Origin of the sequence: Candidatus Marimicrobium litorale, from assembly GCF_026262645.1 — a bacterium.
Taxonomy (GTDB): domain Bacteria; phylum Pseudomonadota; class Gammaproteobacteria; order Pseudomonadales; family Halieaceae; genus Marimicrobium; species Marimicrobium litorale.
In genome coordinates, this window is record NZ_SHNO01000001.1 from 804,700 (window position 1) to 862,370 (window position 57,671).

The 57,671-nt window shown below is 53.5% G+C and carries 43 protein-coding genes and 1 tRNA gene (2 of these 44 only partly in view); 25 read left to right on the top strand and 19 right to left on the bottom strand.

The genetic code is table 11. The features are described 5' to 3' along the window. The 4 genes in view from EYC82_RS03720 to EYC82_RS03735 are tightly spaced (at most 53 nt apart) and all read left to right on the top strand, a layout consistent with a single transcriptional unit that may run on beyond the window. On the top strand, positions 1-528 hold the 3' portion of the coding sequence (locus EYC82_RS03720) for a sugar phosphate isomerase/epimerase family protein (protein ID WP_279248206.1). The gene continues 318 nt to the left of window position 1, outside the view; 528 of the gene's 846 nt are visible here — the last part of the coding sequence; its start codon lies beyond the left edge, outside the window; its stop codon occupies positions 526-528. A 53-nt stretch (positions 529-581) separates the two neighbouring features. Continuing rightward, on the top strand, positions 582-866 hold the full coding sequence (locus EYC82_RS03725) for a hypothetical protein (RefSeq protein ID WP_279248207.1): 285 nt from the start codon (positions 582-584) through the stop codon (positions 864-866). Then, positions 863-1,480, top strand: coding sequence for a gluconate 2-dehydrogenase subunit 3 family protein (locus tag EYC82_RS03730; protein WP_279248208.1), 618 nt, complete (start codon positions 863-865; stop codon positions 1,478-1,480). Before EYC82_RS03725 ends, EYC82_RS03730 begins: the two co-directional genes overlap by 4 nt. A gap of 13 nt (positions 1,481-1,493) precedes the next feature. Beyond that, positions 1,494-3,200, top strand: a complete 1,707-nt coding sequence (locus tag EYC82_RS03735) for a GMC family oxidoreductase (RefSeq protein ID WP_279248209.1) — start codon at positions 1,494-1,496, stop codon at positions 3,198-3,200. Between the two features lies 1 nt (position 3,201). On the opposite strand, the gene EYC82_RS03740 is transcribed toward EYC82_RS03735, so the two are convergent. Beyond that, positions 3,202-4,317 (bottom strand): helix-turn-helix domain-containing protein, encoded by a 1,116-nt coding sequence (locus EYC82_RS03740; protein ID WP_279248210.1) that lies wholly within the window; start codon positions 4,315-4,317, stop codon positions 3,202-3,204. Positions 4,318-4,451: 134 nt separating this feature from the next. Between EYC82_RS03740 and EYC82_RS03745 the strand changes: the two genes are divergently transcribed. From EYC82_RS03745 to EYC82_RS03775, 7 genes are all read left to right on the top strand, one after another. Continuing rightward, complete coding sequence (locus tag EYC82_RS03745; RefSeq protein ID WP_279248211.1) at positions 4,452-6,464, top strand: beta-glucosidase; 2,013 nt, start codon at positions 4,452-4,454, stop codon at positions 6,462-6,464. Between the two features lie 16 nt (positions 6,465-6,480). Continuing rightward, a complete protein-coding gene (locus EYC82_RS03750; RefSeq protein WP_279248212.1) occupies positions 6,481-8,790 on the top strand; it encodes a TonB-dependent receptor in 2,310 nt (769 codons plus the stop codon). A 4-nt stretch (positions 8,791-8,794) separates the two neighbouring features. After that, positions 8,795-10,351, top strand: coding sequence for a sulfatase family protein (locus EYC82_RS03755; protein ID WP_279248213.1), 1,557 nt, complete (start codon positions 8,795-8,797; stop codon positions 10,349-10,351). 7 nt (positions 10,352-10,358) lie between these two features. Then, entirely contained in the window at positions 10,359-11,750 is a 1,392-nt protein-coding gene (locus EYC82_RS03760) for a sulfatase family protein (RefSeq protein WP_279248214.1), read from the top strand. A gap of 10 nt (positions 11,751-11,760) precedes the next feature. Beyond that, positions 11,761-13,890, top strand: a complete 2,130-nt coding sequence (locus tag EYC82_RS03765; protein WP_279248215.1) for a DUF3604 domain-containing protein — start codon at positions 11,761-11,763, stop codon at positions 13,888-13,890. A 97-nt stretch (positions 13,891-13,987) separates the two neighbouring features. Next, a complete protein-coding gene (locus EYC82_RS03770) occupies positions 13,988-15,091 on the top strand; it encodes a DUF1214 domain-containing protein (RefSeq protein ID WP_279248216.1) in 1,104 nt (367 codons plus the stop codon). Next, positions 15,088-16,251, top strand: a complete 1,164-nt coding sequence (locus tag EYC82_RS03775) for a sulfotransferase family protein (RefSeq protein WP_279248217.1) — start codon at positions 15,088-15,090, stop codon at positions 16,249-16,251. The genes EYC82_RS03770 and EYC82_RS03775 overlap by 4 nt, the downstream gene beginning before the upstream one ends. Positions 16,252-16,408: 157 nt before the next feature. Here the strand turns inward: EYC82_RS03775 and EYC82_RS03780 are convergent, their stop codons facing one another. After that, positions 16,409-17,530 carry an Rv3169 family protein gene (locus EYC82_RS03780; protein WP_279248218.1) on the bottom strand — a complete coding sequence of 374 codons (1,122 nt, stop codon included), beginning with the start codon at positions 17,528-17,530 and terminating at the stop codon, positions 16,409-16,411. A gap of 765 nt (positions 17,531-18,295) precedes the next feature. Between EYC82_RS03780 and EYC82_RS03785 the strand changes: the two genes are divergently transcribed. After that, positions 18,296-18,910, top strand: coding sequence for a fumarylacetoacetate hydrolase family protein (locus EYC82_RS03785; RefSeq protein ID WP_279248219.1), 615 nt, complete (start codon positions 18,296-18,298; stop codon positions 18,908-18,910). Between the two features lie 54 nt (positions 18,911-18,964). Here the strand turns inward: EYC82_RS03785 and EYC82_RS03790 are convergent, their stop codons facing one another. From EYC82_RS03790 to EYC82_RS03805, 4 genes are all read right to left on the bottom strand, one after another. Then, positions 18,965-21,364 (bottom strand): ATP-binding protein, encoded by a 2,400-nt coding sequence (locus EYC82_RS03790; RefSeq protein ID WP_279248220.1) that lies wholly within the window; start codon positions 21,362-21,364, stop codon positions 18,965-18,967. 59 nt (positions 21,365-21,423) lie between these two features. Next, positions 21,424-23,793, bottom strand: coding sequence for a CHASE domain-containing protein (locus EYC82_RS03795; protein ID WP_279248221.1), 2,370 nt, complete (start codon positions 23,791-23,793; stop codon positions 21,424-21,426). Between the two features lie 82 nt (positions 23,794-23,875). Next, positions 23,876-25,603: an N-acyl-D-amino-acid deacylase family protein gene (locus tag EYC82_RS03800; protein WP_279248222.1), complete on the bottom strand. Its 1,728-nt coding sequence runs from the start codon at positions 25,601-25,603 to the stop codon at positions 23,876-23,878. Between the two features lie 103 nt (positions 25,604-25,706). Continuing rightward, positions 25,707-27,080 (bottom strand): cytochrome P450, encoded by a 1,374-nt coding sequence (locus EYC82_RS03805; protein ID WP_279248223.1) that lies wholly within the window; start codon positions 27,078-27,080, stop codon positions 25,707-25,709. Positions 27,081-27,263: 183 nt separating this feature from the next. On the opposite strand from EYC82_RS03805, the gene EYC82_RS03810 reads away from it, so the two are divergent. The 7 genes from EYC82_RS03810 to EYC82_RS03840 all read left to right on the top strand — a co-directional run bounded on the left by EYC82_RS03810 (position 27,264) and on the right by EYC82_RS03840 (position 35,049). Further along, complete coding sequence (locus EYC82_RS03810) at positions 27,264-28,313, top strand: LLM class F420-dependent oxidoreductase (protein ID WP_279248224.1); 1,050 nt, start codon at positions 27,264-27,266, stop codon at positions 28,311-28,313. A 197-nt stretch (positions 28,314-28,510) separates the two neighbouring features. Continuing rightward, positions 28,511-29,554 (top strand): glutathione binding-like protein, encoded by a 1,044-nt coding sequence (locus EYC82_RS03815; RefSeq protein WP_279248225.1) that lies wholly within the window; start codon positions 28,511-28,513, stop codon positions 29,552-29,554. 75 nt (positions 29,555-29,629) lie between these two features. Then, entirely contained in the window at positions 29,630-31,045 is a 1,416-nt protein-coding gene (selA, locus tag EYC82_RS03820; RefSeq protein WP_279248226.1) for an L-seryl-tRNA(Sec) selenium transferase, read from the top strand. Beyond that, positions 31,042-32,958 (top strand): selenocysteine-specific translation elongation factor, encoded by a 1,917-nt coding sequence (gene selB / locus EYC82_RS03825; protein ID WP_279248227.1) that lies wholly within the window; start codon positions 31,042-31,044, stop codon positions 32,956-32,958. Before selA ends, selB begins: the two co-directional genes overlap by 4 nt. Before the next feature lie 17 nt (positions 32,959-32,975). Further along, positions 32,976-33,069 (top strand) — tRNA-Sec (locus tag EYC82_RS03830). A 61-nt stretch (positions 33,070-33,130) separates the two neighbouring features. Continuing rightward, the gene (locus EYC82_RS03835) at positions 33,131-33,910 is read left to right on the top strand and encodes an SDR family oxidoreductase (RefSeq protein WP_279248228.1); all 780 of its coding nucleotides are present in this window, start codon (positions 33,131-33,133) and stop codon (positions 33,908-33,910) included. 68 nt (positions 33,911-33,978) lie between these two features. Beyond that, a complete protein-coding gene (locus EYC82_RS03840) occupies positions 33,979-35,049 on the top strand; it encodes an MBL fold metallo-hydrolase (RefSeq protein WP_279248229.1) in 1,071 nt (356 codons plus the stop codon). A gap of 190 nt (positions 35,050-35,239) precedes the next feature. On the opposite strand, the gene EYC82_RS03845 is transcribed toward EYC82_RS03840, so the two are convergent. From EYC82_RS03845 to EYC82_RS03860, 4 genes are all read right to left on the bottom strand, one after another. Beyond that, entirely contained in the window at positions 35,240-36,397 is a 1,158-nt protein-coding gene (locus tag EYC82_RS03845; RefSeq protein ID WP_279248230.1) for an acyl-CoA dehydrogenase family protein, read from the bottom strand. Between the two features lie 4 nt (positions 36,398-36,401). After that, on the bottom strand, positions 36,402-37,574 hold the full coding sequence (locus tag EYC82_RS03850) for an acyl-CoA dehydrogenase family protein (protein ID WP_279248231.1): 1,173 nt from the start codon (positions 37,572-37,574) through the stop codon (positions 36,402-36,404). Between the two features lie 41 nt (positions 37,575-37,615). Next, entirely contained in the window at positions 37,616-38,986 is a 1,371-nt protein-coding gene (locus EYC82_RS03855; RefSeq protein WP_279248232.1) for a DsbA family protein, read from the bottom strand. A gap of 298 nt (positions 38,987-39,284) precedes the next feature. After that, a complete protein-coding gene (locus EYC82_RS03860; RefSeq protein WP_279248233.1) occupies positions 39,285-40,256 on the bottom strand; it encodes an NAD(P)H-dependent flavin oxidoreductase in 972 nt (323 codons plus the stop codon). Positions 40,257-40,683: 427 nt separating this feature from the next. Between EYC82_RS03860 and EYC82_RS03865 the strand changes: the two genes are divergently transcribed. Further along, the gene (locus EYC82_RS03865) at positions 40,684-42,780 is read left to right on the top strand and encodes a carboxy terminal-processing peptidase (protein WP_341475049.1); all 2,097 of its coding nucleotides are present in this window, start codon (positions 40,684-40,686) and stop codon (positions 42,778-42,780) included. Between the two features lie 11 nt (positions 42,781-42,791). Here EYC82_RS03865 and cysG read toward each other — a convergent pair whose 3' ends face one another. Genes cysG through EYC82_RS03895 form a run of 6 tightly spaced genes read right to left on the bottom strand, consistent with a single transcriptional unit; the run spans position 42,792 to position 50,180 of the window. Further along, on the bottom strand, positions 42,792-44,186 hold the full coding sequence (gene cysG / locus EYC82_RS03870; protein ID WP_279248234.1) for a siroheme synthase CysG: 1,395 nt from the start codon (positions 44,184-44,186) through the stop codon (positions 42,792-42,794). 4 nt (positions 44,187-44,190) lie between these two features. Then, positions 44,191-45,489: a serine--tRNA ligase gene (gene serS, locus EYC82_RS03875; RefSeq protein ID WP_279248235.1), complete on the bottom strand. Its 1,299-nt coding sequence runs from the start codon at positions 45,487-45,489 to the stop codon at positions 44,191-44,193. A 45-nt stretch (positions 45,490-45,534) separates the two neighbouring features. Beyond that, positions 45,535-45,912 carry a fluoride efflux transporter CrcB gene (gene crcB, locus EYC82_RS03880; protein ID WP_279248236.1) on the bottom strand — a complete coding sequence of 126 codons (378 nt, stop codon included), beginning with the start codon at positions 45,910-45,912 and terminating at the stop codon, positions 45,535-45,537. A 14-nt stretch (positions 45,913-45,926) separates the two neighbouring features. Next, positions 45,927-47,261 carry a replication-associated recombination protein A gene (locus EYC82_RS03885; RefSeq protein ID WP_279248237.1) on the bottom strand — a complete coding sequence of 445 codons (1,335 nt, stop codon included), beginning with the start codon at positions 47,259-47,261 and terminating at the stop codon, positions 45,927-45,929. Continuing rightward, positions 47,251-47,877: an outer membrane lipoprotein periplasmic chaperone LolA gene (lolA, locus tag EYC82_RS03890; protein WP_279248238.1), complete on the bottom strand. Its 627-nt coding sequence runs from the start codon at positions 47,875-47,877 to the stop codon at positions 47,251-47,253. The genes EYC82_RS03885 and lolA overlap by 11 nt, the downstream gene beginning before the upstream one ends. An 11-nt stretch (positions 47,878-47,888) precedes the next feature. Beyond that, positions 47,889-50,180 (bottom strand): DNA translocase FtsK, encoded by a 2,292-nt coding sequence (locus EYC82_RS03895; RefSeq protein WP_279250647.1) that lies wholly within the window; start codon positions 50,178-50,180, stop codon positions 47,889-47,891. A gap of 334 nt (positions 50,181-50,514) precedes the next feature. Between EYC82_RS03895 and trxB the strand changes: the two genes are divergently transcribed. The 4 genes from trxB to infA all read left to right on the top strand — a co-directional run bounded on the left by trxB (position 50,515) and on the right by infA (position 53,216). After that, entirely contained in the window at positions 50,515-51,462 is a 948-nt protein-coding gene (gene trxB, locus EYC82_RS03900) for a thioredoxin-disulfide reductase (RefSeq protein WP_279248239.1), read from the top strand. Between the two features lie 9 nt (positions 51,463-51,471). Further along, a complete protein-coding gene (gene aat, locus EYC82_RS03905) occupies positions 51,472-52,185 on the top strand; it encodes a leucyl/phenylalanyl-tRNA--protein transferase (protein WP_279248240.1) in 714 nt (237 codons plus the stop codon). Beyond that, positions 52,182-52,892 (top strand): arginyltransferase, encoded by a 711-nt coding sequence (locus EYC82_RS03910; protein ID WP_279248241.1) that lies wholly within the window; start codon positions 52,182-52,184, stop codon positions 52,890-52,892. The genes aat and EYC82_RS03910 overlap by 4 nt, the downstream gene beginning before the upstream one ends. 105 nt (positions 52,893-52,997) lie before the next feature. Then, positions 52,998-53,216: a translation initiation factor IF-1 gene (infA, locus tag EYC82_RS03915; protein ID WP_148063084.1), complete on the top strand. Its 219-nt coding sequence runs from the start codon at positions 52,998-53,000 to the stop codon at positions 53,214-53,216. Positions 53,217-53,222: 6 nt separating this feature from the next. Here the strand turns inward: infA and clpA are convergent, their stop codons facing one another. The 3 genes from clpA to icd form a co-directional block, all read right to left on the bottom strand. Beyond that, positions 53,223-55,508 carry an ATP-dependent Clp protease ATP-binding subunit ClpA gene (gene clpA, locus EYC82_RS03920; RefSeq protein WP_279248242.1) on the bottom strand — a complete coding sequence of 762 codons (2,286 nt, stop codon included), beginning with the start codon at positions 55,506-55,508 and terminating at the stop codon, positions 53,223-53,225. 18 nt (positions 55,509-55,526) lie between these two features. Next, on the bottom strand, positions 55,527-55,856 hold the full coding sequence (clpS, locus tag EYC82_RS03925) for an ATP-dependent Clp protease adapter ClpS (RefSeq protein ID WP_279250648.1): 330 nt from the start codon (positions 55,854-55,856) through the stop codon (positions 55,527-55,529). Positions 55,857-56,084: 228 nt separating this feature from the next. Beyond that, positions 56,085-57,338, bottom strand: a complete 1,254-nt coding sequence (gene icd, locus EYC82_RS03930; protein ID WP_279248243.1) for an NADP-dependent isocitrate dehydrogenase — start codon at positions 57,336-57,338, stop codon at positions 56,085-56,087. A gap of 147 nt (positions 57,339-57,485) precedes the next feature. On the opposite strand from icd, the gene EYC82_RS03935 reads away from it, so the two are divergent. Further along, a protein-coding gene (locus EYC82_RS03935) for a pseudouridine synthase (RefSeq protein WP_279248244.1) crosses the window boundary here: on the top strand, positions 57,486-57,671 show its start. Its footprint extends 387 nt past the window's final position; only the first 186 of its 573 coding nucleotides appear in the window; the start codon lies at positions 57,486-57,488; its stop codon lies off the right edge, out of view.

Genomic DNA, 57,671 nt, shown 5'->3' on the forward strand with positions numbered 1-57,671 from the left:
ATTTACCAAGCGCATAAGTACTTTACTGGTGCTGGACCGACTCGCGAGGAGTGGAACTGGTCGGCAGAGTACCTGCGTGCCTGCGGAGAATACGGGGAGGAGGTTGGCGTGCGACTTGGGCTGGAGTTTCTTAACCGCTTCGAGGTCTTTCTCATCAATACTGCCAGTGACTGTAAACGAATGGTCGAACAAGTAGGCCTGAGCAATGTTGGCGTGCACTACGACACCCACCATGCCAATATTGAGGATACCGATCCAGAGCAAGCCTTGCACAACTGTGCGTCCGTGCTGAACCATGTTCATCTCAGTGAAAGTCACCGGGGTACTTTGGGCACGGGCCAAGTCGACTGGATAGCAAGCTTTCGCGCACTGAAGGCTATCGACTATACGGGGTGGCTGGTTATCGAATCTTTTGGTACCGTCGACCCCGATCTCGCAGCGGCGGCGAATGTTTGGCGTAATGCGTTCGACTCGGAAGAACAGGTTTACCGTGAGGGTATCAAATTTATACGCCAGCATCTGGCGTGAGGCAGTTGTGTTATGTTGTTCAGGTGTGGTTTGGGAGTAAAGCTGAAGTGGTGATGTCGCGCTCGCAGCTGCTGGTGGCAATTCTGCTTGCGGCTTACTTTTATCTCGGGTTACCGGCGACGGCCACATTATTTTATGAGCTGTATCACGTGATAGGGATCGGGGCTCTGTACTGGGCTTATAGTGGCTTTAAAGCAGCGGGCTATTTTCTTGGCGCCTACGAGTATCGAGTCCCGGTATGCTTGGCGTCTGCGGCAGTCATCGTGCTAGTGCCTGTCTGGGTAAAAAAATTATTCTCGACTGAGAGAACCGGGCAGACGAATGAGGAGCGGTTGTGAATAGACGTGAATTCTTGCAATGTGCTGCCATCCTGGTCTCTGGCAGCAGCGCGGCCCAGCTGGGCTTTAGTCTAAATGAGGAGCAGAAGGTCTATCTGGCGACTGCGCCTGACTTTAATACGACGCCAGTAAATTATTTCACCCCGCTGCAGCGAAAAATTATTGCAGCAATGGTCGAGGTTATCATTCCGCGCACCGATACACCCGGCGCTATTGATGCGGGAGTTCCAGTATTTGTCGAACTCATGGCATCTCAATGGTTGAATGAAGAGGAGGCGGCAATATTTAATGCCGGCCTTGCCGATATTGAAGTCCGGATTCCGCTTGCCTTTGGAAGTCCATTCCACGCGTTAGTTCCGGAGCAACAACTGGAGATCATGCAGGCGCTGGAGGATGAAGCATCTGGTTCTCCCTGGTATGACTTTGGTAATATACAGCGTGACTTTGTTAGCGATGCGCCCTTCATCTGCCAGCTCAAGGAGCTCACCATTTGGGGCTTCTTTACCTCCAGAGAAGGCGGTAGCCAGGTATTGCGTTATGATCCCATGCCTATGTATTTCGACGGCAACATTCCTCTGAAGCAGAATGACAGCAGTTGGCTTACAGTGCTTTAACAGGTAACACAGCATGCTTGAACACACCCAATATGATTTTGATGCCATCGTCGTCGGCTCCGGCATATCCGGCGGCTGGGCCGCCAAAGAGTTGACTGAGAAGGGTCTAAATGTGCTTGTGCTCGAGCGTGGTAAACCGCTGCAAGCTGGCTCTGGTTATCTAGGCGAGCACGCTCCCCCGTGGAAAGTGCCCTACCAGGGCAAGCGCCCTCGTGAATTGTACGAGGAGGAATACCCCGTGCAGAGCAAGGTCTGGCACTCGTTTAACGAAACCAGCCGGCAGTTTTGGAACAATGACAAGGAAAACCCCTATGCGACGGATGAAGGCAAACCCTTCCTCTGGGCCCGAGCCGATGTCGTCGGTGGACGTTCGCTTATCTGGGGTCGCCAGACATATCGCTTCAGTGAAGAGGATTTCAGGGCCAACGCAGTCGATGGCCACGGAATTCCCTGGCCTATCACCTATGATGAGATAGCACCGTGGTATAGCTACGTTGAAAAGTTTGTCGGTATTAGCGGTAAATCTGAGGGCCTGTCTCAGCTTCCCGATAGTGAATTCCAAAAGCCGATGCCCTGGTTTGCGCTGGAGGAAACCATTCATGGCCGACTCAGAAAGAAAGCGCCAGACATTACCTTAACCAGTGCACGTGTCTCCATCCTCACAGAGGACCTTCCCGGTCGCAAGGCTTGTCACTACTGCGGCCCCTGTTACCGAGGCTGCTCTACGGGCAGTTATTTTAGTTCGCAAGCCTCTACGCTTCCTGCCGCGACTGCAACAGGGAACATGACCTTGCGTGCCAATTCTGTTGTGGAAAGATTGGAATATGACGCGGACTCAGGAAAAATTTCGCGCGTTCATGTCATTGATACGCAAACAAAAGAGCGTATGGCTTTTTCGTCGCGCATAGTCTTTCTCTGCGCGTCGACGGTGGGTAGTACGCAAATATTGATGCAGTCTGCAAGTGATTCATTTCCTGATGGTTTAGCTAATAGCAGCGGTGTGCTTGGCAAATATATGATGGACCACACTCTCGGAATTAGCGGTCTGGGGTTATTCCTGGACAACATGGATAGCTATTACCACGGCAACCGTCCAGCAGGATTATATATACCCCGTTTCAGGAATGTTGGCGCTCAGGATGAGGATGCGGATTTTCTTCGTGGTTACGGTTACCAGACCGCGACCTTGCGACAAGACTGGCAAACAGGATTTAATACCAAGGGCTTCGGGGCCGGCTTGAAGGACAAGCTACGTAAACCTGGGCCGTGGATTTTTGCACTGGCGGGGTTTTCCGAGTGCTTACCCAGAGAATCCAATCGGATGTATCTTAGCAAGCGTCAGGTCGATCGTTTTGGTATGCCATTGGCGGCGTTCGATTTTGAATGGAGTGACAACGAGATCAACGCACGCAAGGATGCGACAAAGCAGGCGCAGCGGATTCTGCGTGCGGCAGGGGCCGTATTAGCCTTGCCCGGTCAGGAAGAGATGTCCGTTCCCGGTGAAGGCATTCACGAAATGGGTACAGCGCGCATGGGAGACGACCCTGGAAAGTCCATCCTGAATAAGTGGAACCAAGCGCACGATGTTCCCAATCTGTTTGTTACCGATGGCTCGTTTATGACCTCTGCTTCCTGCGTCAACCCATCACTCACGTACATGGCTTTCACCGCGCGTGCCTGTGATTATGCGGTACGACAATTGAACGAAGGGTTGATCTGATTTACGTGTCTTTGCTGAAACTCCGGCGAAAATGTCTGGGACTGCAGCCCATGTTTTTGCTGAAATAACGGGTAAAATGAGCTGGGTCCTCGTAGCCAACGAGGCTGCCGATTCGACTGATTTTTTCGTCGGTGGTTAAGAGCAGTTTGCGGGCTTTCTGCAAGCGGATATCATTGATCCAGGCCTTGGGGCCCAGGCCCATCTGTTCTGCGAACAGATGGGCAAAGCGTGATATCGACAGATTGCAATCTGAGGCGACTTCCTCAAGCGTAAATTTTTGTTCCAGACGCGATTGCATGTACTCACAAGCATGCCTGATCCTTGAGTCCACCGGCTTGCTCTCTTGATCTCCCAGGGCCACTCGCGCGCGAATAAGTATTTCTTCCAGTTTGTTGTGTTGTAGATTGGACTGCTCAATGCTCCCGGACTGGCCGATATCAATCAGCTCCCGGAATAATCGCTCAACTTTTAGTCTGGCTTCACCTTCCGGCAGCGCTAACAGCAGAATACCCTGGTCCAACTCTTTCCATGCGGTTAGCTCCGACCAGTGGGGCCTGGGCTGAAATAGCGCCCAGAGGTGCTGCCAGTCCTCTTCCAGAGGGTGCAGTCCATAGTGATAGCGCGCATCCGGACGCATCAGCATCATGTCGCCGGGCGCCGTGCGGCGCTCCATGTTTTCACTCAGAAAGATACCCCCACCGGCAAGATTGAGATGCAGGGTCCAGCAGGGCATTTCCTCTACACGGGCATGTACGGAATTCACTTGACCCCGGTGGACAAGCGTTGAGCTGGCGCGGATATTTCGCTCGTAGAGGAGTGCGTGGTCAAAGCCACTGAAAAGCTCCTCTATCAATGTAGCGGCGTCCTCATCGGAAATACCTGTGGGGGAGGACATGCGTCTCTGCCATTTCTCAACCAGCGGTCGCTGGGCCTCGAGAAACGCCTGGTTTTGCTGCAACCGTTCGCCCAGACGGTTTAGTTCATCGGTGTCGATGGGTGTTCCAAGAAAGGCCTGGATGGCAAGCACACCAGCGGGCTCTGGCTGCCGACCATGGAACCAGGCGTAAAATGCGCGAGCCGCCAGCTGGATTGTTGAGATATCAGCAGAATCCGTCATGTTTGGCCATTTATGGCGCGTTTAAAGACGCAGAGATAGCAGAAAAAAACAAGAATACAGCAAAGCGGGGCATTTCGCACACGCCCGCGCCGCGCTACGCTTTGCTGACATGTCGCCAGTGATCGGCTTAGATAATGCCCGTTAATCAGACGTTTCGATTCAGGGATTCAAAGTGCCCACTTGAGGATCGGGTTGAGGACCTGCTGTCATCCCTCACGCTGGAGGAGAAGCTCTCCCTCTGCGCCGGGGCCGGGTTCTGGAAGACAAAACCTGTTCCACGGTTAGGAATTAAAGCCTTTCGCCTGACTGATGGGCCGCGTGGCATCGGGTTTCATTCTACCGGCAAGCGGTGTACGGCCTTCCCATCAGGCATAGCGCAGGCAGCTACCTGGGATACTGTGCTGATGGCGCGATTAGGTGAAGCCCTGGGCAAAGAGTGTCGGGCGACGGGAGGGAGAACCCTACTCGGCCCCGCTATCAATATCACGCGTACGCCCCTGTGCGGACGCACCTTTGAATATCTCAGCGAGGACCCTCATCTCAACAGCCGACTCGTAGTGCCTCTCGTGCAAGGAATACAAAGGCAAGGAGTTGCCGCCTGCATCAAACATTTCGCTGTCAATAATCAGGAGAGTAATCGGGTTCGCGTGAGTGCAGAGGTAAGCGAGCGCGCTTTGCAGGAAATTTATCTACCTGCTTTTCGTGCCGCCGTGGAGGAGGGAGACGCGTGGGCGGTAATGGCGGCATATAACGGCATCAATGGCACGCCAGCGTGTGAAAACGAAGACTTGCTCAAAAGGCGGCTGCGCGACGAATGGGGTTTTCGGGGCTTTGTGGTTAGCGACTGGTTTGCCGCACGATTTACGTCGTCTGCAGAAGCGTGCGTGCGCGGTGGGTTATCGCTGGAGATGCCTGGTAAGGGCGCGCGGTATACACCGAAGAAATTGCGCGAGGGCCTCGCTGAGCTGCGTTTCACGGAAGCAGATATCGATGCGAACCTGTCGGGCCTTCTGCGGGCCATGATTTTAACCGGTCATCTGGATTCGGATTCCCCGCGGGGTGAACGCAACATACCCGAGCATCGGGCGCTGGCACTCGAGCTAGCGTTGTCGTCCGCCACGTTATTGAAAAATGATAGAAAAACGCTGCCATTGGATTGCTCCCGCAGTGCCACAATCGCACTACTAGGCCCCAGGCTGGACAAACGCAACTGCCTGCCTCTTTGGGGTGGTAGCGCTGGTGTATGGCCACCGGATGAAATAACGCCGTTGAGGGGGATGCAGGAGGAGAACGAAGGGCGTTTCACTTTTGTGACCAACCCGGCGAAAGCGGATGCTGTCATCCTTTTTCTTGGGCTCAGTCATCGTCCGGGCCTAGATTCAGAGGTAAAAGACCGCGCCTCGCTCGCATTACCATGGGGACAGGATGAATTGGTGCGTAAAACACTTGCTCTAAATCCCAATACGATCGTGGTACTTACCAGTGGTAGCCCTGTAGCGATGCCCTGGGCTGATGATGTTCCTGCAATCCTGCAGAGCTGGTATGCAGGAATGGAGGGTGGCAGGGCGATCGCGCGCCTGCTGTTTGGTGACAGCAATCCGTCTGGCAAGTTGCCGGTCACTTTTCCGCGCTCACTGGAAGATATTTCGGCCCATTCCTCTCCGAGGACCTTTCCCGGCAGTCGAGAGACCGTGCACTATGAAGAAGAGTTAATGGTCGGGTATCGTGACTTTGACAAGCGCGGCATTGAGCCTCTGTATCCTTTTGGTCACGGCCTTTCGTATACCCGTTTTGCCTACCACGACCTGGAATATGTGGTCGAGCCTACGGCATCCGATAGCGCAGTGGTCATCACCATGATGTTGATCAATGAGGGGGAGGTTGCGGGTGCCGAGGTGGTACAACTGTACGTCGCAGATCGGCAAGCCGGCTCCGATCGCCCCGACCAGGCTCTCCGAGCGTTTATAAAAGTGTCTCTTGAGGCGGGAGCGCGTCAAGCGTTGCGGTTTACGTTACGTCGTGATGACCTTGCTTATTTCTGTCCGAAAGCGAATAGTTGGCGTGTTCGTGGAGGTGATTACGATATCAGACTGGGCTCATCCTCCAGGGATATCCGACTGCGCGGCACCGTACACATTACCGAATAATAAAAGAGAATACGCTATGAAAAAAACACGAGCAGGAGCCGGCGCGATAGATACGGTCGATAAGCGTGCCTGGCTGTGGCTGTGGTCGGGCATGTTGCCCGGGTTGGCACTGGGCGCTCCCGCTCTGGAGGAAGTGCTGGTCACAGCAACCAAGCGAGAGAGTAGCTTGCAGGATGTCTCAGTGGCGGTGACTGCGCTCAGTGCTCAGGCTCTAGAAAATGCCCAAATTACCTCGTCAGAGCAGCTGACCTTTCTTGTTCCGTCCCTAAATCTGCAGAAGGGGTTTAACCCCCGGCAAACCTCTTTCTCTATTCGCGGCATTGGCACGCAGTCATTTAGCAGTGCTGTGGAGCCAAGTGTTTCTACTATGGTAGACGGCGTGGTCATGGGGCGCTCTGGTCAGGCCTTTATGCAACTGCTGGACGTGGAGCGTGTCGAGGTTCTGCGTGGCCCACAGGGCACACTTTTTGGAAAAAACTCCACAGCTGGCGTGGTACATGTCATTACGCGCGATCCGACAGACACGGCGGAGGGCGAGATTATGACCGGTGTGCTGAACGGCGGTGAGTATCGTGCAGGGGGAACGGTTTCAGGACCGGTGAACGACGAGCTTGGGTTTCGCCTGTCAGCTAATGGGAAATGGCAGGATAATTTTACCCAGAATTTCTACGACAACAGCGATCTCAACGGGAATGACGAGTGGAGTGCGCGTGGCAAGCTGCGGTGGTTGCCGACAGAGACGCTCGAGTTGAAATGGACGAGTGATTATTCCGATCGATCCTGTGATTGTACTGCCGCACCCGTTCGCTCCCTTGAACCCTATGGCGGCAACGAGGCAGAAGTCGCATCAATTTTGGCTCTGTTAGCCCCCGCAGTGCCCAGCGATAAAAACAAAGATGTGAATATCAATAAACAGCCGTCCAGTGATGGTAAGTCGTGGGGGCACTCATTGGAGGCGAATCTTGGCATCGGAGAGTATACGGTGACGTCGATTACAGCTTATCGAGAGTTTGAGGTTAACGGTTTTCAGGATGTTGACAGCCAGCCCATCGACGCATTCGGGTTTGATCAGTTCGGGGGTAGCGATCAGAATCAGTTCACTCAGGAGTTGCGACTCCTGTCGCCCGCAGATAATAAAGTTTCTTTCGTTGCTGGCGTATTTTATTTCGATCAAGACGTCAGCCGAAAGTTTCGTCGCCAGTTTGAGATCTCTCCGGGAAACCCTGGTGAAGCGGTTGCTGATTTTAAAGTAGACACGGAAAACTGGGCCGCATTTGGTGAGGCAACGTGGGCGATTAGCGATGACTGGATGCTGATTCTCGGCGCACGTTACACGCAAGACGATCTTTCTTTTAACTTTGAGCGGACCCAATCGGGCTTCGGTATCGGTTTGCCTGCTGCTGTAGAGCCTACTCCGGGTGATACCGATGAAGACGACCTCTCCGGTAAAATTGCGCTGCAGTGGGATTTTTCAGATGTCGGCATGACCTATGCCAGTTATACGCAAGGATACAAAGGGCCGGCATTTGATGTGGCATTTGGAACAGACCCTCAGAATCTGGAGCGCGTTGAGCCCGAGACATCCGACGCTTGGGAATTGGGTCTGAAGTCAACTCTCTGGGATGACCGCCTCCGCCTGAACGCAGCGCTATTTTATGCGCGCTATAAAGATTTTCAGTCGCAGGCGTTCATCGATTCGGACGGGACTCCTGACTGCCCGGATGATAATCCGGGTTGTGACCCCGATGATGATCCGGGAAGCTTTGTACTGATTAACGCGGGCAGGGTGACTACCGCAGGGCTGGAATTGGATTTTCTTGCTCAGGTCACCGACAGCTTGAGAGTCTCAGGTGGCGCTGCATATATCAATGCAGAGATTGACGATTACGATGGAGGCCCATGCAGTGGTGGGCAAGAATTTCGCGGCGAATGCCCCGACGGCGTGCAGGACCTGTCCGGCGGAGATCTACCGTATTCGCCCGACTGGAAATTAAACGTTGCTGCAAACTACACGTTCTTTCTGGATGACGGATTCGATATCGAACTGATGGGGGCAGTGCGTGCACAGGATGATGTGCTTTATTCTATTACGCAGGACAAAAATACTATCGAAGATGGCTATACCATCTTTGATGCGTCCCTCATAATTAAAGACCACGATAATCGATGGAGAGCCACGCTGTTCGTGCAAAACCTCACTGACAAGTTTTATGCTCTAGCCATACAGTCGTCGAACCCCAACCTGTTGCCCAATGGCTATACCCATATTTATTCGCGCCAGGCTGAACGGACCTACGGTGTGGAACTGCGATATCGCTGGTTCTGATCTTATGCTGTTACGCACTCTCGCTCACTTGTTTATGTTGCTCGGCCTGACCACTAGCTTGCAGGCCTCCGAGCGTCCCAATATTCTATTCATTATGTCAGATGATCACGCGGTGAGGGCGGTCAGCGCATACGGAAATAGTCTTGTACAGACCCCTTCTATAGACCGCATTGCAAAAAACGGGATGCGGTTTGATCGGGCTTATGTAGGAAACTCGATCTGTGGCCCCAGCAGGGCTACGATGCTGACGGGTTTGCATAGCCATGCGAACGGTTTTTACTCTAATGAGTGGTCTGGCGCGTTTGATGGCACACAGCAGACCGTGCCAGACCTCCTGCAAAACGCCGGCTACAACACGGCCGTTATCGGTAAGTGGCACCTTTACAGCGACCCGATAGGCTTCGACCATTGGGAGGTCATTCACAATCTCTTTGAACAGGGAACATACTACAATCCCGAGTTTCGGTCTGAAAACGGCGTTGAAATCACCAACGGATACGTTGCCGACCTGATCACGGATAAGGCCATAGCCTGGTTGCAATCCGTTTCGACATCACCGGAACCGTTCTTCCTCGTTTATAACCACAAAACGCCACACCGTGATTGGCTTCCGGGCCCCGCCGAGCTCGATCAGTGGATTGAAGACCGTAAAATTGAGGAACCGTCGACGTTAACGCGAGATACCACAGGGCTGAGCAAAGCGCGTCGTGAAGCCCGCATGTCCATTGCAGACTACATGACAGATCGCGATGTAAAGCTGAGCCAGCCAGAAAACCTTACGGACGCGCAGGCCGCCAAATGGCATCAGGCCTTCGATGATGGCAACGAAAAGTTTGAGAAAGGCGAATGGACTCCAGAAGAGCGTCTGCGCTGGAAGTATCAGCGCTACATTAAAACTTACACCGGCTCGATTGAGAGCATGGATCGAGAGATTGGTCGACTGCTTGACTATCTGGAGCGCAGCGGCCTGGAAGATAACACGATAGTGATTTACACCTCCGACCAGGGTTTCTTTCTGGGCGAAAACGGTTGGTTTGATAAGCGCTGGATGGATGAAGCGTCGTCACGTACGCCCCTGCTGATACAGTGGCCTGGGCACATAGAACCCGGTAGCGTATCGACCTCTATGGTTCAGAATATTGATTTTGCACCGACACTGCTGGATGCTGCCGGTATCGTGCCAGAAGAGGCGATGCATGGCGTCAGTTTGTTGCCTGTGTTCAATAAGCCAGAGCATTTTCAGCAGCGAGACCTCTATTATCACTTTTACGAAAACCCCGGTTTTCACGGAGTAGCAAGGCACTATGGGGTGCACACCGGCCGTTACAAGCTGATTCACTACTACCGCAATGATGAATGGGAGCTGTTTGATCTCGAAACGGATCCACAGGAACTCAAAAACCTTTACGGTCAAGCAGGCTATGAAGACGTAACAGGCGATCTAGAAAAGCGGCTCGCGGCGTTGCGTCGTCAGTATCAGGTGCCGGAGCAAGATCCCGAGGCGCCCTGGTATCACGACACACTGATTCGGGCATTTGAACATCTGATGCAGATACTCTGAAATGGTTGTGAGCAGGCCAGTTCTGCAATCGATAGTGCTGCTACTGTTATATTGCGCTTGTTCGCCTGAGAGCGCCGCGCGTCCTCCCAACATTATCCTTATTCTGGCAGATGATATCGGGGCAGAGGCGGTGGGCGCTTACGGCGGAGAAAGCTTCAAGACGCCCCGTCTTGATCAAATGGCATCCGAGGGATTGCGCCTTGAACACGGGCATGCACAACCTTTGTGCACTCCGTCAAGGGTGAAACTGATGACCGGCCAGTTCAATTTCCGAAACTATCAACACTTTGCCTATCTGGATGCCAGTGAGAATACCTTTGCTCATCTCCTCAGTGAGGCGGGATATGTGACAGGCGTTATCGGCAAATGGCAACTGTTTGATAATCGCTTTCAGGATATTGAGGGGGCACTGCCCGCGGATGCGGGGTTTGAGTCCTATGTTCTGTGGCAACTCAAGGCAGAACAGCGAGGTTCGAGGTACTGGTCGCCGCTGATCGATCATAATGGCGATGTCCGACAGTACGGGGACGGTATCTTTGGACCTGACGTGCTGAACACGGCGGCGCGTGATTTTATTCAAGCGAACCGCTCCAAGCCGTTTTTCCTCTATTACCCCATGGTTCTTCCCCACAGTCCCTTTGTCAATACACCGGATATGCGCTCGCTTACCGCAGACGACCAGCAGCTTTTTGCCGCGATGATTGCCTATATGGACAAGCTTGTGGGCAACGTAATCGACACGGTCAAAGCAAGCGGACTGGCGGACAATACGGTAGTCATTTTTCTCGGAGATAACGGTACCGATCAGGACATTGTCAGCCGCTACCGGGGAGCAGAGATTCAGGGTGCGAAAGGAAAGACACTGAATAACGGGACCCGCATACCCTTCCTCTTGTGGGCCCCCGGGCGAATCGCGCCCAGGGTGAGTACCAGTTTGGTCAACCTCGCCGATATACTGCCTACGCTGGCAGACCTCGCAGGCGCGGCTCTACCTGAGTCAACCCCACCGGACGGCATGAGTCTTGTGCCTCTGTTTGAGCGCGATACGGAGCTTAACCGCGAAAACCTCTTTATACACTACGACCCACGCTGGCCAACAGGGCGTCCTGCACGCTACGCCTTCGATCGTCGCTGGAAATATTACGAGGACGGCCGGTTTTACGACATGCAGACGGACCCGCTTGAACAGCAGTCAATTGCGGCGGGCAATCTTGGGCGAGAAGGGCTAACGGCGTATCGAGCTTTACAGTCACGAGTCAGGGCAATGGATGGTAAGTTCGCGAGCGGTGAGCGATGGAGGCCTGCAGTAGCATTTGTTCTGGTGGGCGCTGCATTGTTGATTTCTGTGCTGGTTCTGGTCTGGGCATTCCGTTTGGTAAGGCGCATGCCTGATAGCTAGGATGGTATTGATGAAGAAACTGTTAGTGATAGCGTTGCTTGTCCTGCTTTTCCTTTTTAGCTGGTTGCACGCACTGGGAAGCGGTTGGCTGGGTGGCGAGGCTCAGTCTTTGCGAGCAGTTGCGGAGGGGCCCAGGACGGAAAGCGACAGCACGATAGCGGCGCCCCTCATTTTATTCGGCGATCTCCATACGCATACCAATTTTTCGTTGGACGCCTACCTTTTCAATACAGAGTTGATCAAGGGGGTCGGCAGCGCTACGGTCGAAGACGCATGCGATTTCGCACGCTACTGTAGTGCGTTGGATTTTTGGAGTATTAATGACCATGCGGAAAGCTTGACGCCGCGTGCGTGGAAGCACACGGCGGAGGCCGTTCGTCGATGTAATCAAAGTGCGGGGGATCCGGCGCACCCGGATATGGTGTCGTTCCTCGGCTGGGAATGGTCAAACACTGACCAGAAAAACGCCGTGCAGCACTACGGGCACAAAAACGTAATTCTCAGGTCAGGAGAGGAGGGTGAGATTCCCGTTCGGCCTATCTCGTCAGCTCCGGGAAATCTACTCGCGCGCATTCCTGCTGTTGCAGTGGGCTTGCTGGGCTTGGTGGAAGAGCTCGAGTTTGTCAGTGACATGGGGTGGTATCTGGCAGATTCTTACTCTACACCTGAGTGTCCTGTCGGTACGCCGGTCGACCAGCTACCTGTCACTTGCCGTGAAGTAGCCCGCACCCCTGCAGATCTCTATCGAAAACTGGATCGCGGGGGATTCGATAGCCTCGTTATTCCTCATGGCCTCTCATGGGGAACCACAAATCCGCTGGATGCTGATTTTCGCAATCAGCTGCAAGACTATGAGAATCGTTATGAGAGGTTGCTAGAGTCCTATTCAGGACACGGCAACTCGGAAGTGTTTCGAGATTTTGAGCGTGTTGTTACAGAGGCGGGCGGTGCAGCGAGTTGCCCGCCCAAAACGGCGGGTTTCCTGCCGTGTTGTCGCCAGGCGGCGGAAATTTTCCGTGCCGGCTGCGCTTCACCCGGCTCAGCTGACTGTGAAGCCGGCGCCGTAAACACTATGAATACATTCTCAAGTATCGATATTCAGGCCGGTAGAGACTTATTTCCCGATGCCTCGCTGGACGATTGGGCGGGCTGCGGACAGCTGCAAAACAGTTTTCAACCGGCATCCACTTACGTGCCTCGCCAGTCTGCGCAATACAATCTGGCCCTGGGCTACGACACGAACGGCAAAATGGCGCGTGCGAAATTCGGCTTGATCGGCTCAAGCGACAATCATATGGCCCGGCCAGGAAATAGTTACAAGGAGACAAGCCGATTGATGTACACCGACAGCAAGTCATTTAGCGGACGGCAGTCCTTTTCCTGGAATCCCTACGTGGAGTCGGGCAGCTTTTATTATACGGGCGGCCTAATCGCAGTGCACAGTGATGGTCGTGACCGCGATGCGATCTGGGAGGCCATGAAGGCACGCCGGGTCTATGGAACGTCTGGCGATCGCATCCTTCTCTGGTTTGACCTATTGAATAGTCCCGCCGGTATTGCGCCCATGGGGAGCGACCTCAGTCTTGATGATACGCCACGATTCCGCGTCAAAGCCCTCGGCGCACTGGAGCAGGTGCCGGGTTGCCCTGCAGAGGCGAGTAACGCGCTAGGGCCGTCAGGAATACAAAACCTTTGCGGTGGTGAGTGCTATCGCCCTGGCGATTATCGCAAACGTATTGAGCGAATTGAGATTGTGCGGGTGCGCCCGCAGCAGTCGGCCACCGACGAGGTCGGCTCGCTCATAGAAAATGAGTGGCGCGTATTCAAATGTGCCGATGCGGGGCAGGGCTGCACGGTGGAATTTGAGGATGATCAATACCTGGCTGGTAATCGCCCCAGTCTTTATTACGCTCGTGCGATACAGGAAGCCCAACCTTTGATTGGTGGCGATCCGTTCGGTTGCGTTTACGATGACAAGGGAAACTGCACGCAACGTGATTACTGCATAGGCGAGCGAGCGACACGCCAAGAAAATTGCCTGTCCCTGGCTAATCCACGGGCTTGGAGCTCCCCGATCTTCATCGAGCCATCGCGCAAGGAGGAGGGCGGTTCAATGGTGCAGACTCCCACACCGGAATGACAGGGCATTCGTGCCTGTATCGGCGTGGCGCTTGATTACCGGCTTCTGTTTGATGACACTTGATGTCCTTTTATAGCCACGTTAACAGGAGTGTCTTATGGCCTTGTCAGACGCAGAACAGCGAGTAATAGATGGAACAGCGTGGGACGAATTCTGCGATGCGCTGAAAGATGCTGGAAAAATTATCCGCAGCGAAAAAGCCCCGAAGGATTCATTCAATCAGGCAGAGGGGTATCGCTACCTTGCGCGCCTTTTGCGAGGAGGCCTTGAGAGCTTTCTGGAGTTTCGTGACCCCCTGTTTCCGCAACTGCGCTGCGGTGCTCACGAGACCATCAAACTGGGGGCTGACAATCCCGATAATCGTTATGAGAGTGCCCCCATTAATCCGGCCTATGATTACCGGATCACCGGTACACGGGGGACTGTCAATTACCTCGGCATCAGTTCCATAATCAATCGCTATGCGGTGGATGGAACCATGGAGGTTACCGGTCATATTGATCATCGCCAAATGGATTTGGGTCCCAATGGTGAAATAGACATCATCCTCAGCAAAGACGAGAAACCGGGCAACTGGTTGCCTCTCGGAGAATCGGCAAATTCCATTACCGTGCGTCAGACATTCCAAGACCGTGAAAACGAAGCGCGGGCAGAAATGAAAATTGAGCGGATTGGTGCCAAAGATGATCGTCCAGCACCGCTTACCGCGGAAAAATTGCAACGCGGATTACAAGGCGCCGTCATGTTTGTGCATGGTTCGGCAAAGATGTTTGAAGACTGGGCTGAAAGCTTCTTACCCACGCTCAATGATCTGCCCCCGGCAGACCAGGACTACTGCCAGTCGATAGGCGGGGATCCAAATATTTTTTATTTCCACAGTGCCTGGGAACTCGAGGACGATGAGGTCTTTATTATTGAAGCCCCGGAGATTCCTGAGTGCCAGACCTGGAATTTTCAATTGGATAACTGGTGGATGGAGTCACTGGACTATCGGCACCACACTATTCACGTGAACAAACATACTGCACATTATGAGCCAGACGGCAGTGTGCGTGTTGTTGTGTCTCATACTAACCCTGGCGTACCGAACTGGATTGAAACTGCGGGGCATAAGAAGGGCACGATGTGCTGGCGCTGGATTGGCGCAGATAAACACCCAACCCTGAAGTCCCGCGTTGCCAAACTTTCGGAGTTAAAATGACCACTGCTGTGACGTTCGTCGCTGAACAATTGATCAAGGAGGCACAGCAGCAAACAGGGTTTGATGAATTTGGTGAGCCGCCAATCCATGAGGGGCTGGAGGTATTGCTGGAAACCTATGATCGCAACATTTTAGATCCGGATGGGCGCAAGCGCTGCAGGGAACGCGTGGTAATGCAATTGGCCACCCGGCTGAAATGCGAGAATGCGTTTCGCACGATAGGTGAAATAGACCAGCAGGAAATAGTTGCGCCCATATTTGTTACGGGGCTGCCGCGGTCCGGCACGTCAGCCTTACTCAACCTGCTCGTGGCCGCGCCTGAAAATCGCGGGGTCCTGCAATGGGAATGCCAATTCCCCGATCCCTGGCCAGACGCCAAGCCGGGGGAGGAGGACTTTCGTTACCCGTATCTGGTGAAGGCGCTGGATGATACCCGCAGCTCGGATTTCTCCAAAATACACTATGTAGATGCAGACACCCCGGAGGAGTGCGTATTGTTGCATGCCTATGCATTCAATGGTGTACAACTTGGTTTTGAGATCATGCTGGAGCCCTACCGTAGCTGGTTGCTTGCCCAGGATCTGGTCCCTCTTTATCGTTACCAGAAGCGACAAATGCAGATGCTAAATTGGCGTAACCCCGGAAAACAATGGATGCTGAAGGCGCCTGCGCACATGTGGGCCGTCGATGCGATACTCGACGTATTTCCAGACGCCCGCTTTATCTGGTGTCACCGCGAACCCGTGGCCGTAACAGCCAGCATTAACAGCATGAACAGAGCCGTCATGGGTATGTACGCCGGCAATCATGACCACATGGACAAAAGTGCGATTGGACACGCTGTCATGGAGTGGTATGCGATGTCGTTAGAGAAAGGGCTATCAGAGCGTGAAAAACGCGATCCCAGTCTATTCATTGACACCTCACAGGCGGAGTTTGTTTCGCAGCCCATGGCAGTGGTTGAGAAGGTCTACAGCGGTTTTGGAATGGAATTAACAGACGCTGCGCGCGCTGCGATGCACGCTCACATAGACAACAATCCGAAAGGCAAACATGGCAAGCATGAATACGACGTTGCGGAGTACGGCTTGACCCGTGAAATTATCGAGAAGCGCTTCGCATTTTACACAGGGGATACTCGCTGGCCCGTATCCGATTAGCCCTGTTCCTTGCGACATTCAATAGAGTAGAAAAACGAAACGTGCCGGAAAAATATCCGCTGGTTCTGCCACGAGCGGCGAGGAGGCCAGTAAAGTTCGGCCCTCGCGCGATACAGCGCCCACTGAGGCGGGGCAATGTGCAGGGGAGGGCGCTCAGTCAGGGCGCTACCGCTTCAAATGAATCAAACCCATATTTGGAATGGCTGCCTACAGAAAGATTTTCAAACATGCCATATCCAACCTCTCCCGTGCTCAGCTCGAAGCGACCGATATGTTCGTACAATGGGCCAAGACCACCACGTTGTTCGTCAGAGCCCACATCGAACTCAACGGCTTCCAGCTTGAACTTCCCCTGATAGGCGCCGTGCGTCCATTCGGGCGTCGCGACATAACCGGTCCCGGCAGCGAGGCATGCGCAATTATGGGGAGTGAATTTAACCACCAGGGGCTCGCCGTTTTCATCCTCAAAGCGGAGCTCTCCGGAAGCCAGTTCGCGAGACCCGCTGGCGTAGTTTACCTGATGATTCGGTTTACCCAGCTGATGAACGGCGCCGCCTTTCGCATGACTGTCAATTTTTACGCATTCCTCGACAATCAAGCTGCCGTCTGCGTTTTCTTCAATGAAGACTTTCAGCTGGAAGTCCTTGAATTGGATAGGAACGAAGATATGGAAGAATCCGAAGTTGTTCATATACTCGTTGATTCGTATCCCCAGTGGCTCTGCTTCACCAATAGGGCGAATACCCCAGGAGTGGTCGCGAATACCGAGCCAATCTTTTTCGTTGACCTCGATCACGTCCCCCTTGAGATTAAGGGTGCCGTTCCAGCGACCCATCTGCGTATAGCGAGACGTGTCCATAGTGACACGAGGTCCTTTGCGCAGGAACGTGCGAGGTTCCTCGACGGCAGGACCATGACCGGTAAAGGTAAGGTCAAAGCTTATTTCGTGGTCGTTTTGTTCACAGAAAAAGCGCAGGGACTGTAAAGGCTCTACGACGTCAACGCCAAAAGGGCCTACTCGGGTATCGGACCGATCTGTACCAAGCTCACGAGAACAGCGCAGCACGTGTTGCTTACCATCGCGCACAATGAGTGCAAACGCGTCGGTTGTGCCAAGATTTGGATACTGGCCAATGCCGAGCACAACAAACGTATTGCCGTCCTCAGAATGCAGATTAAAGTAGTAACGATCGTAAAAATTTCGATCGGAAGTGGCCACCTGGTCGAAAGTCTCCGGGGTCTGGTGGGCAAGTGTTTCATCCATCGGGCTGATGGGCATCGCAAGTCTCCTGAATGCATAAAAAGTGAGGGGCTGCACCGCGTTTTCCACAGGGACGATAGGTGGCAGCAGCTCAATTGTCGAGCAATTTTTGCCCACGAGATTGATCGGGTTGTTCTGGGTATATTTATGTATATCCCTCGCGATATAGCGAAGCTGTTAGAGCCTATAAATCCGAGTCTCTGCAGGCAGGAGCCAAGCGGCGAGCCGGCGAAGGACCTTGAGCTTGATAAGGCGCGACGCTGTAAGCGAAGCTGCGTAACGCGGGCAAATCTCTTGCCTTTGCTGTGCTGTTCAAAAACGTAACGTTGATTGTTCAGAGTCTATCAACCCACGTGTGCATCAGGCTGCGAACAGGTTTTTGACACGCCGGCATCTGCTCGCCGGTTTCTAGATGCTGCGCTGCGGGATAGTCGGCAGCGCTTATAATGGCCATCGCACGCTGTATAAGATGTATCGCGATTAGCGAGACGCGTATTGCACGCGATCAGATCCGTGCTTAACCGCGGCAGATCAGAACTGTGCTAGATTAGATCAAGCGGGTAATCCGCCAAGCACCGCGCCGAAGCGCATTTTTCGGGCGCTATTGACAGCGAGCGCCCCTACTGAATATGCGTATAATATATATTATGTTAAATAAAGTATCTGGGTAGATAATCCCGGGGTAAGTCTGCATGGCATGAGCGCACACAAGTACGTTACATTGCCTGCACCGACTTCGGCATTCCAGGCGGATTAACGGCCTCTCAGCAGTTTGGAGTTATCTTGAATCACGTTTTGTGGGAAGGAAAAAACATTGCGCCGTCTAAAATCGTCTGCATCGGCAGGAATTATGTTGAGCATATTGAAGAACTCGGTAATCCCGTACCCGACGAACTCGTGGTGTTCAACAAGCCAAATTCCTCTATTGGTGAGTCACTGCTGTCTTGTCACCAGGAGCCGCTTCACTTTGAAACCGAACTGTGTTTTTTAGTTCAGCAAGGTGAATTTGTCGCGTCAGCAGTCGGCCTCGATCTCACTAAAAGACAGCTGCAATCGAAACTGAAAAAACAAGCGCTGCCCTGGGAGCGCGCAAAAGCGTTTAATGGTTCCGCGATATTTACCGAATTCAAGTCTATTGATTCTGATGCCCTACCCACATTGTCGTTTTCTTTAAGCGTTGACGGCAGACCTCAACAAAGCGCAAATATCGAGCGAATGATGTACAAGCCCGAAGTGATAAAGAAGCTAGTTACTGAATTTATGCATTTACAGGACAACGACATTGTTATGACAGGCACACCAAAGGGCGTTGCTGAGGTGAATGCTGGCAGCCTTTATCATGTGCAACTTTTTGCTCGGCAGACACTTCTCGTCGAGCATAGTTGGCGTGCAATCTAACATCACTGTTAGCAAGGCAACCCGCTTCTCCTAAATAGCGGCAGCCCAAGTCATTCAGGCGTCTCCTGATCCCTCGTTTGAAGCTAGCGGGACAAAGAAGACGTACTTGGTACCAACACCCTCGGTGGATTCGAGAGACAGATCAAGGTCCAGAGATCGACTAATCTTATTAACAATTGAGAGGCCCAGTCCGAGGCCCGATGTATGTATGGTGTCTCCCCGAAGACGGACGACTTCGTTGAATATGAGATCTTTCTGAGCCTGAGACAGGCCCTGTCCGGTATCCATGACAGAAAATCGAATCTTGCCATCAACGCGCGCTGCTATGCAACTTACCGTTCCGTTTGTTGTGAAACGTGCAGCGTTAATGAGCAGATTCCTGATCAAACGCATGATCAGCTCTGGATCGGAGTGCGCAGTGCACCTTTCGAGGTGCAATCTCCAGTTCAAGCCTTTTTCGCGGCATAAGGGACCAATTTCCTTATCGATTCGTCGCGAAATCTCTTCTAACTCGAAATCACGTGCATGAATTTCGAAGCTGCCATCCTGAAACATTCCGACATCCATTAATGTATCAAAGTGTACGGACATCTCTGCAATACTGGTTTTCAGACTTGCGATAAGCGGCAAAGTCTCCTTGAGGGGGCTGGAAAGTAAGAGTGTATCTGCGAGTATGCTTAGCGCATACAACGGTTGCTTGATATCGTGACTGGCTGCAGCCATAAAGTAGGACTTTGCCTCGTTAGCGGCCCGAGCCTTGTGCAGCGCGTCCAGTGTCTTTTCCATCTCTGCCTTGAGATTGCGCCGTGAAAATATTCGCTCCATCAAAACAGAGCTGAGACCAATACCCAGTGCAAATACGAGCAACAGGGCACCCCACGGAACAAGTGAGCGAAATTGATTTTCGAAGTCACGCCCCTGCACCGCAAAAACTCGCCACTGGCTATCACCGAAGACAATGTCGGCTGCACCGTGAGGTTTCCTGGCCAGCTCAATTGCGTTTGGCTCTATGGATTTTTGGGAATCCACTTCCTCTGCGCCCGGTGTGTGAGAATAATGCCAGTCACCCTCCCCGATTCCTGCGACTTCAAAAATATGCAAATCAATTCCGGGAAGCGTATCCAGTAACGCCAATTTCAATATTCCCTGCAGGGGGTATACACCACACGCCGCGCCGAGAAGAAGGCGTGCGCCCTTTGTATTTAATGTTACGCGACTAGCCACTCGGAACACCGCAGCGCAGATCTGCAGGGCCGGTTGCTCTAGCATTCCACTATGGCTCATTGCAATGGGAGCCACCATGCTGCTTTCGCCGGATTTTGATGCGCGCTCTATAGCCAGCCGCGTCGATGGATTTGAGCCGAGGTCATAACCCAGGTCTGCTGCACTCGCACCAAGAGGCGAGTAGATATATTGCAGGGGATAGTAGTCCTTCCGGATACCCACGGACTTTCTGTCCCCTCCCCTGTTCCGCTCAAACACGCGGATGTTCGGATATCCAAACGAACGCATTTCACGTTCCCACACGCTGACATCATCGATAATCGGCGCCCAACTCACGCTAAAAATCGTCGGGTGCCCCGGCGTATTCATGTGCAAGGCCTCGGTGTAAAGCAGAAATTCGCTGGCATCCAGATGCTCTTCGGATGCTGACACGAGTGCCTCGATGGACTTCATGTCCCTGCCTGCGCGTTGCAGTGTTCTTTGTATACTGTCGGCGCTTACAAGCGCCTCGCGCTTCAGCACTGCCGACATGTCGGCGCCCTCCTGCTGCCACAAAAACGCAAAGCCAAGCGTGGCAATCAGGCCAAGGAAAGCGTTCAGTAAGGTAGGGCCGGGAATGAGGCCCACCGGGGTACGATTAAATAACCCTCCGCCCAAACGTCGCACAATCGCGTACCCCACGGGTGTTACTGTCAGCATCCCGCAGAAGTTGCCCAACCACCACATGGCGAAGGTAATAGCCACAGAGTCCCATGGCATTAACCCTGTCGCAAACAGGCTTGCCGCGCCTGCGACAGCAGCGATAGAACTGGATGCCGCCATTAGCAGCGAGCCTTTAAAGATATCGCTGGAACAGCCATAAATTGGCGCACTGGGCGCATAGCGCCGTAATAGCACCGCTGCTACCATGGCACTTAAAACAGAGCCGAGCGCGATAAAAAGGCTGGAGAAAACCAGGACTAGTGACGACAATCCGGATAATTCGACCAGATTGCTCACGGCAGCTCCGACAAGAATTCCTGCAATCGCTCGGTTGCCGTATAAAAGCAATGCAGCCAACGCGATGCCGGTGGGTGGCCAGAATACGCTGGCAAGCGAATGAGGCAGTAGTGTAAACAACGCACCCAGTTGCGCGCCCAGAAAGTAAAGCAGGGCAATGCTGATGGTCATCCTGAAATATTGGGAAATGCGGAGTGAAGAAATCATGCGTGCGCCGTCGGTGACGAACATTCGTAGATGCCACTCGGTCGCAGAAAGCGATTTTTTGCGGTGGTGGCTTTGAACCCCACTTAGGAATTATCCCCGGAGGTTAAAGATCTCTGCAGCTCAAAGCGGAATTGCGTCCCTATTGTTGCAGAGGTGTTCACTTCAATGGTGAGCTCCAAGGCCCTGCTAATCCTGTTTACGATTGAAAAGCCAAGCTGCATTTCTGAACTATCGATCACATTCTGGCGAGATGCGGTATTTGTCTGCCCTATTAAAAATTGCTGCTCTTTGGACAGGCCCGGGCCTGTATCGTATATGCATATTTCGATTGTTTTCTCCGTGGCGCGGGCTATACATGAAACGTCGCCTTGCACGGTATAGCTCACGGCATTGATAAGTAGGTTTCTGAGCAGTCGTAGTAAAAGCTCTGGATCAGAGATTACCGCGTAATCGCCTAAATCGAGGTGCCAACGTAGATTCTTTTCGTTGCACAACGGTGCCACCTCGAGATCTATTCGCCGGGCCAGCTCATCCATTACGAATTCACCCAGATTAACTTCGAAGCTCCCGTCCTGAAACCGGCCCATGTCCATTAGGGTGTCGAAGTGCAAAGACATCTCTTTAACGCTCTTACTCACGTTTTCGATGACTGGCCGCATCTCCTTCTTGAGGTCAGACATTAACAAGGTATCAGTCAGGATGCCCAACGCATAAAGCGGTTGTTTAATATCGTGACTCGCCGCAGCCATAAAATAGGATTTGGATTCATTTGCAGCATTGGCCTCAGCCAAAGCCGAAACTGTCTTTATCTGCTCCATTTCGATACGCTTTCGCGCAGCTATACGCTCGATCAGAATACTGCTTAACCCCAAACCAAGAGTCAGAATGAGCAGCAAGGCACTCCACGGTACGCCCGTGCTGAAGCTGCTAATAAAGCTGGAACTTGGCGTCGCGATAACTAACCAGCGGTGTCCGGCAAAGCGCACCAGACTCTCCCCATAAAAGTGAGCACGTAATTCCGACGCCACTGGTCTCGGTTCGCCGCTTTTCAGCGCGCCGCTAGTCGCATTTGAATAGCTGTGATACCACTGCTCTGAATTCGGTAACGATAAGTCGAAGAGACTGAGAGTAATACTCGCTTCGAACTGCGGTATCGCAGCGTCGAAAACGCTGCCAATATAAAAAACTCCGGTCGCAAACCCAGTAAGATGCTCTGCCCGCTCAGAGCTACTTTCCGGATTAGTGCCCAAACTGTAGATGGGCAAGCACATGAGCATTGCCGCCATCCTTTTATCAGACTGCACAAGATAAATCGGTGCCATCATACTGGTCAGCCCGGTATCCCGCGCACGCTCCAAAGCCTTGCGTCGGTTACGCTCTGAACCAAGATCAAAACCCAAAGCTCTATTGTTAACATCGCTCGGGGGGTAAATCAGTTCCACGGGGAAATACTCGTCCCGGTTACCCACTCTCACCCTACCCCCGTCGACTCCGACCTCAAACAAGATGCTTTCCTTCTCGCCGGCAGCCCGCATACCCCGCTCCCATTCAGGGGGATTTATAACTTTGGGCGCCCAGCTTAGCGCCTGAGCACCGGGATAGAGCCCGCGTGAGCCAAATTCTGTCTCACTAAAACGAAGGAACTCAGATTTGTAGAGCCGATCATGGGCGTAGACCAGTGCTCGTATAGATTCCAGGTCGCGCCCAGCAGCTTCCAAAGCACGCGTTAAGCTGTTGGCGGCAATACTCGCATCCCTTTGCAGCGAGCGCGTCAAAGCCTCCCCTTCGTTCACCTTGAGCCAGGCGAATATTGATAATGCAGAGGCGGTGAACACAGCGAGGAGTATCGTCGGGCTGGTAATCTTGGCGGGACTCGTTAACGCTATATTCCCCTTGGCCGCCATCTTAAATACTATGAATAGAGGCGCTGTGAAGACAACCATGCCACCGAATTCACCTAACCAGTAAATTCCTATTGCGCTATGCACAGCGTCTTCCGGCACCAGGCCCACCGCATCAAACAGGCTGGTGTTTATAAAGGCCGGGATCGCACTGCCCACTGCCATGCAAGCAGTCCCGATCAACATATCTCGGGCACTGCCCCAAATAGGGGCGGTAGGAGTCAGGAGGCGCATAAGGTAGGCCGTGGTCGCCCCGCCCAATATAACAGCGCAAGAGGCGATGATTGCGATGGCAGAGATTGCTCCCGGCGATAGCATATAAAACTGCACAACTGAGGTGGTGAAAGCCCCCAGGAAAAGGCCAGGGACTGCGCGATTTCCACGCCATAGCAGCCCGGCCAGCGCTAGTCCTGAGGGAATCCACAGCAGGGTCGTCTGAAAACCCTGATTTAACGCAACGTAAAAACCTAATTGTGCACCGACTATCCACAGTAAGGCGATGCACAGCGTTACAGCGATGTCTTCAGCCTTCAAGCGCACACAAAGCTTCACATTCGCTGGAGCTCCGCATCGGATCACTGCTCGCCATAAAACAGCGGTCTAGCGCAGGGTATTGGATAAATACACGCTCAATCTAGTGAATCGCCGACTGTGATTGGGGGCCGCGCACGAGTTTGCCGGGCATCGCACCCGTATCTTTGCTGTCCTGTCGAATTATCTCGCCGCTGCAAAGTGTGTATCGGTACCCGTCGACTTTCTGTACCAGCCTGCGCGCGCTGGCAGGTAAATCATAGACCATCTCCGGGGGATGAATTGTCAATTTATCAAAGTCGATAATGTTGATATCCGCTTTCATGCCCTCGGCGATCAGCCCGCGGTCGCGCATGCCATAAAAATGCGCCGTGCGTTGAGTTTGGTTATGCACCAATTTCTCGATAGGAATACGCGCACCTCGCGTTCTGTCTCTAGCCCAGTGCGTGAGCAGATAACTTGGCATACTGGCGTCACAAATAAGGCCACAGTGGGCGCCGCCATCAGACAGCCCAAATATCGCGTTGGGATGGAGCATCATTTCACGTAAGGCTTCGAAGTCTCCATCTGAGTAGCCCAGCAGCGGCATATAGATAATTCCTTTGCCTGAACGCTCGAGCATAGTGTCATAGGCAAGTTCTGCAGGCGTTACCCCCTGCCTCTCTGCCCTAGCAAGAATACTTTTTTCGGGACCTGGCTCGTAATCTATCGGCTCACCAAGCGAAAACATGTTGTTCCAGGCTAATAGTGAGCGCGTAAATACCTCTGGTAATTCGCTAAGATCCGGTGGGTTATCAAGTATCTCTCGCCGCAAACCGGGATCATTCAGCGCGACGACACGTTCAGACAATGGCAGAGATGCCACTGTCTGGTATCCCGCATGCAGAATAAACGGATGCCCTGAACTCTCCCAACTGAACAGGACGCCAGCAGGACGCTGCGCCACCTGTGGTGTCAGGGTGCCGCCTGCTGCGCGATCTTCTTCGACTGCCGCCAGCAGTCGTTTCCACTGACTTGAATCCTCGTTATTTTGCAGGCAGGCGAAGGTGACGGGAAGACCGGTCTCACGGCCGATCTGACGCATCCAGGACAACTCCTCTTCCTCAGGGGCAAGGTCACTCGCCACTTCGAAGACCCCATAGCCGACCTCTCCCATGGCTCGGCCAATACCAATGACCTCCTCACGGTCCGCTGTGGTACCCGGGGCCAGTTCGCCATCCTTTGCGCGATGCAATATCGTGCGCGTTGTAGAAAACCCAAGGGCACCCGCCTCCAGTCCTTCTTTTACGATAGCGGCCATGGCCGTGACGTCTTCCTCTGTAGCCTTCTCGTTGTTAGCGCCCCGCTTGCCCATGACATAGGTTCGCACAGCGCCATGGGGAACCTGAGTGGCAAAATCAATGGCATGTGGCAATGCCTCGATAGCATCCATATATTCGGGAAAGGTCTCCCACTTCCACTGTATTCCCTCTGCGAGTGCCGCCCCTGGAATATCTTCGACACCCTCCATTAACTGAATGAGATAGTCTTCCTTACCTGTTTCTACCGGCGCAAAGCCCACACCACAGTTACCCATAACCACGGTGGTTACACCATTCCAGCTGGAAGGCGTCAGCATAGGATCCCAGGTGACCTGACCGTCATAATGCGTATGCACGTCAACCCATCCAGGGGTCACAAGTAGCCCGTCAGCGTCTATGTCTTGTCGCGCCTCACCGATATCCGTGCCTACGGCAACAATACGATCGCCTTTTATCCCGACGTCGCATACTTTGCCGATTGAGCCACTCCCATCAATAACGGTGCCATTACGTATCGCTAAATCAAACATGAAACTGTCCCCTTCTGGATGCTAGTCTTGTACCGATTGACGACAAAGATACCTCAAAATACGCCCGGTGAATAACGCGTTTGCAGAGATGGGCGCCGACGGTCTAACTTCTGGCGGGTATCGCGCGGGGCGGCAAAGCGTCGAGATAAATCGGTAGGCCGTCTCTGGGCTTGGAGATAGGGGACTGCTGCACCGGCATTCGATAGGTATCAGGTACCGTCCAACGGTAACGGCGCAGCATTTCAAACATCACCAGTTTTATTTGCATAATGGCAAAATGCAGACCTATGCACATATGTGCACCGCCGCTAAACGGCACCCAGCAGTAGGCGTGAGTCTTTTGCTCAGCCCGCTCATCGCTGAAACGCTCTGGATCGAATCTCGTCGGATTGCTCCAGTACTGTTCCATATAGTGAGTGTGAATGGGGTAGGTCACAACCATGGCGCCCGCCGGTATGGTGCTGCCCTCGAAGTCGAAGGATTTTAAACTGTATTTCGGCAAGGATGAGAGCGGCGGATACATGCGCAAGGCTTCTTTCATCACCCACTCAGTTTGTGGCATTCGCTCCAGGTCATGATAGCTGAGCGCATCCTTGCCAATCGCCAAAGCTTCCTTCCTCAGCTGGTCCTGCCATTCGGTGTGCTGCGCCAGCGCATATGTCATGCTGGTCAATGCGCTGGTGGTAGTGTCGTGAGCCGCCATCATGAGAAAAATCATGTGATCCACGACCTCCTCGTCCGTGTACTGATTGCCCTCCTCGTCCGTAGCACGACATAGGAGCGAGAACATGTCATTACCCTGCCCCTCACGCTTTCGTTTTATCTGCTGCTGAAAATAGCGGCACATGTAGTGCCTTGCGCGTATGCCGCGCCATAGTATGGTGCCCGGTATAGCAAGTGGTACGCGAGGCATAGACGCTGCAACAGTGGCCTCAAATGCGCGGCTGATTTTGTGAGCGTCTCCACCTAGCTCCATACCTAGAAAAATCGTGGCGGCCATGTCCAGCGTCATCCGCTTGAACAGCGGATATGCCAAGAGGCTGCCACCGGGCTTGAACTCCCATGCCTCCACTGCCGCGTGAACCTGGGGACCCATGTCTGCCAAATAGCCCTGCAGCACCGGGTTCTTGAAGCCTGCCTGCATTAACCGGCGGTGATAGCGGTGGTCATCGCCGTCGCGCAGCATAAGTCCGTTAGGAAAGACGCGACCGATGATCATGTCCCAGGCTTTTTTATTGGAAAATATCTGACCTTCATTAACCAGAGCCAAACGATGGGCGTCTGCGCCATACAGATTAACGTAACTCTGTCTGCCGATGCGCTGCATGACCGCGTTGCCATAACGCTGCTGCATATCCTGCGCGTGCTCGAGGGGTTGACGGTAGCTTTGCCGAATCATGCGAAGCGTTTCGAGGAGACTTACCTTGATAGGGCGCAGAGCGGTACTGCCCTGGTTGACTGCAGTTAGGTCTGCCATGGTGTTTTCCCCTTTTGTATATGTTGCTAACATAACTTACTCGCTGGTGGATATCATCCGTTGTACAAGTGATATGCTCGCGCGTGGTGCCGCCTTGCATCGATATCGGTTTTTGTGCCGATATTGGCTTATTCCGCCGTTCTGTGCGGACGGTATTTAACCGCAAGACAGGAGAATGTGATTATGAAGCTGGGACTGGCACTCACAGAGACAGCCTTTAGTGCGCAGCCGACAATCGACTTGAACAGAGTTCGGCTGGCGGAATCACTGCAATATGATTCCGTATGGGCCGCAGAAGCATATGGCTGCGATGCAGTGAGCAGCGTCACCTGGCTGGCCGCTCACACCCAGCGCATAAAGATTGGGACGGCTATTATGCAGATTCCCGCAAGGTCACCCGCTGCAGCCGCAATGACCGCCATCGGACTCGATGCTCTGTCCGAGGGCCGCTTTATTCTCGGTCTTGGAGGGTCGGGGCCTCAGGTTGCTGAGGGCTGGCATGGCGTCAGTTATGATAAGCCCCTACGGCGAACCCGGGAATACGTGGAGATCGTTCGCCAGATACTCGCTCGGCAGCAACCTCTGCGTTATGACGGCTATCACTATCAACTGCCACTTAGCGGAGCCAATACAACAGGCGCAGGTAAGCCGCTAAAGAGCGTTGCCCATACAAACCCCGAACAGAACATCTATCTCGCGTCTATCACGCCCGGAGGATTGCGCCTGGCGGCTGAAATTGCCGACGGCGTCATCCTGTCCTTTATCGACCCGGAGGACACTGCCGACATCGTAGATCGCTATCTCGCCGAGGGCTTTGCTCGCGAATCCGCAAAGTGCTCCCGTTCGGCGTTTACGGTCAGTACCATGGTGCGCGTGATCGTTGCGGATGATGCAGCAGCGGTGTTCGAGGCCATGAAGCCGGCAATGGCAAGGCAACTGGGTGGCATGGGTTCACGGCAAAAAAACTTTTACGCTGAGTTTGCCAAACGCATGGGCTACGAGGACGAGGTCGAACAAATCCAGACCCTGTACCTTAGTGGCGAGAAGGAAAAAGCGTCCCGGGTAGTACCGGAATCTCTGATAGATCGTACATGCTTGATAGGCTCACCAGAACGTATACGTGAACGGTTGTCGGCCTGGAGAGAAGCGGAGCGCAGAGGGTCTCTAGATCTGATGCTGGTGACCACTGAGCAACCCGAGGCGCTTATTTTACTGGCGGAAGAATTGCTTTAGTTACTGGTGCTGCGCGCCATGTAACAGGTAGCAAACCTGTCACCGCCCGTTGTTAAATGATACAAAATGAGCGGCCGTGATAGGTGCAGAAGCCGGACCGCATTGACAAAAATTTGGCTCCATGTAACGCTACGACGCGATCAATATTCTCCGGCGAATCCTTTTTAACAGCGTGAAAAATCCGAGGCGAACAAGGCATGTACAGAGGTGACTATGGGCTTGTCGGCGCGGAGCTGAGCATGTTCTCACGCAAGCTGGAAGCGCAGCTGCGCTGCCAGCAGATTCCCTGGTCGTGGCATTTCAAAACGGAAGAGCGCGCTGCTGATATTGAAGCCCGCACCGGTACGCACTTTATCCCGGCGCTGCTCACGCCTGAAAAATGGATGATTCACGATACAATTGCAGTCGGTCCGTTACTGAATGATCGCTTCAAGTCGATGCCTGTCATTCCTGCCACACCGACACAGAGAGCCTGCTGTTTTATACTCGAGGACGCATTTAACCATTGGCTTGGCCGCGTCTGTATTCACACCCGCTGGTGCTATCCCGAGAATGTAGCCTGGGTTGGACCGCGTTTTGGCGCGAATCGATTGCTCAATCGATCTATTGACGAACCGTTTACGGAACAAGAGCTGAAAGACTTGGCGCCTGTCGGCGAGTTTATGTACCAGTCCTTTGGTAAAAACGTCTGCGAGTACAACGGAGTCGGGCCAGAGCAAGCTGATGCCGTGCACCGCGATTTTAGTACCATGCTTTCGGTTCTGGACACCCACTTCGCACACTGCCCTTTTCTTCTGGGTGATCGTCCGTGCCTCGCAGATTTTGCACTGGCCGGCGCTTGTAAGGCACACTTTGTGACTGACCCAGTACCTTTGGCCTGGCTTGGTGATTATCGCACTGTCGTAATGGAGTACACCGCTCGCCTATTCGGTGATGACGACTATACCGATACATCCTGGCTGCCCGCAGATGCGGTGCCGGATACACTCGACGCCGTCTGGCGTTATCTTGATGCCACGTATTTCGCCTTCGCCCGCGCCAATATCAGCGCAAGTGTCGCTGGAGAGAAATACTACGAATATGATTTTGGCTACGGCGCAACCCGCGCACGAACACAGCGCCGCCTGAACAAGGCGAGATTGCATGTACAGGATGAGCTGCACCAACTGGATCACAACTCCCATTCTGAGCTTGAGGAAGTATTCACCGACACGAAAATTCTGGAATTTTATAGAGACTAAATGGTTAGGCTCTTTTGGCTAACACCTTGGTTACGCTTTAGCAGGACTGGTTGACGTAGTTTTTCAGGCACCGAAATGCAGGATAAAGATCTCACCAACGATATGGCGAAACGCTTCCAGCAACTCCCGGGGATAGATACCCTGCTGCAACTCATGACAGCGGAGATCAACACCTGGGGTCGCGACGCCGTTGTAAATAATCTACGAGATCTCCTCGTTCGGTTGCGCGCGGAAATTGCCCGCGGTGGCACTCCCGACTGCGCTATCGAGTCGATTCGAGACAATGCGATAGCTGCCCTTTCCGCCTTAAACGTATCGAGCCTTATGCCTGTTATTAATCTAACGGGGACGGTTTTACACACCAACCTTGGCCGCGCCGTGCTGCCGCAAACCGCACTGGATGCAGTAATGACTGTCGCCGGCTCACCCAGCAATCTGGAATTTGACCTGGAATCGGGTCGTCGCGGTGAGCGGGATTCTCATGTTGAGTCGCTGATTTGCGAGTTAACTGGCGCAGAAGCAGCGACGGTAGTAAACAATAACGCCGCAGCAGTGTTGCTCGTACTGAATACGCTGGCGATGGGTCATGAAGTCCCTGTATCTCGTGGCGAATTGGTCGAGATAGGCGGTTCATTTCGGATACCGGAAGTAATGGCTCGCGCCGGTTGCCAACTGGTCGAGATAGGTGCGACTAACCGCACTCATCTCACAGATTACCGCAATGCCATTGGCGAAAAGACCGCGTTACTGATGAAAGTGCATACCAGCAACTACAGAGTAGAAGGCTTTACGCACAGCGTCGCAGAGGTGGAATTGGCTGCTCTTGCGGCAGAATATTCCCTTCCGCTAGTGGTCGATATGGGCAGCGGCAACCTGGTGAACTTCACAGCGCTGGGCTTGCCCAGAGAAGTCACTGCCGCCGAGACCCTGGCCCAAGGCGCAGACATCATCACGTTCAGTGGCGACAAGCTTCTGGGCGGGCCGCAGGCAGGATTGATTGCCGGTCGTCACGACCTGATTGCTGCGATTAGAAAAAACCCGCTCAAGCGTGCATTGCGCGTCGACAAGATGACACTGGCCGCCCTTGCTGAAACTCTCAAGTTATACCGCGACCCGGATGACTTGTTGAAAAGCCTGCCAACGCTGCGTTACCTGACCCGTGATGAAGCCGATATTCATGCTCAGGGGCAAAGGCTACTCCCTCTCATCAAGCAGACTATCGGACCGTCTTACACCGTGACGGTTGAGCGTTGCCTCAGCCAGGTGGGCAGCGGGTCGCTGCCGGTAGATTTGCTGCCAAGTTCTGCACTGCAGTGCAGGCCCGCATCGGGCCATGACGAATCCCTGCGTCGTCTGCAGCAAAGCCTGCGCGATCCACCCGTCCCGGTTGTAGGTCGGCTGCACAAGGGCTCTCTGTGGCTGGATTTACGCTGCCTTGAGGTGAAAGACGAGGACGCGCTCATTGGTCAACTTCAGCATGTTGCGCCGTGATTGTCGCCACCGCGGGTCATGTTGACCATGGTAAAACGTCACTAATCAAACACATTACCGGGGTCGATACTGATCGGCTGGAAGAAGAAAAGCGACGTGGCTTATCTATTAGCCTGGGCTATGCCTATTTGCCGCATGTAACGGGATTGCCTGTTGGTTTCATTGATGTCCCCGGACATCATCGCTTTATCAATACAATGATAGCGGGCGTTGGAGGTATTGATTTGGCTTTACTCGTGGTCGCTGCAGACGATGGTGTGATGCCGCAGACCCGAGAACATCTCGACGTAATACGCATCCTCGGCGTTAAACGCATTATCCCTATTATCAGCAAGATAGATCGCGTAGGTGAAGAGCGGTTGCGCGCGGTTGAATCCAGCGTGGGCGAACTGCTGCACGACCTGCGCTGGCAACAAGAAGATCCGTTTCGAGTTAATAGCCAGAATGGCCTCGGTGTAGATTCCCTGAGAGCTCACTTATTGAATTGTGCCGCACAATGCGACACGCGCGATGCCACCGGTGTATTTCGTCTGTCGATGGATCGTGTATTCCGTGTTAAGGGGGCAGGGCTCGTGGTGACCGGTACAGTCACAAGTGGCTCCATTAGTACAGGCGATGAAGTGCTGGTGCAGCCGGGCGCAGCCAGCCTGAGGGTGCGCGGCCTGCGCGTACACGACAAGAATGCAATGAGCGCGACCGCGGGGCAGCGCTGTGCGTTAAACCTTAGCGGCAAGGGTGAAGTGGCTCGCGGTGGCTGGCTGTTGGGGCCCGGTGCAGCACCCCTATCAATGTGCCTGGACGTGCGCTTACAACTTCTGGGAACGCTACGTTTCTCCCTAAAACACCTGACTCCGGTGAAGCTTTACCTTGGTTCGCAGCGGGTGGCCGGCCGGCTGGCGCGCTACACGCGCGAAACATCATCGCTCGCGTTAAATGCAGGTGATGATGTAATAGCGCATCTGTTACTGGATGAGCCTGTCCCCGCCTTCACGGGTCAGCGCTACTTGTTGCGCGATGCCTCTGAGGAAACTCTGCTGGGCGGTGGTATTATTCTGGATCCACAGGGTTTTTATCGTGGCAAGCCGGGCGCGCACAGACTCGCCTACCTTGAAGCGATGGCAGAGCCAACGCCCGACGCCGCGTTGCGGCGCCTCTTAGAGCATGATCAGGTGATTGACCTCGCACGCTTTCAGCGTGCCTGGAATATGTCTCAAGAGACTGCGGCTCTGCCTGGCATCAATGCTGGCAGGGCTTTTGACGCAGACGGCAAATCCTGGCTGACTAGCAGGGCGAAATGGTCAGCAACAGAGCAGGCGCTCGTCTCTTTCGTGTCTGGTTGGCACCGAGAACGTCCGCATGAAAAAGGCATCAGACCGGGCCTGCTTCAGCGGACCATGGCCCCGGCACACGGAATACCTCTCGTGCTAGGTGTACTCTCCGCCTGTTTGAAAAATGGAACGTTAGGCCTCGTCGGGGGTTGCATCATGCAGCCGGGATTTATTCCGCATATCGAGGAGGAAGCCGATAATCAGTGGCGACGTGTAAAAGAATGCCTGTCAACGAGTGGTGCAGCCATTCCCTTGTTATCAGATATTGCTGACCGCACGGGCATGAAGCTACAAGATGTAAGAAAAGCTACGCAAATTGCGGTGAAGCTGGGTCGGGCGTTCCAGGTCTCTAAGCGGCGCTGCGCCCTGCCCCCCCAATTGCTTGAATTTGCCAAGGACATCATTCAGTTGGACAGGGCCGATGCAGAAATCACGGTTGCTGTTGCCAAGCAACAATGGGGAACAGGGCGTAACCTCACTATCGAGATACTGGAGTATTTTGATGATATCCGTTTCACTCAACGGCGCGACAATACCCGCGTCGTCTTGGACAGGTCACTTCCAGCGCGGCTGTATAATGCGTAGACTTCTGCATTGCTACCGGAAGAGCGACGCCCCCGGTGGGGTGCCTGGTCTTCAAAACCAGTGAGGTGTCGACAAGACGCCTGGTGGGTTCGACTCCTACCTCTTCCGCCACTAGCGCACATAGAATATGTTTCGTGCAGAATGAACCATCAGCACACCCGAAGAGGTCTACATGCAGATTAAAAACAAGGTTATTGTTGTCACAGGCGCTGGCAGCGGCATTGGCAAGGCACTGGTATCCCGCTTTATGTCCCTTGAAGCTCAGACGGTAATCGCCGTTGATCTGCACTCGGATACTGCACAGCAGACTGCTGCTGAGTGCGGCTGTGTTGCTATAACGGCGGATGTGGGCAAAGAGGATGATGTGCGCCGCGTTATCGAGGAAACAGAAAGAACAGCGGGACCCATCGACCTCTTTTGCAGCAACGCTGGGGTTGCCCTGGGTCCCGATGAGCAAGCAAATAACGATGAATGGCAGACAAGTTGGGACGTTAACGTCATGTCCCATGTCTATGCCTCCCGTTACCTTGTCCCACGCATGATTAAGCGCGGTGGAGGCTACTTTCTTATAACGGCCTCTGCCGCGGGTCTGCTTAATCAAATCGGTGGCGCCGCCTATGGCACCACTAAACATGCTGCTGTGGGTTTCGCAGAGTGGCTCGCTTTGACCTATGCCCATCAGGGCATAAAGGTATCCATGTTGTGTCCACAGGCGGTACGAACGCCGATGATCGCGAATATTGATGATCAGGGCTCTCAGGCAGCGTCCGGAGACGGCATGATTGAGCCTGAGCAACTAGCAGAGATCGTGGTCGAGCACCTTGAGCGAGAGGCATTTCTGATCCTCACTCATCGAGAAGTAAAAGAGTATATGACGCGCAAGGCCGCTGATTACGATCGCTGGATCGGGGGGATGAACCGCCTGTTCCGGAAGTTGGCCGGAATCGCTTAACGGCTCACGTTTTTTCATTGGCTGCCGAAAGGCATTTTAAACGCAACGACACTGATACAGGATGCTCTATGAAAAAGCTTATATTTACCTTTGTCATGCTTTTGCTTGCTGCTGCTTTTGTTTACAACCAGCGCGGGCCTATTGCCAAGACCATAATGGCCCGGGGTGCCGAGGCACGGATGACCTCGAACGCGATCGACGATCTTGAAGATGGCTTACATGTCGTTGTTTGTGGCGCTGGAGGGCCATTACCCTCCTCCAATCGCTCTGGACCGTGTATCGGCGTGATCGCGGGCGAAAAGTTCTTTGTTGTAGATGCAGGAACGAATGGCCTGCGCAATCTCGTAACTTTAGGGTACCCCGTTGGCGATATACAAGCCGTATTGCTCACTCACTTTCACTCGGACCATATTGATGGGCTGGGTGAAATGGCAACGATTCGCTGGGTGAACGGTGCCAATACCTCACCCCTGCCCGTCATAGGGCCAGAGGGCGTCCAAGCCGTAGTTGAGGGTTTTAACACTGCCTACGCACAGGACGAAATTTATCGCAACGAGCATCACACCGACCTCGTAGCGCCTCTAAAGGGTGCAGGCATGAATGCTGCCCCTTTTCCTTCGCCCCCTGAGGGCTCGCTGATCACCGTGTATGAAGATGGCGCATTGAAAATACAGGCTTTGGCCGTTGAACATGACCCAGTGCGGCCTGCCGTTGCCTATTTATTCACCTACAAAGACCGCTCGCTCATGATCAGCGGCGATACGGCCCAATCTGCTAATCTCGAACATTTTTCGCAGGGCGTTGACTTGTTGCTGCATGAGGCTTTGTCCCATGACCTTGTAATGATTATGCATGAAACGGCGAAAAAGGTTGGCAACGAGGTGCTCGCCAAGATTACGTTCGACATTCTTGATTATCACGCTTCGCCAGTAGAGGCTGCCGAAACCGCCAGAGAAGCAGGCGTCGGACACCTTGTTTATTATCACGTGGTACCACCTCTCATCTTCCCGGGCATGGAGGCCGCATGGGTAGAGGGTGTTGATGACATTTTTCCAAACTATACTGTCAGTGAGGATGGCACCGCTATCTCCCTGCCCTCTGGATCCACAGAAATCATTATAACTGCTGAGGGAATGTAGCCCTGCCCGCCCACTAACGGGCTGCGCTTTGCAAGCCGCTGGCCGGATGCACCGACGAAAACGGATCGCAGTACTGATCATACGCTGCGCCATTCCTCGTCGCGTGTCGACTGCCTGAGCCCATGCAGGTAATGCTACAGCGTCCACCGGCAGGTAGCGGTTGTACTTTTCCAGACAACGCTGCAGCGGTTCACGCTGCGCGCGCATCACCCGCTGGCGTGTTATTTTCCAATTCGGCGAATAATCGCTGATGATGATCTGAATCGCCAAGCAGGTTGTTAAGTAGCATCAAACGCTTAACATAAAATCCCACGGACAATTCGTTCGTCACGCCCATGCCACCGTGCAACTGAATAGCCTCGCCGCCGATAAGCTTGCCGGCACGGCCTGACATTGTTTTGAGCGCCAACAGGCTACGCTGGGCATCGTCACTATGCTCCTGCGCGGTGCACACTGCTCTGAATAGCAGGGACTTGACGTTCTCGCAGGCACCAAACATATCGACGAGGCGATGCTGCAGCGCCTGGAAACTACCAATTGTGGTGCCAAACTGCTCTCTTGTCTTGCAGTAGTCGAGCGTCTGCGCATTCAACGCTTCCATCAATCCCAGCGCGTGTGCACAAATGGCGAGCCGAGCCTGGTCGACTACAACTGCCATGGCCGCGTATCCTTCATCGACTTCTCCGAGAAGCGCTTCTGCACTGACGTTAACAAGCTGGATATCCGCAGCCTCCTGCCCATCATTCATGGGATAACATTCGCGCGACAGGCCGCTGGCGCCTGCGTCTACCAGAAACAAACTCACACCCTCTCGGTCTGACTGACCGCCACTGGTACGCGCGGTAACGATAATTTTCTCTGCTGCGCCGCCATTTAATACCACGTTTTTCTCACCGTTAATCACCCAGCTATCGCCCTCTCGAGTTGCTTTAGTAAGAATATCTGTCAACTCATAGCGACTCTGCGGTTCCAGATAGGCAAGGGCGCCCTGCAGATCACCACCTATGATCGCCGGGAGGTACTTCTCTTGCAGCGCAGTGTTCGCAGCTTCCTGAAGTAGGCCACCGAACAGAAGTACAGTAGCCAGATAAGGCTCAGCAACAAGCCCCCGGCCGAACTCCTGCATGATGACCATTGTATCGACCGGACCACCGCCGAAACCGCCGTGCTCCTCGGCGAAGGGTATAGACAGCCAGCCAAGCTCGGCAAACTGCTGCCAGTTTTCCCGGCTAAACCCATTGTCCATAGCGATTGCGTCATTACGCTGCTCTAAACTGCAGTTCTCTGCGACAAAACGGGCGATTCCGTCTTTGATAAGGCTCTGCTCTTCACTTAGGTTAAAATTCATTGTTCTACCCCTTCAGGCCAAGGACATATTTGGCAGTAATGTTTTTCTGAATTTCGTTCGAGCCACCGTAAATTGACGATGCACGTCCTCGGAAATACAGTTTGCGGATATCGTCGCCAACCTCCAGCTCCCTTTCATTACGGCCAAGTGTGCCGCTCATGTAGCCCGCAACGTCCATGCGTAGCTCTTGAATGGTCTGCTGAATTTCTGTGCCTTGCAGCTTCAGCAACGAGGACTCAGGACCTGGCTCATTGCCCTCGGCAATAGCAGCCAGTGCGCGCAGTTCAGTGTACTCAAGGGCCATAAGCTCAATCTCAACATCTGCCAAGCGCTTCGCAAACACAGGGTCTTGCAGCAAGGAATGTCCTCCGTTCACTTGTTCACGCGCTTCGTCTTTCAGCAAGCTAAGAGCGCGTACGGAACTGGCTACTTCAGCAATCGAGAGCCGCTCGTGAACAAGCAGTGATTTAGCATATGTCCATCCCTTACCCTCTTCGCCGATACGGTTTTCCACTGGAACACGCACGTTGTCGAAAAAAACTTCGTTCAGGTGATGAAACCCGTCGATGGTATCGATGGGGCGCACAGTGATGCCCGGCGTATTCATATCGATTAAGAGAAATGTGATTCCTTCTTGCTTGCGGCCTGAGTTATCTGTCCGTACCAGACAAAAAATCCAGTCGGCATACTGGGCATAGCTTGTCCATATCTTACTGCCGTTAATCACGTACTCGTCACCGTCGAGGTCTGCCCGAGTTTTGAGTGAGGCGAGATCTGAACCCGCTCCCGGTTCTGAATAACCCTGGCACCACCAATCTTCGCTTTTCAGTATGCGCGGCAAGTACTTCGCTTTTTGCTCATCACTTCCGTAAGCAAGAATGACCGAGGCGACCATGGTGACGCCAAAAGAGATTGTTTCGGGCGCTCCCGCTGCCGCACGCTCGGAGTTGTAGATAAAATTCTGCGTAACACTCCACTCTGCACCACCGTGTTCGGCAGGCCAATGCGGCGCCATCCAACCCTTTTTGTAGAGTCTCCGCTGCCACTCTTCCATGCCTTCTTTCATCGTAGAGATCTTGGAAACGCGTGCCTGCAATGCAGGGTCCCAAGCTTCATCGAGAAACGATTTAACCTCCTGCTGAAAAGAAAGGTCCTCTTCACTTAATCGTATATCCATTTTCTATCTCCTATTCATTGATAATATTCTGTCCGATTAATTTAATCGGCGGAAGACAACTGTCGCTGAATTTCTCTGGCAACAAGCCACAGTCTGTCCTGACCCCATATTGCAAGGCATTCTTTACCTGTCTTATCCGTTAGTCGAAAACTGGGCACACCCCACAGCCCCGCTTCGTACATCATGCCGCGATTCGCTTCCAGCAACCCTTCCCAGGACTCGTCATCTGTATGATGCTGCGCTGCACTCCAGTTCAATCCGGCCATCTCCACAGCTTTTTGCAGCCCCTTGGGGCGATTAAGGTTAACTCCGAGGGCAAAGGCACACCGCAGAAAAGCACTAAAGAACTCATTCCCGCTGCCCTGTTCGCAAGCCCATTGATAAAGCGCGTATCCTTTGCGCACAGGGTCTCCAATAGGATCATAAAAGTTGCCAAACGGCACACCGGCGGCGGCGGCCTCCCGGGCCGTATCGGAAAAGATATACATTCCTTTTTGGCGTGTTGCAGGTACACCGCGCATTACCATGGGCAATACGGGACGAACGACAAGGTTGACACCTGTCTCTTTCGCCAATTGCACTGTTCGGTCAAAGCTGATCGCCGTATACGGACTGCGCATCGATGGAAAAAACTCGAGTGTCAGGCTGCCGTTATCCTTTAATTGCCCTGCTTCAACAGGACGAGGCACCAGAGGTGGACTGCCCGCATCTCGGTCAACACCCAGCTCACGGAAGCGATGTTCGAGATGGTATAGCCGATCTACACCCCAATACCACTCGCCGCCGTAATAAAACATTGCCGAGGAGTAGTGCTTGAGTGCACGCAAGCGCTCATTGCCGCTTGCAATGCCTTGTCGGACCGCATGAATATCGGCCTGCCCGCATTGCTTGGCACACTGTAACAGTGCGGCTTTGTTACCCGACCACAGCGCGCTGCCAATGGCCTCGGCATGCTCCACAAATTCTGCACTGCTTTGGCGGGCTAGTACGCCTTCCGCAAGTGAAACCAGCTCAGGATCGGGCGCCTCCGGGTGCGAAGGGAAACTCAACCCGTACGCTGCCGCCACCTTCTCTGCATCATACCGCGACAACTGCAACAATAGATCCGGTTCGGGCGAGTTGTTACCGGAAGGCCCTGAGACGAGGTGGCAAATCAAGTCGACGTCATAACGATCTGCTAATCTCTTCAGAATTTGCGCTGCAAGATGACTGTATCCATCCTCAACCTGATGGAAATATTCCACCCGGTGTCGGTCACCTGCCTTCGTTCTCGCCCGCTCAGCTGCTCTATGCGCCCGCTCCAGTCGCGCTGGGCGGCTAACATGGCTCATGACACGAGAGGTAAGCCAGCGCAAAACAACGCCCGGGTCCATAGTGGCTGCGCCCCCCTGCTCCTCAAACTGTTTGTCCATGCAGCGTGTTCCTAAGCATCCGGCCTCACTCTTAACGCTATAGCGTTTCGGCCGTGTTTTTCTTTAAAAGTGCGTGTTGCGATAGGGCAGTGCGAATCCCAATGGCTCTTCACACGTCAAATAGATGTTTTCCGCCCAGAATCTACACGTCGAGTCAATCTGGGCTGATCCCGTGACATGTAAGCGACTCCGCGCATCTAAAGGTACGCCTCGAAATCGCTAGTGGTTCAGCTTGAGCCTGCGCCACACATCCCTTGTTCGTGTAAAAACACGGCGCTAGTAACAGCGTCGATCCGAACTAAGCGGCGGTCATACTCCCGAGCCGCTGGTCGATAACTTCCTCCGCTTCGGCGACAATGTTGCTTACCAACTCTGCGCAGGTGGGGATATCGTTGATCAAACCACCGCACATACCGACGGTTACCATTCCAGCGTCGATATCACCGGTGGTCCAGACAATGTCCTGATTTTTCCCGGACACCAGAGCGTGCACCTGACCAAAATCGCCTCCCTGCTTTTCGATCTCCGCTACTTTTTGTGCAACCTCGTTGTCATACACCCGCGCCGTATTTCGGAATGAGCGAAAAATCAGCGAGGTCTGGGTTTCGTCCATCTCTACAATTTTTTGTTTAATATTGTGATGTATGGGCGCTTCCTGAGTCACCATAAAGCGAGTACCCATGTTGATGCCGTCTGCCCCTAGCGCCAGTGCCGCAGCGAGGCCGCGGCCGTCAGCCAAACCGCCAGATGCAACCACAGGAATCTTGAGTCTCTGTGCAGCAGCGGGAATTAAAACCAAACCGGTAACATCCTCCTCACCAGGATGGCCCGCACATTCAAAGCCATCAATACTCACCGCAGCAACACCAACACGTTCGGCCTTGAGCGCATGGCGCACTGCCACGCACTTGTGTATGACTTTTATGCCGTGCGCATTAAATACCTCCATAAAAGGTTCCGGACTACGACCTGCTGTTTCCACGATCTTGACGCCGCTGCGACAGATGACGTCGACGTAGTCATCGTAACTAATCTCAGTCGACACGACGCCAACCGTCAGGTTAACGGCAAAGGGCTTGCTGGTGAGCGACTTGCATTTTTCGATCTCGAGCTCCAGTTCCTCCGGCGTGGGGCAAGTCAACGCCGTCATAACACCCAGCGCACCGGCGTTGGACGCCGCGGCAGCAAGTTCGGCTGTACCCACTCTCATCATGCCCCCACAAATAATCGGGGTCTCAATACCAAACATTTCGGTTAATCGAGTTTTCATAGAATCTATTATCCTTTTCGGTCGGTTAATCTTGGCTCGCTCGCACTCCCGGCACCTGCGCAGTGGCTTGCGCCGGCGGGGATCCCCGCTCAACAATCACCGTTGATCCGGTTGAAGCAAGCCCACGTTGCGGCGCATCTCGTCCGCACACTAAAAGCGGCTCGCGCTACACTATATTGCCATAGAGTGTGACATTATTCTGGGATACTTTCAAATATCCCGCTCTTACCCTCTCCCCAACGACATGAGTTATCTGTCTCTAGAGCGCACTATGCCCTATACTAACCGCGCACTGCTTTTCAGGCTATCCGGAGATAAATGCTAGCGGAACGCTTATCAGATGAAGTGTGAACATCCCGACACTTGTGCGGTCCAATATCTCATGGCCACCGTAATTACAACTGCAAGGCATTACCTAAGGAATATTTTGAAAACAGTACCGCACAAAATGCTCATCGGAACCGTTGCCCTCTTCACAGGCATGCTAGGTCTATTGAGTACGCCTGCCTGGAGCTTGATTGAGCACACCAAGACGCAACGTGAGTCTGTAGTGGAAATGCTGGAACAGCTTGAGGAGCGACATTATTCTAAGCTCAGCTACGATGACGCACTCTCCTCGCAGCACCTGGATAGCTATATTGATAGCTTAGATCCTGGCAAGATGTTTTTTTTCGCCGATGATATAAGCGAGTTTAATCAGTACAGATCGGTAATGGATGACCACCTGAAGCAAGGCAAGCTGGACGCGGGTTTTGCCATTTTCAATCGCTATCACGAGCGACTGCGGAGTCGCCTCGAATCACTTATAGACACACTGCCACAAACCGCAGCGGCGCTGGACTTCAGTGTCGACGAAAATTATTCGTTGGATTTAGAAACACGACAATGGGCTAAGACGCAGGCACAGCTCGATGATCGCTGGCGCAAGCAACTGAAAAATCAGGTGTTGGGTCTGAAAATGGCAAAGAAGCCCGCGGAGGAGATTGTTCCGACACTCGAGAAGCGGTACGCAGCGCAGTTGAGAAACGTCAAACAGTATAATAGCCAGGATGTGTTCCAGATATACGCGAACGCACTGACCGAGCTATATGACCCTCACACCAACTACCTTTCACCGCGTACGACAGAAAACTTTAACATCAACATGAGCTTATCTCTCGAAGGCATTGGCGCAGTACTGCAGAAAGACGATGAGTATACGAAAATATCGAGTCTGGTCGCTAAAGGTCCGGCCGATAAGCAAGGAGCTTTGCAACCATCGGACCGAGTTGTCGCGGTTGGACAAGACCTGGAAGGCGCTATGCAGGACATCATTGGCTGGCGTCTCGATGAGGTGGTGGAGTTGATCCGCGGTCCCAAGGGAACCACTGTTCGGCTTGAGGTGATCCCTGCGAAGTCTAAATCAACAGACGAACGCAAGACAATAACGATTGTTCGTAACACCGTAAAACTGGAGGAACAGGCGGCCCAAAAGAAAGTGCTGGAGATACCGCAGGGAGATAAGATTACTCGGATCGGCGTTATCGATGTGCCTGCGTTTTATATCGATTTCGACGCAATGCGACGGGGCGAGGAAAATTACAAAAGTACGACGAGGGACGTCAAGCGCCTGCTGGGCGAGCTGGAAGAAGCCGGAGTGGAAGGCATTATAGTCGATTTGCGCAATAACGGCGGCGGCTCGCTACAGGAAGCGAATGAGTTAACTGGCTTATTTATCGAGTATGGTCCAACCGTGCAGATACGACACTCCTCCCGCCGCGTTTGGCGAGACGGAAAACGCCTCAAGTCATCCTACTACGACGGCCCGCTTGTGGTTCTGGTTAATCGGCTCAGCGCGTCTGCTTCGGAAATTTTTGCCGGTGCTATGCAGGATTACGAACGCGCTATTGTGGTGGGCGACAGGTCCTTCGGCAAGGGCACAGTGCAGACACTCGTTCCACTGACAGAGGGGCAGCTCAAGATCACTGAAAGCAAATTTTATCGCATATCCGGTGAAAGCACGCAGCATCGAGGCGTGGTACCCGATGTGTCGTTCCCGTCGGTCTTTGATACGACTGAGATAGGGGAAAGCTCGCTTGACCACGCCTTGAGCTGGGACAAGATTAGCCCCATCAGGCATATGAAATACGACAATTTTGCGCCTATTTTGCCCGACCTCAAAGACTTGTTCCATCAGCGAAGCGGCAAAAACCCTGAGTTCATTTTCCTGGAAGATCAGGTGGATTTGGCGCAGGAGACGCGAGAGCTAAAATTCCTGCCTCTCAACGAGGAGGCGCGCATCGCCTTGCGCAATGGTCAGGAAGAAAAAGCACTGGCCATTGAAAACAAGCGACGCAAAGCGCAGGGTGAGGAGTTGCTGACATCTTTGGAGAAGAATCCCGAAGAGGAGGACGCGGTCGCAACCCACGACAGCGAGATTGAGGTCGAGGAAGATGACGAAACTGACGTGCTGCTGATTGAGGCAGGACACGTGCTAATTGATATGCTTCTGCTATCGAACGAGCGTTTCGCACTCCAGCGATAGACACCGCGCCATCATCGCTCACTGCCTGCGGTCTGACCAAACCAGGACAACGTAGCATGGAGCTTTACAACAGGGCCGACAATGATCAACGTGGGTGCAGCCGGGCGCTCGCGTTCCACGATCCCAACAATGCTCTCAAGTGTGCCTGTTAGAACACGCTGCGTCATTCGTGTGCCCTGCTCGATCAAAGCAACCGGGGTATCTGCTGCCCGACCGTGCGCTTGTAGCTGTTCACAAATCACACGCAATCCCATCAAGCCCATGTAAAAAACCAGCGTTTCAGAATCCGATTGCAGACTGGCCCAGTCATGCTCAACTTTGTCACCCTTAAGATAACCGGCAACAAATCGAACTGACTGAGCATAGTCACGATGCGTCAGCGGGATACCCGCATAGCAAGCGGCGCCATTGGCGGCAGTCACTCCCGGTACGACCTGAAAGGGTATGCCCTGTCGCGCCAGTAATTCAATTTCTTCACCGCCGCGACCAAAGATAAACGGATCTCCTCCTTTTAAGCGCACGACACGCTTCCCCTCCATGGCGAGATCTACAAGTAATTGGTTGATGTCCTGCTGCGCGACGCTGTGGTCAGCCCTGCGCTTGCCCACGTAGATTCTCTCGGCATCTCTGCGGGCCATGTCAACTACCTCCTGCGAAACCAGTCTGTCATAAAGAACGACGTCCGCACATTGCAGTAGACGAGCTGCTTTGAAGGTCAAAAGATCCGGGTCCCCGGGCCCCGCACCCACCAGGTAGACCTCACCTGAACATCTCTCCACTCCCTCCAGGTGATCCAGTAGTTGGGTTTCTGCGTCCTGCAGGCGTCCGGCGAATACCTGTTCGGCTACCGTGCCTTCAAGCATCTTCTCCCAAAACAGGCGGCGGGCGCTGTCTGCCGGCAGCTTCGCCTTTACATTTTCGCGAAAGCGCCCGGCAAAGCGAGCAAGTTCACCGTAGGCAGCGGGCAGTAAAGCCTCGATATTGCGTCTCAATATTCGTGCCAGAACGGGACTGCGTCCACTGCTGGTAATCGCGACGACAAGTGGGTCACGATCGACTATCGAGGGAAAGATAAAGGTACACAGCTGAGGCGCGTCGACCACGTTAACCTGAATGGCCTGTGCGCACGCATGAAGGTACACTCGCTCGTTGACGCGCTTTTCCGGCGTCGCAGCCACCACGAGCTGCTTTCCATTCAGATGCGACTCCCGATACTCCGTCTCGTGCCACGTCCCGCCGTTTTGGTCGAGCAGGGATTCAAGCTCCTGGGTGATATCGGGGGCAACCACCGTGAGGCTGGCACCCGCTCGCAGCAGCAGCCTTGCCTTGCGCGTTGCGATCACTCCCCCACCCACGAGCAGCACCGGTGCGTCAGTGAGTTTCAGACAGACAGGGAGGTACTCCAAGGCTTCAGTTCCTGATCTCGCTGAGGCCACCCATGTAGGGTTGCAACACCTCAGGAATAGTAATGCTACCGTCCTGTCGCTGGCCGTTTTCCAGTAACGCAACGAGTGTTCGCCCTACGGCTAGCCCTGAACCGTTCAAGGTATGCAGCAGCTCCGGTTTACCGGTTGCCGGATTGCGCCACCGTGCCCGCATACGTCGTGCCTGGTAGTCGCCGTACAGGCTGCATGAAGATATTTCACGGTAGGCGCTCTGCGCAGGGAGCCAAACCTCCAGGTCGTAGGTTTTCTTTGCAGAGAAGCCAAGGTCGCCTGCACACAGGATCACCTTGCGGTAGGGTAACTCGAGCATCTGCAGGATAATCTCGGCATGCCCTGTGAGCTCCTCCAGCGCACGCTCTGACTGATTCGGGCGCACCATTTGCACCAATTCGACCTTTTCAAATTGATGTTGCCTAATCATACCCCGAGTGTCCTTACCATAACTGCCCGCCTCACTGCGAAAACAGGGCGTATGGCAGGTATAGCGGACGCCGAACTCGCCCAATTCTGTGTCCTCGAAAATACGGTCGCGGGCGATATTAGTTACCGGCACCTCTGCCGTTGGTATCAGATAAAGCTCTTGATCAGTACGAAGCTTGAATAAATCTTCCTCAAACTTGGGCAACTGACCCGTACCCTGCAGCGATTCTCGATTCACTATGTAAGGTACATAGACCTCTTCATAGCCATGCTGCCTGGTTTGCACATCTAACATAAACTGTATTAGCGCTCTGTGAAGCCGAGCCAACGGTCCATACAAGACGGTAAACCGCGAACCCGTGATCTTGCCAGCGGTTTCGCTATCGAGCAGGCTCAGAGATTCTCCCAGTGCCACATGGTCCTTTGGTTCAAATTCAAACACTGGCGGTACGGACCAACGCAGCACTTCGTGGTTATCTTCTTCGCTGCTTCCGAGTGGAACCTCTTTCGCAGGCAGGTTGGGCGTGGCGAGCAGGAGTTCATCTAGCTCAGCCTGCACCACTTTGGCTCGAGCGGTCTGCTCATCCAGTTGAGAGGCTATTTTTTCCAGAGTCTCGTTAACCTGGGCCTTGGCATCATCAACATTCATGCCCTGTCCCACCAGAGTACCGATTTGCTTTGATGACCGTTTTCGTTCTGCGGCCAGGCTCTGGCTTTCCATATCGGCTTTTTTACGTCTCGCATCCAGCGACCTGAACAGCTCAACATCGAATGTAAATCCCCGTGCCGCCAGCGCCGTGGCGATCTCTTCGGGGTCTTGCCTCACCGCCTTGATATCCAACATCCCTATTTTCCTGTCAAAAAAATTGAATTAAAGCCAGTTATGGATTTATGCAAGCACTCTCGTTAGCTGTATGGCTAGGCCCGCCATCACGACGCAGAGAACCGCACTGCCGAGCATGTATCCAATAGCATGCAATGTATGTCCAGCCTCGAATAGCACGATCGTTTCCAGCGAGAACGTAGAAAACGTTGTAAAAGCTCCGAGAAAACCAACCATGACCACCTCACGCCAATCCGTATGAATCATTTGGCGTTCCATAATCAGCACATACATGACGCCAATTGCCGCGGATCCCACTACATTAACCAGGAGTGTGCCTACGGGTATCTCTCCTTCCCACAGCGAGTGTATCCAGTTGGCCAGCAGGTGACGGGCAAGAGCGCCTGAAGCCCCCCCAACTGCAACAAATATCAGGTATTTCATGTCAGCAGACCGCCTCAGTCGTAGCGGCGTATTGTACTTGTTTTGTCGCGCTGCCGCAGATCATCAAGCTTTTTCTGAATCTTTTGCTCGAGACCGCGGTCCACAGGATAATAATAGCGCCGATCCTTGAGACTTTCGGGCAGATAACTCTCTCCCGCGGCATACGCCTGGGGCTCGTCGTGGGCATAACGATACCCTGCCCCATGCTCCATCGATTTCATCAGTTCTGTCGGCGCATTGCGCAAATGCAGCGGAACCTCTTCGGTGCCGCCCGCGGCCACATCGGCCTGTGCCGCCCCGAAAGCGCTGTAGGCTGCATTACTTTTGGGCGCACATGCGAGATAGAGCACAGCCTGGGCAACGCTAAGTTCACCCTCTGGACTGCCCAATCTTTCCTGCACTTGCCACGCGTCCAATGCGAGACTGAGCGCTCTCGGATCGGCGTTGCCAATATCCTCACTGGCCATGCGCACTACGCGGCGCGCAACGTAAAGAGGGTCGCAGCCTCCGTCGAGCATACGGCAAAACCAGTACAGGGCTCCATCGGGTGAGCTTCCGCGCACCGCCTTGTGCAAGGCGCTGATATGGTCGTAGAACAGATCCCCTCCCTTATCGAAACGCCGAAGAGAGGCCTGTAGTACTTCATCAAGGGTGGCTTGTGTGATTCGCCCGCCCTGTGACAGGTCCGTGGCAAGTTCAAGCACATTCAAACCGCGTCGAGCGTCGCCGTCGGCCTCTCGTGCAATGCGCGCTAGGCAGCCGCTATCGGCACTGAAAACATCACCGAGCATCGCCAGCCCACAGCGTAATACGCCCTCCACTTCTGCCATTTCAAGTGGACGTAGTTTGTACACCCGGGTGCGGGAAAGGAGCGCATTGTTTAGTTCAAACGAGGGGTTTTCGGTAGTAGCGCCAATGAAAATAATGGTGCCGTCTTCGACATGGGGCAAGAATGCATCTTGTTGAGATTTATTAAAACGATGCACCTCGTCCACAAACAGCACAGTATCGCGCCCCAGGCTTTTTTGTTGCCGTGCCACGTGGATTGCTTCACGTATATCCTTTACGCCGCTGAGAACAGCTGACAGCTGTATAAATTGCGCATTGGCATGCTCCGCAGCGATTCTCGCCAATGTGGTCTTCCCCACCCCAGGCGGACCCCAGAGAATCATAGAGTGTAACTGTCGATTGTCGATGGCTCGCCGTAAAGGTTTACCTGTGGCTAGCAGATGCCGCTGACCAACGTAGTCGTCAAGTGTATCCGGTCGCATTCGCGCGGCAAGGGGCTGGTATCCGTGGTCCGTGTCTGTTGAACCCGATTCGCTCGCCTCGAAGAGGTCATTCGTCATGGTAAAACAGGTCAGCTTCAGCGGGAGGATTAAAAGCAAAATCCGAGGCTGTCAGCGTGACTGCACTATCAGCGAGAAAAAAATCAATAACCACAGATTGATCCAGCGTATCGTGAATCACCATCTGCCTGAGAGAGTCCGCATCGAGAGTAAGATTAAGCTGCTTGAAGCCCATCTGGGGCGTCAGTGGGGTTAGCTCGAAACGACCCGGCTCCAATTGCACCACCGCAAAGTTTTCCCGCAGCGCACTGCCGTCGCCGCCCAGTATTTGTAAGGGCGTCCACTCTGCTCCCGTGGTAACTGGTCGTCGGGTTGCCGTCTCGAGATCGCGATCATGGTGCCAAAGGTATTCCGGTCCGGCAATAATCAGCTGCCGATCGGGCTGTTGTATCTCCCATGAAAAATAGCCCGGGCGCAAAAGACGAAACGTGCCGCCGGACTCAGTCAGTAGCTCGCCCCGTGACCCGTATTGGCGTTGTGTAAATTCGCCCTGCAATTGATCCAGAGGGGCCAGTGCATCGAGCAGCGCATCAATCGCATTGTCCGGACTGGATGACTGTGCAAAACTCAGGCAAGAAAAACCTGTTAGCAGCAGTGTGAACGACAGGCTTTTCATACGCTTCCCCATCAGGATTCCGGCGGAGGAGGCGCGAGCACTTCCCGCTGTCCGTTGCTACCCATTTCTGTTACCACACCCGCAGACTCCATTGCCTCTATCAGTCTAGCGGCGCGGTTGTAGCCTATCCGCAGTTTACGCTGTACCGAAGAAATGGAGGCTCTGCGACTCTGGGTGACATAATGCACAGCCTCGTCATACAGCGCATCGCTCTCCTCGTCGCCATCAGAGGACGCCTCGGACTGCAGTTCCGACGGTGTTACCGCTGTACTGCTACCTTCATCAAGCAAGCCATCGATATAAAGCGGATCTCCACGCTGCTTCCAGTCGGCCACGACCCTGTGTACTTCTTCATCACTACAAAATGCACCATGTACTCGGTTCGGTACACCACTCCCGGGAGGCAGATATAGCATGTCACCGTGCCCCAGTAGTTGTTCAGCACCGCCCTGATCCAGGATCGTGCGCGAATCGACCTTGGAAGAGACCTGAAACGCAATCCGCGTCGGCACATTCGCCTTGATAAGCCCGGTAATGACGTCAACAGACGGTCGCTGGGTCGCCAGAATAAGATGTATACCGGCCGCGCGAGCTTTCTGTGCAATCCGCGCTATCAGTTGTTCGACCTTTTTGCCTACGATCATCATCATGTCGGCAAACTCGTCAATAACAACCACGATGCTTGGGAGTTTTTCAAGGTCCGGAGGAGTCTGCTCCGATTCCGATTGCTCCAACGTCGGCTGAGCCTGCCAGATTGGGTCGGGAATCGGTGAGCCGGTTTTCGCCGCTTCTTCAATCTTGCGGTTGTAGCCGGACAGGTTTCTTACACCCAGTGCCGCCATCAACTTATAGCGCCGCTCCATTTCGGCCACACACCACCGCAGCCCATTGGCCGCATCCTTCATGTCAGTGATGACGGGCGTGAGGAGGTGCGGCACGCCATCATAAACCGATAACTCCAGCATCTTCGGGTCAACCAGAATCAGCCGCACGTCTGCAGGCCCAGATTTGTAAAGCAAACTGAGCAACATGGAGTTAACACCCACCGACTTACCGGAGCCAGTCGTCCCGGCGACCAGCAAATGAGGCATCTTTGCAAGGTCGGCCACCACAGGCTGCCCTGAAATATCGTGCCCCAGCGCGAGTGTCAGTGCGGATTTAGATTCTTCGAACGCCTTCGATGAGAGCACTTCACGAAAGTTAACAATTTCCCTGTGCTCGTTGGGTATCTCGACCCCTACGACCGATTTGCCCGGGATGACCTCTACCACTCGCACACTGATGACTGCGAGGGAGCGGGCCAGATCCTTCGCGAGGTTTGATATACGCGATACCTTGACTCCGGCAGCGGGCTGTATTTCAAAGCGAGTAACCACTGGCCCTGGATAAACTGCCGTGACTTCTGCGGACACACCGAAATCGAGGAGCTTCAATTCGAGCAACTTGGAGATACTCTCCAATGCTTCTTTAGAAAATCCAAGGCTGGGGTCCTTAACCTGTTCGTCGAGCAATTCAAGCCTGGGAAGATCACCCGTAGCGGGTGCCTCAAATAATGGCTGCTGTTTCTCTCGCTCTACCCGATCGCCTTTTTCTATGGTTTTTTTCAATGATTTAATTTTTGGCGGTGGGCGCTTCTTTTCTTTCTCTACATGCTCGGTGATAACCAGCTTGCGAGCTTCTACCGCCTTTTCACGCTCGCGTGAGTCGCGGTAGTTTTCCAGTGCAGTCGAGATACGCGTGCGTGCGAGACCATAGAAGCGAATACTGTAGGCGCCAATTTTTTCCGAAAGCGTCATCCAACTCAGGTCGGTGAAAATAGTGATTCCAAACAGGAATATCGCGAGCAGGATAAGGCGACTTCCGACTTCACTGAACGCGGCGGTAAAGCCGCCACCGATGGCCTGACCCAGAATCCCGCCACTCCCCTGGGGAAGCCCCCCGGGGACACCCACATCATTCATTGCCGCCAATGCTGTCCCGGCGATCATCACAAGCACCAGACCCAAAGCTCTTATGCCGAAGGTGGTCCAGTCAAAACCCTTCTCTTGTGCGCGGTGTAATAACAAGATGACAGCACGATAGGCGAGCAAGAGGGGAAACAGGTATGCGGCATAGCCCACCAGGGAAAAAAATACGTCAGCGAGCCACGCGCCGGTGGGCCCTCCCAAATTGTTAGTGCTGCCACCTGTGCCAGTCGAGGACCAACCGGGATCACGATTGCTATAAGTCAGCAGCGCAATCATCAGGTACAGGCAGACGGCCGAGACGCAGATAAATGCGCCCTCGCGCAGGCGCGGGGCCATGAAACTCTCTGCGTTTGTACTCTTGGGCACGTCGTTACTGGTCCTCGCGTCTCTTTGCTGTGAATGAAAAGCCCGCAGCGGGAGACGTCTATCAGGTTTATAGCGAGAAATTATTATGGCGCTATTTGCTATTTATTTCAAAGAGTTATACAGAACATTTAATAGCAATATCACCTTTGTTCGCGACTGCTCTTTAAAGTACCATAGTCAGCCCCAATACAGAACGAGCAGGCCCTGTGCATGCGATATATTCACGGCGTACAGGAACTGGAAAAACATAGATCTTCTACAGGGTAAAACGCCCGCTACAGCAGATAGCAAGGAACTAATTTACATGAGCGAAATCCAGCACCACCGCCTGATCATCCTCGGCAGCGGCCCCGCGGGGTACACCGCAGCGGTATACGCCGCTCGCGCCAACCTCAAGCCGGTCGTTATCACCGGCATCCAGCAGGGCGGACAACTGACGACGACAACAGAAGTCGAAAACTGGCCCGGTGGGCATGCGGAGCTACAGGGCCCCGAACTTATGCAGCAAATGCAGGCGCATGTTGAGCGCTTTGATGCTCAGGTTCTTTTTGATCATATAGACGAGGTAGACCTCAGTGTGCGCCCCTTTTTGCTAAAGGGAACTGCCCGTTATAGCTGTGATGCTCTCATTATTGCCACCGGGGCATCTGCGCAGTATCTCGGTCTTGCCAGCGAAGAGACGTTCGCTGGCAAGGGCGTGAGTGCGTGCGCCACATGTGACGGCTTTTTTTATCGAAACCAGCGCGTCGCGGTGATCGGAGGCGGGAACACGGCTGTCGAGGAGGCACTGTACTTATCCAATATCGCCTCAGAGGTCATCTTGGTGCATCGACGCGACGCTCTGCGCGCAGAAAAGGTCCTGCAAGACCGCCTCTTTGCCCGAGAAAAAGAGGGTAAGGTTTCCATTATGTGGGATCATACGCTGGAGGAAATTGTTGGTGACGACAGCGGCGTGACCGGTATGGATATAAAATCCCTTAAGGACGATACGGTAACGCGCGTCGAGTTGTCGGGTGTTTTCATCGCTATTGGCCACAAACCCAACACGGAGATATTCTCAGACCACGTCGATATGGCCGACGGCTACCTGACTATTCATAGCGGCACCGAGGGCAATGCCACAACGACCAGTGTGCCCGGTGTGTTTGCGGCTGGCGATGTCGCGGATCATATCTATCGACAAGCAGTGACCTCGGCCGGCTTCGGATGTATGGCCGCCCTGGACGCGGAAAAATATCTGGACGCACTTTAATCACCTCGCATGGATGACCTCACCCGCCTGGGCAAGGAGATCGAATTTCCACCCTCTTCCCGGGCCCTTGACCATCCCAACGGACTGCTTGCTTACGGCGGGGAACTCTCCACCGAGAGACTTCTCGCAGCCTACCGCAGGGGTATCTTTCCCTGGTACGAGAACCCACAGCCCGTTCTCTGGTGGACGCCCGACCCGCGGTTTGTGCTATTCCCGGACAAGTTACATGTCTCTCGGAGCTTGCGCCGCACACTGCGCAAGGACCACTTCGGCTTACACGTCGACCAGGCGTTCAGTGCAGTCATGCAAGCTTGTGCGGCGCCCAGGAAAGGCTCAACCGGAACATGGATAGACCGAGAGATGTTGGCCGCCTACAGCCAACTGAATCGGGAAGGGATCGCACATTCCGTCGAGGTGACTAATCCAGAGGGAACACTGGTAGGCGGGCTTTACGGGGTCTGCTTGGGCCGCGTGTTTTTCGGCGAATCCATGTTTAGCCTGGAAACTGACGCCTCGAAAGTAGCCCTGGTTGCGCTTGTTGACATAATGCGCCGCGGTGACTTTCACATGATTGACTGCCAGCTTGAAAACCCTCACCTGACTTCGCTGGGCGCGCGCGGCATTCGCCGACTGGACTTCGAAGAGCGTCTTGCGCAAACTGTGGGTGACGAAGTTGATCGCAGGATCTGGTGCCTGCCCGACAACTGCGGAGGTTTGTTGTGACATCATCCCTGCGGGATCTCAAGGTCTATACGACCTACCCCCACAGCTGCAGTTACCTGCAGGATCAGGAGGCGACGACATTGTTTGTCGATCCGCGCCAGCCTGTTGATCAAAAATTGTACAGCCGTCTGTCGGTTCTTGGCTTTCGCCGCAGTGGTAACCATATTTATCGCCCACACTGCGCGCGATGCAATGCCTGCATTCCTTCGCGTATACCTACTCAGGAATTTGCGCCGCGCCGCGGCCAAAAACGGATCTGGCGACGCAACCAGGACCTGCAGGTCATCCGCACTGAGGCCATTAATGACAATGAGGCTTTCGACCTTTACTACCGCTATATCACCCAGCGACATTCGGATGGCGATATGTACCCGCCAGATCGGGAGCAATATGAAGGCTTTCTCAATAGTGTCTGGGATTGCACCCTGTATTTTCGCTTTTACGACAAAGGTCAGCTGGTCGCCGTTGCCGTGGTCGATAGGTTGGAAGACGGTTTTTCCGCTATTTATACTTTTTTCGATCCTGATGCAGATCGCCGTAGTCTGGGCGTCTTCGCAATTCTTTGGCAAATAGAGCAGGCTAAGCTACTGGGGTTGGACTACCTGTACTTAGGCTACTGGATAAGGGATTGCCAAAAAATGGCATACAAATCTGAGTATCGCCCTCTGCAGGTCTATAAGAACAGTCGCTGGGGCGATCTGATCTAGACACGCGATTATCTTGCCAGAGATAACCTGTTACACCGCACTATGGCGCTCGCGGTCACTTTGAGGCAAAATGCGCACCTTTCATAATGTAGGAACTGCCAGCCAATGGCCAAAGAAGATCAGATTGAAATGGAAGGTGAGGTTATCGATACCCTCCCCAACACAACCTTCAGGGTACAACTAGAAAACGGACACGTAGTGACTGCTCATATCTCCGGAAAAATGCGAAAGAACTATATTCGCATACTGACTGGAGACAAGGTGCGTGTTGAACTCACGCCCTATGACTTGTCGAAGGGACGCATTACCTACCGCGAGCGCTAATCGCGGTTACTCCCCCTGCAGCTCGACTTCTTTTTCCTCTTCTGTCGTTACCTCAAGTTCGTCCTGCGCCAGGTTGAGCCGCACCTTGGCGACACCACCTGAGCGGGCCAGCGAACCAAATAATACAAGCTCGGCCAATGGCTTCTTGATGTGCTCCTGTATCACACGCTCCATGGGGCGCGCTCCCATATGAATATCGTAACCCTTCTCTACCAGCCACCGGCGCGCGTCTTCATCTACATCGAGAGTAACGCGTTTCTCATCCAGCTGAGCTTGCAACTCGGTTAGAAATTTGTCGACAACGGTAAGGATGACATCCTCTGGCAACGCCTGGAACTGCACCACAGAATCAAGACGATTCCTGAACTCTGGCGTGAACATTTTGTTAATCGCCTCCATCGCATCGCTGCTGTGGTCCTGCGACGTAAAACCGATAGACCGGCGGCTTATACTTTCCGCTCCCGCATTGGTTGTCATTATCAGGATAACGTGTCGAAAATCAGCCTGCCGGCCGTTGTTGTCTGTCAGTGTCCCGTGATCCATTACCTGCAGTAGCAGATTAAAAACATCAGGGTGCGCTTTTTCGATCTCGTCGAGCAGCACCACTGCATGCGGATGTTGAGTCACCGCATCGGTCAGCAACCCTCCCTGATCAAAACCCACATAACCGGGGGGGGCCCCGATCAATCGCGATACGGTATGGCGCTCCATATATTCGGACATATCAAAGCGGATCAGCTCCAACCCCAGTTGCAGCGCTAACTGTCGGGTCACCTCTGTTTTTCCCACGCCGGTGGGTCCAGCGAGCAGGAAAGAACCAATGGGTTTATCACCGCCGCGCAGGCCCGCCCTTGCTAGCTTGATAGACGTGGTAAGACTGCTTATCGCCTGCTCCTGGCCAAAAACGACCATTTGCAGATTCTGCTCGAGTTTTTGTAGCGTTTCCTTGTCGTCTGAGCTGACCGACTTTGGCGGTATGCGAGCAATCTTGGCAACTACCGCCTCGATATCGCCAACGCCAATCACTTTTTTTCGCTTCGACGGAGACAGCAGCTGTTGATAAGCCCCCGCCTCGTCGATCACATCGATAGCCTTGTCAGGCAACAAACGATCAGCGATATAACGATCAGATAGATCAGTTGCTACCCGCAAGGCTCTGTCGGTGTAGCGCAGCCCGTGATGCTCTTCAAAACGCGACTTAAGTCCTTTAAGAATCTTGTAAGCGTCGTCTGCGCTGGGCTCCATCACGTCAATTTTCTGAAAACGCCGGCTAAGCGCCTTGTCTTTATCAAAAATCCCGCGGTATTCGGTAAAGGTAGTCGAGCCGATACAACGTAATTTACCCGTTGTCAGCAAGGGCTTAAGCAGGTTACTTGCGTCCATGACACCGCCGGATGCGGCCCCAGCACCAATGATCGTGTGGATTTCATCGATAAACAAGATGGCGTTATCACGATTTTTGAGTTCAGAAAGAAGCCCTTTGAAACGTTTTTCAAAATCACCCCGGTACTTGGTGCCTGCAAGCAGCGCACCGAGATCGAGCGAAAATACGACTGCGTCCTGCAATATCTCAGGCACATCGCCCTCGACGATCTTTTTAGCCAGTCCCTCCACTATCGCGGTCTTGCCTACACCTGATTCACCAACCAGTAATGGATTGTTCTTACGTCGTCGTGCCAATATCTGAGCCACACGCTCAACCTCGTCAACACGGCCAATCAGGGGATCAATGTGCCCCTCCTGCGCCTCCAGGTTAAGGTTTGTCGCAAAACTATCCAGCGGGTTTCCCTCGCCTTCAGCAGCGCCACCCTCCTCACCCATTTGCTGGCTGGGCTCTGCTGACTCACCCTCGCCCCCGACTTTTGAAATGCCGTGCGTCATGAAGTTGACGACATCCAAGCGGGCAACATTCTGCGCTTTGAGGAAAAATACCGCCTGACTTTCCTGTTCACTGAAAATAGCAACTAAAACGTTGGCGCCTGTTACCTCGCTTTTCCCGGATGACTGCACATGAAACACAGCTCGCTGCAGAACCCGTTGAAACCCGAGTGTAGGCTGGGTATCGCGCTCGTCTTCGTCCTCGGGAATGAGAGGCGTTGTCGCATCAACAAACTCCACAAGATCACCTCGCAGGCTCCCGATGTCGGCGCCACATGCCTTCAGCACCTGGATGGCGTCGTTATTTTCCAGCAACGCGAGCAGCAGGTGCTCGACCGTCATGAACTCATGGCGTTTCGCCCGCGCACCTCTGAAGGCCTCGTTGAGCGTGTATTCCAGATCTTTACTCAGCATAAGATTGCTCCGGGGATTTTACCCCTCCATAGCCTCTATTTCGCACAATAGCGGATGTTCTTGCTCACGAGCATATTGATTTACCTGAGCAGCCTTTGTCTCAGCAATGTCCCGGGTAAAGATACCGCAGACGCCCTTACCCTGCGTGTGGACAGTCAACATAACGTGCGTTGCCTGTTCCCGATTCATTCGGAAAAAAACTTCAAGCACCTCGACCACAAATTCCATGGGTGTGTAATCATCATTCAATAGCACGACCTTAAACAAAGGCGGCTTTTTTAATTCCGGTTTTGACTCTTCAAGCGCAAGACCACCGGCAGAATCACTCTCCTGCCCTTCACTACTCATACGCCACTGTGTGTTTTGCTGGATCAGTTGCACAACGTTTTTACCAATCAGGTGTCAGTGTTAACTCTGGGGTCATTATACGAGTTTTCAAGAGGGGGAACAGTTGACAGGCCGCCACACGTATACTGATCGTACAGATAGTGATCAAACCCTGACTTTCGTAGGGTTTTTTAATTAAAAAAAAGGGCCCGTGTCGACACGGGCCCTTCCCGAAAGCAAACGACACGTCTACATGGATTTGATGATCGCTTTGCCGAACTCCGAGCAACTCAATAACGTCGCATCGTCCATAAGGCGCTCGAAATCATAGGTTACTGTTCCTTGCTGAATAGCGCCGTTGACCCCGTCGATGATCAGGTCAGCCGCTTCGCCCCATCCAAGGTGCCGCAGCATCATCTCTGCAGACAGAATGAGGGAACCGGGGTTTACCTTATCCTGCCCGGCGTACTTCGGTGCTGTGCCATGTGTCGCCTCAAACAGCGCGATGGTATCGGACAGATTCGCTCCCGGTGCAATGCCGATACCGCCGACCTGGGCTGCCAGCGCATCAGACAAATAATCACCGTTGAGGTTGAGCGTAGCGACCACGCTGTATTCGCGCGGGCGAGTGAGGATCTGCTGCAACATCGCATCGGCGATGACATCCTTAATCACTATTTCGTTGCCGGAGTGGGGGTTTTTAACTGATACCCAGGGTCCGCCATCAAGCAATTCACCACCGAATTCCTGCTGGGCAAGTTCGTAACCCCAATCGCGAAAGGCGCCTTCGGTAAACTTCATGATATTGCCTTTGTGCACCAGCGTTACTGACGGCAAGTCCTGATCAATAGCGTATTGGATAGCCTTGCGTACGAGGCGCTTGGTGCCCTCCTCCGATACGGGCTTGACCCCTATGCCCACTTCCTGCGGGAAGCGAATCTTGGTCGCACCCATTTCATTGATAAGAAAATCGACTACCTTTTTAGCTTCGGGCGTGCCCGCCTGGTACTCGATACCAGCATAGATGTCTTCTGAGTTCTCACGGAAAATGACCATATTGCAGTCACCCGGATTCTTTACAGGCGAGGGGACACCCTCGAACCAGCGCACAGGCCGTAGGCAGGTATACAGATCCAGCTCCTGGCGCAGGGCCACGTTCAATGAGCGAAATCCTCCGCCAACCGGAGTGGTAAGCGGCCCCTTTATTGCAACCAGATACTCTTTAATCGCATCAAGGGTCTCCTCGGGGAACCAGTCGCCATCGTACATTTCAGCGGCCTTCTCACCGGTATAAATTTCCATCCAGGAGATTTTCTTTTCCCCGCCGTAGGCCCTCTCGATTGCTGCATCGACAACGTCTATCATAACGGGGGATATGTCTACACCAATGCCGTCGCCCTCAATATAGGGAATGATGGGGTTGTCCGGGACGTTCAGGCTGTTATCTTCATTGACGGTGATTTTGTCACCTTGTGAAGGAACCTGAATATGTTTGTAACCCATAATGAACTCCGTAACGTGGAATGTTTTTGAAAGTCAGACAAATGCTGTGTCGCACAGGCCTGGCGAAGCGGCGCGAATTATACCACGGTTGGAGCCCCAGGCTCCTCTGTGTGCTCGTGTTTTTTTATACTAGCGGACGCTTTTAAAATGTCAGCTATCTTGTTGTTCAACAAGCCTTTTCAGGTGCTCAGTCAGTTCACGGATGACGCTGGCAGAAAGACCCTTTCGGACTACCTGAAAGCGCCCGGTTTCAGGCCAGCAGGTCGCCTCGATTACGATTCAGAAGGACTGCTGTTACTCACCGCCGACGGGATCTTACAGCAGCAGATCACC

Excerpts from the sequence above, each read along its gene's own strand:
- trxB (WP_279248239.1), top strand. The coding sequence starts at position 50,515 with ATGAGCGAAATCCAGCACCACCGCCTGATCATCCTCGGCAGCGGCCCC.
- aat (WP_279248240.1), top strand. The coding sequence starts at position 51,472 with ATGGATGACCTCACCCGCCTGGGCAAGGAGATCGAATTTCCACCCTCT.
- selA (WP_279248226.1), top strand. The coding sequence starts at position 29,630 with ATGCAGGATAAAGATCTCACCAACGATATGGCGAAACGCTTCCAGCAA.
- EYC82_RS03845 (WP_279248230.1), bottom strand. The coding sequence starts at position 36,397 with ATGAATTTTAACCTAAGTGAAGAGCAGAGCCTTATCAAAGACGGAATC.
- EYC82_RS03780 (WP_279248218.1), bottom strand. The coding sequence starts at position 17,530 with ATGCCCATCAGCCCGATGGATGAAACACTTGCCCACCAGACCCCGGAG.
- EYC82_RS03860 (WP_279248233.1), bottom strand. The coding sequence starts at position 40,256 with ATGAAAACTCGATTAACCGAAATGTTTGGTATTGAGACCCCGATTATT.
- serS (WP_279248235.1), bottom strand. The coding sequence starts at position 45,489 with ATGTTGGATATCAAGGCGGTGAGGCAAGACCCCGAAGAGATCGCCACG.
- icd (WP_279248243.1), bottom strand. The coding sequence starts at position 57,338 with ATGGGTTACAAACATATTCAGGTTCCTTCACAAGGTGACAAAATCACC.
- EYC82_RS03770 (WP_279248216.1), top strand. The coding sequence starts at position 13,988 with ATGGCCTTGTCAGACGCAGAACAGCGAGTAATAGATGGAACAGCGTGG.
- EYC82_RS03815 (WP_279248225.1), top strand. The coding sequence starts at position 28,511 with ATGTACAGAGGTGACTATGGGCTTGTCGGCGCGGAGCTGAGCATGTTC.
- infA (WP_148063084.1), top strand. The coding sequence starts at position 52,998 with ATGGCCAAAGAAGATCAGATTGAAATGGAAGGTGAGGTTATCGATACC.
- EYC82_RS03765 (WP_279248215.1), top strand. The coding sequence starts at position 11,761 with ATGAAGAAACTGTTAGTGATAGCGTTGCTTGTCCTGCTTTTCCTTTTT.
- clpA (WP_279248242.1), bottom strand. The coding sequence starts at position 55,508 with ATGCTGAGTAAAGATCTGGAATACACGCTCAACGAGGCCTTCAGAGGT.
- EYC82_RS03810 (WP_279248224.1), top strand. The coding sequence starts at position 27,264 with ATGAAGCTGGGACTGGCACTCACAGAGACAGCCTTTAGTGCGCAGCCG.
- EYC82_RS03805 (WP_279248223.1), bottom strand. The coding sequence starts at position 27,080 with ATGGCAGACCTAACTGCAGTCAACCAGGGCAGTACCGCTCTGCGCCCT.
- EYC82_RS03885 (WP_279248237.1), bottom strand. The coding sequence starts at position 47,261 with ATGACGAATGACCTCTTCGAGGCGAGCGAATCGGGTTCAACAGACACG.
- EYC82_RS03740 (WP_279248210.1), bottom strand. The coding sequence starts at position 4,317 with ATGACGGATTCTGCTGATATCTCAACAATCCAGCTGGCGGCTCGCGCA.
- EYC82_RS03735 (WP_279248209.1), top strand. The coding sequence starts at position 1,494 with ATGCTTGAACACACCCAATATGATTTTGATGCCATCGTCGTCGGCTCC.
- EYC82_RS03755 (WP_279248213.1), top strand. The coding sequence starts at position 8,795 with ATGCTGTTACGCACTCTCGCTCACTTGTTTATGTTGCTCGGCCTGACC.
- EYC82_RS03790 (WP_279248220.1), bottom strand. The coding sequence starts at position 21,364 with ATGTTCGTCACCGACGGCGCACGCATGATTTCTTCACTCCGCATTTCC.
- EYC82_RS03775 (WP_279248217.1), top strand. The coding sequence starts at position 15,088 with ATGACCACTGCTGTGACGTTCGTCGCTGAACAATTGATCAAGGAGGCA.
- EYC82_RS03750 (WP_279248212.1), top strand. The coding sequence starts at position 6,481 with ATGAAAAAAACACGAGCAGGAGCCGGCGCGATAGATACGGTCGATAAG.
- EYC82_RS03850 (WP_279248231.1), bottom strand. The coding sequence starts at position 37,574 with ATGGATATACGATTAAGTGAAGAGGACCTTTCTTTTCAGCAGGAGGTT.
- lolA (WP_279248238.1), bottom strand. The coding sequence starts at position 47,877 with ATGAAAAGCCTGTCGTTCACACTGCTGCTAACAGGTTTTTCTTGCCTG.
- EYC82_RS03725 (WP_279248207.1), top strand. The coding sequence starts at position 582 with ATGTCGCGCTCGCAGCTGCTGGTGGCAATTCTGCTTGCGGCTTACTTT.
- EYC82_RS03835 (WP_279248228.1), top strand. The coding sequence starts at position 33,131 with ATGCAGATTAAAAACAAGGTTATTGTTGTCACAGGCGCTGGCAGCGGC.
- clpS (WP_279250648.1), bottom strand. The coding sequence starts at position 55,856 with ATGAGTAGTGAAGGGCAGGAGAGTGATTCTGCCGGTGGTCTTGCGCTT.
- crcB (WP_279248236.1), bottom strand. The coding sequence starts at position 45,912 with ATGAAATACCTGATATTTGTTGCAGTTGGGGGGGCTTCAGGCGCTCTT.
- EYC82_RS03800 (WP_279248222.1), bottom strand. The coding sequence starts at position 25,603 with ATGTTTGATTTAGCGATACGTAATGGCACCGTTATTGATGGGAGTGGC.
- EYC82_RS03840 (WP_279248229.1), top strand. The coding sequence starts at position 33,979 with ATGAAAAAGCTTATATTTACCTTTGTCATGCTTTTGCTTGCTGCTGCT.
- EYC82_RS03855 (WP_279248232.1), bottom strand. The coding sequence starts at position 38,986 with ATGGACAAACAGTTTGAGGAGCAGGGGGGCGCAGCCACTATGGACCCG.
- EYC82_RS03895 (WP_279250647.1), bottom strand. The coding sequence starts at position 50,180 with ATGGCCCCGCGCCTGCGCGAGGGCGCATTTATCTGCGTCTCGGCCGTC.
- EYC82_RS03745 (WP_279248211.1), top strand. The coding sequence starts at position 4,452 with ATGCCCGTTAATCAGACGTTTCGATTCAGGGATTCAAAGTGCCCACTT.